Raw genomic sequence first — 55685 nt, 5'->3', positions numbered from 1 at the left:
CCGCGATCTCCTCGCGGTACTTCGTCTTGAGACGCGGAGTCGTGGTGGTAGCCATCAGATGTCCTCACCCGTCCGCTTGGCAACGCGGATCTTGTTGCCCTCGTCGTCGAAGCGGTAACCGACACGCGTGACGACCTTGTTGCCATCCTTCTCAACGACCAGCTGGACGTTGGAGACGTGGATGGGCGCCTCGGTCGTGACGATGCCGCCGGTCTGCGAACCGCGAGCGGTCTGGCCGGCCTTGGTGTGCTTCTTGACCCGGTTGACACCCTCGACCAGGACACGGTCCTCGCGGGGGAAGGCCGCGATGACCTTGCCCTGCTTGCCCTTGTCCTTACCGGTGATGACCTGGACCAGGTCGCCCTTCTTGATCTTCATGCTTACAGCACCTCCGGCGCGAGCGAGATGATCTTCATGAACTTCTTCTCGCGCAGCTCCCGGCCCACCGGGCCGAAGATGCGGGTGCCGCGGGGGTCGCCATCGTTCTTGAGGATGACGGCCGCGTTCTCGTCGAAGCGGATGTACGAGCCGTCCTGACGACGACGCTCCTTGACGGTGCGCACGACGACAGCCTTGACGACGTCGCCCTTCTTCACGTTGCCACCGGGGATTGCGTCCTTGACGGTGGCGACAATGACGTCACCGATGCCCGCGTAGCGGCGACCGGAGCCACCGAGAACACGGATGCAAAGGATCTCCTTGGCACCAGTGTTGTCGGCGACACGCAGTCGCGACTCCTGCTGGATCACGTCTATCTCCTGATCGTCTGCCGGTTCCCGGCCGGGGCTTGATCTCTCAAGCCCCGACCGAGCCTGGCGGAACTGATCCTGAGCAAAAGCTCAGGAAATTACTTGGCCTTCTCGAGGATCTCGACGATGCGCCAGCGCTTGGTCGCCGACAGCGGACGCGTCTCCATGATGAGGACGCGGTCGCCGACGCCGGCAGCGTTCTGCTCGTCGTGCGCCTTGAGCTTGTTCGTACGGCGGATGACCTTGCCGTACAGCGCGTGCTTCACGCGGTCCTCGACAGCGACGACGACGGTCTTGTCCATCTTGTCGCTGACGACCAGACCCTCACGGGTCTTGCGGAAACCGCGCTGCTCAGTCGTCTCAGTCACATTCTTCTCGCTCATCAGGCGCTCTCCACCGTCTCGATGCCCAGCTCGCGCTCGCGCATCAGGGTGTAGATCCGGGCGATGTCCTTACGGACGGACTTGAGCCGACCGTGGTTCTCGAGCTGGCCGGTCGCCGCCTGGAAGCGGAGGTTGAACAGCTCTTCCTTGGCCTCGCTGAGCTTGGCAACAAGCTCCTCGTTGCCCAGCTCGCGCAGCTCGGACGCCTTGGTTCCGGCCGACATCACGCCTCACCTGCCTCGCGCCGAACGATGCGGCACTTCATCGGGAGCTTGTGAGCAGCGCGGGTGAGCGCCTCACGAGCAATCTTCTCGTTCGGGTAGGACAGCTCGAACATCACCCGGCCCGGGTGAACGTTCGCGACCCACCACTCCGGAGAACCCTTACCGGAACCCATGCGGGTCTCGGCGGGCTTCTTCGTCAGGGGGCGGTCCGGGTAGATGTTGATCCAGACCTTGCCGCCACGCTTGATGTGGCGGGTCATCGCGATACGAGCCGCCTCGATCTGGCGGTTGGTCACGTACGCCGGCGTGAGGGCCTGAATGCCGTACTCGCCGAACGCAACCGTCGTACCACCCTTGGCCATACCGCGGCGCTTGGGGTGGTGCTGCTTGCGGTGCTTGACCCTACGGGGGATCAGCATTTCGGTCAGGCCTCCGTTCCGGTGCTCTCAGCCGGAGCGGCGGCAGCGGCCTCGGCCTTGGGGGCCTCGGCAGCAACAGCCTGCTGCGGCTTGCGGCCGCGACCGCCACGCTCGCCACCGCGGCCACCACGGCCGGCCGGACGCTCGTTGCCACCACGGGCCGGGCGGTTACCCGCACGGGCCGCGGCGTTCTCGGCGCGGACCTCGGCGATGTTCTTGACATCGCCCTTGTAGATCCAGACCTTCACGCCGATGCGGCCGAAGGTCGTCTTGGCCTCGAAGAAGCCGTAGTCCACGTTCGCGCGGAGCGTGTGCAGGGGCACACGGCCCTCGCGGTAGAACTCCGAGCGGGACATCTCGGCGCCGCCGAGGCGGCCACCGCACTGGATCTTGATGCCCTTGGCGCCGGCCTTCATCGTGCCCTGCATGCTCTTACGCATGGCGCGACGGAAGGAGACGCGGGAGGAGAGCTGCTCGGCGACGGCCTGCGCGACCAGCTGAGCGTCCATCTCGGGGTTCTTGACCTCGAGGATGTTCAGCTGGACCTGCTTGCCCGTGAGCTTCTCGAGGTCGCCGCGGATGCGGTCGGCCTCGGCGCCACGGCGGCCGATGACGATGCCGGGACGCGCGGTGTGGATGTCCACCCGCACGCGGTCACGGGTGCGCTCGATCTCAACCTTCGAGATGCCGGCGCGCTCCATGCCGGACGTCATCATCCGACGGATGGCGACGTCTTCCTTGACGTAGTCCTTGTACAGCTTGTCGGCGTACCAACGGGACTTGAAGTCCGTGGTGATGCCGAGCCGGAACCCATGCGGGTTAACCTTCTGGCCCATTACCGGGTTCCTTCCTTGCTGCTGACGACCACGGTGATGTGGCTGGTCCGCTTACGGATCCGGTAGGCCCGGCCCTGAGCACGCGGACGGAACCGCTTCAGGGTCGGACCCTCGTCCACAAACGCCTCGCTGATGAACAGCGAAGAGGCGTCCGTGTGGTCGTAGTTGTGCGCGGCGTTGGCAATGGCGCTGTCCAGCACCTTGCCAACCGGCACGCTCGCGGCCTGCGGGGCGAAACGCAGGACCGCCTGAGCCTCCGTGGCATCCATGCCACGGATGAGGTCCACCACGCGGCGGGCCTTCATGGGCGTGACGCGGATGTACCGCGCCTGGGCCCTGGCTTCCATGGTTGTCCCTTCGGTGTAAGTCATAGTCGTTTCCACCCCGCGTTAGCGGCGCTTCGACTTCCGGTCGTCCTTGACGTGGCCGCGGAAGGTGCGAGTCGGCGAGAACTCGCCGAGCTTGTGGCCGACCATCGACTCGGTGACGAACACCGGGACGTGGGTCTTGCCGTTGTGCACCGCGATCGTGTGACCCAGCATGCTGGGGATGATCATCGAGCGACGGGACCAGGTCTTGATGACGTTCTTGGTGCCTGCCTCGTTCTGTACGTCCACCTTCTTGATGAGGTGTCCGTCGACGAAGGGCCCCTTCTTGAGACTGCGCGGCATCTAAACCCGCTCCTAGCGCTTCTTGTTCGTCTTGCGGCGGCGGACGATGTACTTGCTCGATGCCTTCTTCGGCGAGCGAGTACGACCCTCCTTCTGACCCCACGGCGAGACCGGGTGACGACCACCGGAGGTCTTGCCTTCACCACCACCGTGCGGGTGGTCAACCGGGTTCATCGCGACACCGCGGACGGTCGGGCGAACGCCCTTCCAGCGCATACGGCCGGCCTTGCCCCAGTTGATGTTCGACTGCTCGGCGTTGCCGACCTCGCCGATCGTGGCGCGGCAGCGGGCGTCGACCAGACGGATCTCGCCGGACGGCATACGAAGGTGGGCCATCGTGCCCTCCTTCGCCAGCAGCTGCACGGAGGCACCGGCGGAGCGGGCGAACTTCGCGCCACCACCGGGACGGAGCTCGATCGCGTGGATCGTGGTACCGACCGGGATGTTGCGAAGGGCCAGGTTGTTACCGGGCTTGATGTCGGCGGCCGGGCCGTTCTCGACACGGTCGCCCTGGCTCAGGCCACGGGGGGCGATGATGTAGCGCTTCTCGCCGTCCGCGTAGTGCAGGAGCGCGATGCGCGCGGTGCGGTTGGGGTCGTACTCGATGTGAGCGACCTTCGCCGGCACGCCGTCCTTGTCGTGACGACGGAAGTCGATCACTCGGTAGGCGCGCTTGTGGCCACCGCCCTGGTGGCGGACGGTCACACGACCGGTGTTGTTACGGCCGCCCTTGCTGTGCAGGGGGCGGACCAGCGACTTCTCCGGCGTGGACCGCGTGATCTCGACAAAGTCGGCGACGCTGGAGCCACGACGGCCCGGAGTCGTCGGCTTGTACTTGCGGATACCCATTTCTCAGTCCTCGTCCGATATTCGGACCAGGGCGCTCCGTTAGGAGGCCTGGCCGAAGATGTCGATACGGTCGCCCTCAGCGAGGGTCACGATGGCGCGCTTGGTGTTGGCGCGCTTGCCGAAACCGGTCTTGGTGCGCTTGCGCTTACCCTGACGGTTGATCGTGTTGACCCCGGTGACCTTGACCGAGAAGACCGCCTCGACGGCCTGCTTGATCTGGGTCTTGTTGGCGCCGGGCGCGACGATGAACGTGTACTTGTTCTCGTCCAGCAGCGCGTAGCTCTTCTCGGAGACGACCGGCTTGATCAGCAGGTCGCGCGGGTCCGTGAAGGTCTTGCTGGTAACGGTCGCCGACATCAGGCGTCGCTCCCTTCGGTCTCAGCGGTCTGGGGGCCAGACACGAAGGACTCGAAAGCGGCCTGAGTGAAGACCACGTCGTCGGAGACGATCACGTCGTACGTGTTCAGCTGGCCCGGCTCCAGGATGTGCACCTGGGGCAGGTTGCGGGCGGACAGCCACGCGGCCTCGTCGGCGCGGTCGACGACCAGGAGCAGGTTCTTGCGCTCCGAGATCTTGCCGAACAGCGTCTTGGCGGCCTTGGTGGACACCGCACCGTCGACCACGCCGGTGACGACGTGGATACGGCTGTGGCGCGCCCGGTCGGAGAGGGCACCGCGCAGGGCGGCGGCCTTCATCTTCTTGGGGGTGCGCTGCGAGTAGTCACGCGGCTGCGGGCCGTGGACGACGCCACCGCCGGCGAACTGCGGCGCGCGGGTCGAACCCTGACGGGCGCGGCCGGTGCCCTTCTGGCGGTAAGGCTTCTTGCCACCACCACGGACTTCACCGCGGGTCTTGGTCTTGTGCGTGCCCTGGCGGGCAGCGGCCAGCTGAGCGACGACGACCTGGTGGATCAGCGGAACGCTGGTCTTCGCGTCGAAGATCTCCGCGGGGAGCTCGACGGTCCCGGCCTTGTCGCCAGCCGGCGAAAGGATGTCAATGGTGCTCATCGGTTCCTCAAACCCCCTTGGCCGCAGTACGGACCAGGACGAGGCCACCGTTGGGGCCGGGGACGGCGCCCTTGATGAGCAGCAGACCCTTCTCGGCGTCAACGGCGTGGACGGTCAGGTTCTGGGTGGTCACACGCTCGTTGCCCATGCGACCCGCCATGCGGAGGCCCTTGAACACACGGCCAGGGGTGGCGCAGCCACCGATGGAACCGGGCGAGCGGTGCTTGCGCTGGGTACCGTGACCGGCGCCCAGGCCCTTGAAGTTGTGACGCTTCATGACACCGGCGAAGCCCTTGCCCTTGCTCTTGCCCGTGACGTCGACCTTGACGCCGGACTCGAACACCTCGGCAGTGATCTCCTGGCCCAGCGTGTACTCGCTGGCGTCAGGGGTGCGGAGCTCCACCAGGTGGCGGCGCGGGGTCACGTCGGCCTTGGCGAAGTGGCCCTTGAGGGGCTTGTTCACCTTGCGCGGGTCGATCTCGCCGAAGGCGATCTGGACCGACTCGTAGCCGTCGACGTCGTTGGTGCGAACCTGCGTCACGACGCACGGCCCGGCCTTGACGACGGTGACCGGAACAACGCGGTTGTTCTCGTCCCACACCTGCGTCATGCCGAGCTTCTCGCCCAGGACGCCCTTGATGTTCTTGCTCATCTCGGCCCGTCCCTTCAGAGCTTGATCTCGATGTCGACACCGGCCGGAAGGTCGAGGCGCATCAGCGAGTCAACCGTCTTCGGCGTGGGGTCGAGGATGTCGATGAGCCGCTTGTGCGTGCGCATCTCGAAGTGCTCGCGAGAGTCCTTGTACTTGTGCGGCGACTTGATGACGCAGTACACGTTCTTCTCAGTGGGCAGCGGCACCGGGCCCGCGACCGACGCACCAGTGCGGGTCACCGTCTCGACGATCTTCTTCGCCGAGGAGTCGATGACCTCGTGGTCGTAGGCCTTGAGCCGGATGCGGATCTTCTGTCCCGCCATGGCTACCTAGTAGTCCTTTGTCTCGTAACGCTCTGGAACCCGGGGGTTCTACCGACTCTGTCTCCGACCCACGCGGTCGGGCGTGTCGCACTCCCTCTACGCAGAAATCCCATAGGGATTTCCCAACCAAGGGGATGCGGGCCGTGGACCTCGCGAACGGGGGCAGAACACCCACCGGGCGCCTGGCTGGAGCCCCGCTGACACTTCCCGGAAGATTCCCGTACGTCCGCCCCAGCGCTGCCGCAGGCGACAGATAAGGCGACGAGTACTGTGGGACTCGCTTCCGGTCCTCCCGGCGGGAGGCGCGCAGCATCGGCACTCAACCGAGCAACCCCGACAGTCTGCCATACGGTGGCCTGGCCTGGCCAATCGAGCGGAGGATCGTACCCCACGTCACAGTGGGGGGTGCACGGGGTGCGGGGCACGCCACGGGGTGGGGGCCACCGGCGTAGCGGGCACGATCGACCGTCAGTCCGGCGCAGAGGCCAGGAAGGCATCGGCTTCCGGCTGGATGTACGAGGACAAGCCGGTCAGCGTGCCGAGGATCTCCCTCAGCTCACGCGCCGACTCCGGCATCGCCTCCCACAATGACGGTTTCCGCGTCAGCACCGCCGACAACAGATCATCGTCGTAGAAGCCGCCGGCCGCCTGGTGGGGCGCCGTGTCGCGCAGAATCTCCAGGGCCAAGGGCAGAAGCCAGGGAAGCCCGACGTCCTGCCCGATCAGGCGGCGCAGCTCTTCCACGTCGAGGGACCCGACCGGTCGCCGCCTGAGGCTGTGCACGGCCTTGACGAGCCCGGTGGCACCTTCCGGAGGATCCGGCCACCGATTGCCTTCCAGGTCCTCCAGCGACCTGTCGCGATGGGCGGGATCCCCCTCACTGACCGTCCTGGCCCCATTCCACGACCCACTGCCCTTCAGCGAAGAATGCCTCCAGCGACTCACGGTCCTCCACCCAGTAGTCCCCGCACCCTCGAGCGAAATCCGAGTCGTGCGCCAGGAGGATCAAGAAGCTCGGCGGCGAATCCGGAAGCTCTTGCACCTTCACATACTTCCCCGCGTCATCCCCGGATCGGATCCATCCGACCCTACCCACCTCGATCACCAGTCCTCCAAAGCAGCCCGGGCTCGAATCCTTACAGCCTGCTCAATCAATGAGACCTGATTGTTTGCCGCTGCCTTTCCCGCCCGGGCTCGAATATCTCGAAGTGAACGTGGGGAAGATCGGGCCAATGGTTCCCGTGGAGCACGCAGGACAACGGATTCGGCGCCGGAGCCTCCCCACACGGGCCTACTGGCCTCCCGCAAGGTAGACGCGGCTCTTCACGAGCGACGCCTCGGTCGCCAGGAACCTTGCGCCCTGCCCTGCGTCCGCGCCGGAGATCGTCACGACGAGGCGTCCGCCCACCGTCCGTGCCAGCGAGAAGTCGTGGTGCGGCTGCCCCGTCCACCCCGAGATCCGCAGCTCGGTCACGCCGACGAATTGTACATAGAATTCGAACGTATTGAACTCTGCGCCCAGCCAATCCTCACGAGGGTTCGTGGGAAGGTTTCGAGTATCGAACCCCAGGGTCACGGACTCGAGACGTTCATCCACATGGAAATAGAAGAGGTCGCACACATCCAGCCCCGGAGGGACCTCGTAGAGTTCCTTCACCGCACCGGGAACCGTCAGGAATTCAGTCCAGTCAGACACGCTCGAAGAAGGCTTTCTCATAGGTCGCGGGTACGGACTCATATCGGATCGCATCAATCCTGCGGGCATACCGATGAGCGCCCGCATCGGACCCGTCGTCGCCCGGCGTGAAGACGCTGACATGCCCGGCGACAAGGGACGCACTGCTGCCGAACGTCAGATCGACACCCTCACCGACAATCGTCACAGCCAAGCGGTGCCCCTCCAGCGGACGGAGCTCGACGCGCGCGACCGCCGGGGGTTCCCAGTGCGCCAGCACGAGGTCTTCGACCGCGAGGAACTGGACATGGCACTGCACCGCACCTCCGCCGCCGACCTCCCACCCGTCCGGGAGCCGATCCGGTCCCGGCAGGTCCAGCCGCAGGGTCACCGTCGGGCCGCGCCGATCGAGGTGGACCGAGCGCACCCGCACATCCACCAGATCCGGAACGGCTTGATAGAACGGCGCGAACACCTCGGAATTTGCAAGAGAATCAGCCCAGGTCAAGGAAGTCAGTCCCGGTCGTAGTAGTAATGTTCTTCCGCGCCGGGAATCTGCCCGTTCCGCGTGTCGTCGTACGGGCGCGGGGTATAGGCGGTCGCGGCCGAGGTCCACATCGTCGTTCCCCACAGGGTCGTCCTCGTGCGCCTCGGTCCACTCGCGGGCGTGGACCCCCGTCACCGGGCCCGCCGCGTCGACGCCGAAGCGGCACGGACCCGACAGCTGGTCGTCGACGCGACCAGATTGCCCTCGTGGCGGTACACGTACACCCTGTGCTGGACCCGACGGCCCCGCGCCCGTCACCGACTGCTCCGTCAGCGGAGGATCGTTCCCCACGTCACAGTGGGGCATGCATGGGGCGCGCGACGGATGGCACCCCGGAGGGCCTCGGGGCTCATCACGCACCCTCAAGCAGATCGTCGAGGTACTCGCGAAGCGGCCCGGGGGCGGAATCCCGATCAATGGCCCGGAGACGCTCCAGGGTCTTCCCGTCCGTGAACCCACCCGCCCCGAGCGCCAGCAACGCGTTCAGTTGCGCCTCCAGAGCGGAATGGTTCGACTCGGAGGCTGCACAGACAGACAGGACCGCTGCCAACATTTTTCCGTCGACCTCGGAATACACAGATGCCCAATCGGTGGATCTGTCGGCACTCCTCTCGCGGTCCAGGGGGTTCGAGGAGACCAGGTCGCGGATCAGCTCCATCAACTGGTTCGAATTTACCGACACCGAAGCCTCGCATGCTAGTTGACCGATCAATAGGGCAAGGGAAAAGCTGACGGCCAGGGAATGTGCGTATCATTGGCCGCATCAGGATTATAGTGCGGACTATTCGAATTATGGACCTGGCGATGACAGAGATTCCCCGAGAGGTCCTGATATTTACCGCCTATGGAGATCCGATACACATCACCCAGCGCCGCATGTGAACCGGCAGGAGCCTTCCCGTCCGGACCGTGGACGCGCATTCGCACCACGTTCCCCGTGTGCGGATCCGTCCACTTGTATTCCACGCCTGTCTGAGCGCCGCCGTTGGCGTCGGGCGTCAGCCGTCGCACGTCCGCGTCCGGCGGAACGATGTCCATGGGGTTCGCATCACGCAGGTCCCAGCCGCCGTCCGGGACCCTCGGCGGGTAGGGCGAAAGCCCCAGCGGGTCGACCCAGGTGTGCGGGTTATGCACATAGGCGACCGGGCTCGGACTGGGATCCAACCCGAGCGGGTCCGCGGACAGATACCGCCCCACCGCCGGTTCGTAATACCGGAAGCAGTTGTGATGCAGCCCCGTCTCAGGGTCGAAATACTGGCCCGGGAACCGCAGCGGGGTATACGCGGTCGCGTCCGACGTCCACGTCGTCGTGCCCCACAGGGTCGACCTCGTGCGCCACGCGATCTCGCCGGACTCGTCGATCAGTTCGCTCGGGGTGCCCACCAGGTCCGTGACGATGGCGAAGAAGCGTTCGTCGATCGCCTCCTGGGGCGTCGCGCCGATGCGTTCCGTCTGGGCCAGCGGGCGCACGCCGTCGTGGTCCCAGGTCAGCGTGACCGGGTTCGGCGCCCCCGGACCCGTCGTGGTCTGCTCGCACAGGGTCGGGCCGTCCCAGGTGAAGAGCACCCGCTCCCCCGCCGCCGACTCCTTCGCGATGCGGCGGCCCAGCGGGTCGTACCGGTAGTGCCAGACCGTGCCGTCCGGTGTCGTCACCGACGTGAGGCGGTCCTCGGCGTCCCACGCGTACCGCCAGGTGTCCGGCTTGCGGGACAGCCGACTCCTGCGGCGCACCACCACCCGGCCCTGCGCGTCGTGCTCGTAGCGGACGCCCCCGGCCCGCGTGATCCGGGTGCCCGCGTACGCCCGCGCGCCCGTCGCCTCCTGCCCGGGGTGCGTCGCCGGCCAGGCCGCCTCCGTCTGGTTGCCCGCCTCGTCGTACGCGTACCGCTCGGTCCAGTCACGGGCGTGGACCCCCCTCACCCGGCCCGCCGCGTCGAGGTCGAAGCGGCGCGGGCCCGACAGCTGGTCGTCGACCGCGACCAGGTTGCCGTCGTGGCGGTACTCGTACGCCCGGCGCTGGACCCGCCGGCCCCCCGCACCCGTCACCGACTGCTCCGTCAGCCGGCCCATCGCGTCGAACACGTGTGAGAGCTCGACCGCGCGGCCCACACGGCGGTTCAGTTCCTGCCCCGCCGCGTCATACGAGAACGCCAGCTCCCGCCCCGACGTCGTCAGCCCGGTCCGGCGCCCCGCCGCGTCGTACACCCACGTGCTGTCAGCGCCCCCGGGCGTCCGACGCCCCGTACGCCGCCCCAGCTCGTCGTACGAGAACGACAGCCGGCGGCCGTTGACCGTCTCCGCCTTCAGCCGCCCCGCCCGGTCCCGCAGCCACGTCACCGTCGCGTCCGGGTTCGCCGCGAGCGCGAGGCGCTCGGAGAGGTCGTACTCGTACGTCGTGACCACCCCGGCCGCGTCCTTATTCCCGTCGTTCCGAATGATTCGGGAAATAACGGTTTCCGGAGTGACCCGAACCAGGATCCACCCCCACCTTGAGGCCGTCGGCCACAAGAAAACGCCCCTCGGGGCTGATCAGCGCTGGCTCCTTCGCGCGGCGCAGCCACAGCCCACCCACTGCGTCGGCGGCCTCATCGCTCGGTCGGGAAGGCCTCTCCCTCGGCTCGACGTCCACGTTCACCACCAGGCGGAAGGCCTCCTCGACCGTCGGCCCGTCGTCGCCGCCGTACGCCCCTCCAGCACCAGCCCGGCCCGTCGGCAGTGAATCCTCGATCTCACTGCCGGCCCACGCCCCCTCACTTTTCCACGTCCACCGGCCGCCTCCATCACGTCTCCCGCGAGTGCCCCTCGCCGGAGGTCCATGAGTCAGCGATAGCGGAGGACATGCAGCTTCCAGGCGTCCGGAAGGCCTGCCACGGGCGCCCCGGCGTCCCGCCCGTCAAGGAGCCGGACCCCCTTCTCGTCACGCGTCGCGTTGAGTACGAGCCCGGTGGTCTCCCGCCCTCGCTCGTCACGCCGCCGTACCCACACCAGCGCACGTCCTCGTGTCGGCAGGCTCTGCAAGGCGTCGAGCGCGGATTCCCACCCTGCGTGCTCCGTGGCAGCCAGGACCGGTCCGAGCGAGCGCAGCACACCTGGCAGCCACGCCGGGTCCCCCGGACTTTGCGGCAGGGGCAGGTCACCTGTCCCCGGGACGTCGCCCCGGTTCCAGCGGGCCAGCCACTCCCAAGGGCTCGCATGGGGAAGACAGAAAGGGGCGTCCGCGCTCTTGGGCACGACGATCGCCGCGTCAACCATCCCGTGACGCCAGTCGCCTCCGGTCAGGTACTGCTTGGTGTTGCAGGAGAACAACCACCCCCGCGCCATCTCGTCGGCAAGGCCCGGGTTCACGAGTTCCACGGCATCGCCGTATGTAAGGCGCAGCCATTCGCGTGCCTTGTCCAGCGCATTACGGAAGTCGGCCGCCCGAAGATCCGGATCAGCCGCGGCAGGCTGGACCGCGGGGACCAAGGGCTGGTAGTGCGCGAAGGTCAGAGACCTGACGCCCTCGACCTCCAGGCGCCCGAGGCCTCCGGCCAGCGCATCGAGAACCACCACACTCCCCTGATTGTGGTGCACGAAGAGCAGATGCCCGCTGGCCTCATATCCACCCATCTCGCGGCGAACCCATACGACGCCGCGCGTACCTTCCCCAGAGCGCTTCGCGGCCGCGATCACGCTGTCCCAGTCCGAGCATTCCCTCTGCTGAGCTCGCGGGAAATAGCGCCGGATCATGAGCTGCCACCAGCCCGGAGCTTCGTGAGCCGGAGACCATGGAAGGGGAGTTGCAACGCCACCGTTCATCCGCGCATTGAGGGAGATCACACATCCGCGGGCATTGAGCTTCCGGGCCTGCGAGGCGAGTGTGTGTCGCAACGACGAGCCACCGAAGTCGGCGATGTCCTCCGCAGGTCGGCCGGAGGCCGGGTGGAACGGCGGCCTCCCGTCCTTGGGCACGATGACCGACGCCGCCAGCATGGGCGTCTCGGGGTAGCCCGGCTGCCGCAGGGAGCGGCACGGGAAGACCCAGACATGCGCGTCCTCGAAAACCGGAAACTGATCAGCGAGTTCCACGAGCCCTCGATAGGTCCGGTCGAGCCATGCCATCGCCGATCGATGGGGCGACACACTCACGGAATTTCAGCCTCCTGCAGAGTTGAACGCGTTCCTCAAAGCTGCTCGACGTAATCCCGTACGGGAATATGCGAGGGCGGAAAGTGCGGGCGGGAGCCATCCTTCGGCACGATCACCACCCGCATAAATGGAGCACGCGAGGGGTCTTGGGTGTCAATGTGCTCCTGTGAGTCGAACGCAACAGCCCAAGCCTTGCTGTGCTCAATACTAATCTCCGACAGCGCTACTATTGTGCACTGATCCGCAATCGGCGTGGCCGCAAGAAATTCCAATGCAGCATCAACCGCTGCTTCTCTGTCCATCACGACTTACCCTCCGTTCGATTCGATCAGAATCTATGACGCCGGATCCTCACGGGCTCCGATAGGGGATATGACCGATCGACACCCCCGGCTCAAGTCGTGCTAGATATCCGGGCTGCCCATCCAGAAATACTATGCCACTGGTCGTATTTACCGCATTGAATACATGGGCGCTACGATCCGGCCGCCCTATGTAAACGATGCTCCTCGCGCCCACACCGCGATCCTTGAGATCTTTGATCAGCTCATCATAGCTACCCACCTCGTCGTAGACGCCGGGACCACGATCGCCTATCCCTAACGCCTCCGGCGGCGGATGATCAGGAAACTCCCGCGGAGCAGCCGATACCTCGATACCGTCGAGCCGCTTATCCACTGCGACCACATTGTGGGAGCAATTCTGCAGGTATCCGGGCTGTCCCGTGTTGTTGATGTCCCGGAGCCAAGGGTACTGATCGTCGATGAACTCGTCCGCCAGGTGCGCAGGAACCGAGTCGGCGTGGATCGCCTTTTCGGAAATGCCGGGTGCTTCCTCCGCCAGACCACTCCAGTCCTTCGGGGCCGCTGCGGCCTCGGGGTGGACAGGGCCCTCACCCGGGCGGGCAAGTGCTCCTGCGGCCCCCTCCGCCCCCTCCTTAGCTCCCGCCCGCACCGCCCCCTTGAGCAGCCCGCTGCCCTTGCCCCCGACGAGCTCGGGCACCATCCGTCCCGCGAACTCGCTCGGGTCCTTCTTGGCCGACTCCCACATGTCGTCGAACGTGCGGTCCGGATGGGCAGCCGCCGACGCCAGGCCCGCGAGGGTCATGTTGACGTGCTTGTAGTAGTCGGCGGGGTGCGTGATGTTGTACGGGTCCAACGGGTCCAGGCCGCGGACGAAGTTCAGCAGGCCTCCGGTCCCCTTGGCGAGGCCTCCGCCGAAGTGGGCCAGCTCGATGCCCTCGCCGACGACCGAGTCCATGACGTCGGCCTTGGCGCGGGCGAGCGGCGGAGGCGCCTTCGGGGCGTGCGCGAGCGCCGAAGCCACGGCGGCCTTGGCGGTCTCGGCCGCCTCGTCGCGTTGCCGGCGGGCGTCGCGCAGGATCTCGGCGGCCCGCTCCCGCTGCGCCTTGCCGGGATCGCTGAAGGACGCGGGCCGCGGGCCGGGGTCCTCCCCCTCCTTCAGCTTGGCGTTGAAGGTCTTGGCCTTCGTGTTGTAGTCGTCGCGGGCGTCCTCCGAGGCCTTCTTGCCCTCCTTGTGGAGGATGACGGCTTCCTTGGCCCTGCTCTGTGCCCAGGTGACCGTGGTGGCGTACGCGTCCAGCGCGGCGGCCGCCTTCTCGCAGGCGTCCGCCGCGTGCAGCCAGTTCACGGGATGGGTGGCGAACTTGGCCCGGAACGCGTCGCCCGCCTCGCCCTTCCAGTGCGACGAGTCCAGGGCCCTCATGCCCTCGCCGACCCGTTCGAAGGCGCCCTTGAAGGTGGCGAGGTGCTGGGCGGTCCCACGGATCTTGTCCGGGTCGCCGTGGACCAGCTCGTTCGCCTCTTCGGTCTGGCCCAGCTGCTGCTCCGCGACGTGCGCGCCCATGCCGGACGCGAAGTCGTCGGCCCAGTCCTCGACGGCGTCGGCGATCCCGTCGGCGCCGACGTATTCGAGCGCGTCACCCGTCTTGTGGGCGGCCCAGTCGACGCCCTCGCCGACCTTCTTCTTGCTCCAGTCGATGCCGTGCTCGATCTTGCCGAGCCCGGAGTTGGCCAGCTTCCCCCAGTCGGGCATCAGTCGCGCCCCCAGTGCGCCCGGTCGACGACGTCCTGGTCGGGGTCGGTGGCCCGACGGGACGCCTCGTCCAGTTCCGCGCGCGTGCGCTCATCGATGACGCCGAAGTCGTTCAGCTGGTCCATCACGCCCGCCTGTACGTCGTACGCGGTGTTGTCCCAGGTCCGGTTGATCTCCTTCTGCGCGTCCTTGAACGAGTCGACGCTGTAGTCCGCGCCGTCGAACGGGGTCTGCGTGGCCAGGTCGCCCCAGCTCTTCTTGGCGACCTCCTCCTCGCTCAGGTTGGGGTTGCCGTTGACGGAGTTGGCCAGCACCTTGAAGCTGTCGCCGACGTAGTGCTCCTGCTCGTAGATGACGCCCGCCGACAGGCCGACGCGGTGCGCAAAGCCGTTGCCCTCGTGGACGAGGCCGCGTATGCCCCACTCCCAGCGGTCGCAGAACGCCTTGAACTCGGCGGTCAGCCCGGAGTGGCCGAGCTCCATGTCCGACAGGGCGAGCCCGGAGAAGCCCCGGCCGAGCGAGCCCTCCCCCACCATGCCGATGTCCTTGAGCTCACCGAGCGTCTTGTTGATGCCGTCCGTGATCGACGCGAGGGCGGCCTTCGGGGCCGCGAGGTCCGGGTTCTCGCCGCTCATGCCGACACCACCGCGCTGTCCGGCACGATCCCGGCGACGGGCGGAAACACCGTGCCGTGTTCACTGCCGACGTCGAGGGCGACCCCGCCGGGAACGCCGAGGGCGGGCACGGCGGCGTCCAACAGCCGTGCGCCGAGGATCCGTTGATACGCCCACTCGCGCGAGCCCTCACCCCGTACGACCGCGAACCGCGCGAGCGCGGCCTCGTCGGAGAAGGCGCAGATCCACCGGACCCCGCCCCAGTCCGCCGTCCAGAGACCCCCGTCGACGAGCGGCACGAGCACGGCCGTACGCCGAAACTCACCCAGTCGCTCCGCTAACCCCACTATGTCGGCACCCACCCGGCAACCGTACTGAGGCCGCTTTGGCGACAGCATGAGTACCCCTACTCAGAGGCGGGGCGAGGACGCGGCAGCCCACATCCGGCGCGCCCACCCCTCACCCTGAGACCGTCCGTCGTCGGGCCCCACAACATGCCGGTGATCACCGATCTCGACGAGGCCCGCCAGGACCTCGGGCTGGCCACCCTGTCCGCGATCACCCACGCGGCCAGTCCGGACATCGATGCCATACTGAAAACACTCTCCGCGGCGCTGCGGGACGCACCCCAAGACATGTCGTTCATCCTCGCCGAACTCACCGCGCAGGGCCTGGGCAAGCGCCCGGCCTCTCACCTGTGGAGGAATCTGATGGCCGCCGACCTCTCGTTCTTCAAGTCGCCGATCTCGGAGGAAATCCGGGACGAAGGCCGCGCCGAGGGCCGCGCCGAGGACATCCTGCGCCTCCTGGACCGTCGTGGAGTCGAGGTCTCCGACGAGGCCCGCGAGCGGATCTCGGCCTGTGACGACCTCGACGCCCTCAGTCTGTGGTTCGACCGGGCCATCACCGCCACAGCCATCGAAGAGGTCTTCGCGGACAAGTAGGCACAGCCGGCGCGGGCGGCGACGCCCGCGCCATGACGTTCCCGAGTCGGCCTCATGAGCTGACCGCTCTACGCCTGTGGAAACGGCTTGAGAAGGTCATGCCAGAGGACTGGCGGCCCACACAGGAGCGCCTGACGTGGAGAACGAGCCGGAGAGCATCCTGCGGCTCCCCGATGCCATCGTGATCCCCCGCGCCGACATGGAAGGCCAGGGCTCCTTCGATCCCCGCAAGGACTCCGCGTACGGCGAGGACGTGACCATCGCCGACTGGACGAACCCGACGGCCGGGCTGCCCCGGTACGCGTGAGGGCGAGCCTCCCCACCCGACTCGCCACCCCCGCACCCCACTTCGCCCCGCCGACAAAGAGAAAGTGACCTCAAAGAAAACTCCACTCAAAAACAATTCGACCGCCCCGTAAATCAACACCCAATCGAATTCCCCCGGGCAACCGCTCCCCCCATCTCCCCGTCTACTCCGGCGACCGGAAATCAGAGATCGGGCAATTTCAGGGAACGGGAACGGGGAACCCACGTGTTCGGAGCATTCAGGCAGCGGCAGCGGCCCCCCACCAGACGCGCCGTCCTCGCCGCCACCGCCACCACCGGCCTCGCCGCCGCCCTCGGGGCGTGCTCCGTACCGAACAGCCCCCGGCACCGCGGCGACACCCCCGCCGCCGCCCCCGGCCAACCCGTCTCCGCCGGGCGGCGGGCCGTGGTGATGCAGATCGTGGCGCACCCCGACGACGACCTGTACTTCATGAACCCGGACACCCAGCACGCCCTCGACGGCGGGGCCAGGATCGTCAGCGTGTACCTGACCGGGGGTGAGGCCAACGGGGACAACCGCGTCGTCAGCGATCCCTCCGACCGGGTCTACGACAAGGCCGCCTATTCATCCGCCCGCCACCAGGGGCTCCGGCAGGCCTACGCCTCCCTCCTCGGGCTGCCCCTCTTCACCCCGTGGGAGAAGTCCGTCCTGGAACTCGGAGGACGGCACCGCGCCGAGCGCAACACGCTTAGCCACAACGGGCGACACGTCGAGCTCGTCTTCGTCAACACCGCCATGCACACCCTGCGCAGCGGCCGCATGGGGCTGCCCAGCCTCTGGGAGGACCGGGCGCTCTCCCTGCCCGTCGTCATCGCCGAGGGGTCGCCGCTGACCGCCGCCGCCCCGTACACGTACGACGAACTCGTCGACGCCGTGGCCGGGCTGCTCGACGCGTACGCGCCCACCCTCGTCCAGACCCTCGACCCCGACCCGGACATCCAGCACAGCACCGAGAAGGCCCGCCAGCACGACAGCGAGCAGCCGGGGTACGCCGACCACGCCGATCACACCGCCGCCGCCTCCTTCGCCTGGGCGGGGATGGTGCGGTACGTCGACCGGGCCGCCAGCGCCGGGAAGGGCGTGCCCGGGTTCGCCGTCACCTCCTACCGCGCCTACTACAACCGGCACTGGCCCAAGAACCTCCCGCCCGCCGTCCTCGCCGAGAAGGCCGCCCACCTCAAGCCGTACGGCGGCGCCCCCGACTGGCGGTGCGGCAACCCCGGCGGCTGCGGGGACTACAACGTCGGCGGGAAGCGGCCGCTCACCAACTGGAAGGGGTGGGTGCGCTCCACCCACTACCGCTTCCCGGGGCCCCGGCCCGTCGTCGGCAACGAGCCCGACGGGCGGCTCGCCGCGTACGGGGTGCTGGGGCTGCGGGCCGTGCGGTGGCGGGAGACCGCGCCCGGCAGCGGGCGGTTCGGGGCGGCGGACGACCTCGGCGGCGGGCCGCTCGCGCCCGTGCTCGGCGGGGCCGCGCTCAGGGACGGGCGGCAGTTGCTCTTCGGGGTGCGGTTCGCCGCGATAGCCGGACGGGCCGGCGCCAACACCCGGGAGGTCGTCCTCCTGGAGCAGGCCTCCCCCGGCGGGCCCTTCCGGGCCTGGCGCGGGCTCGGCAATCCGGAGGCCGGTGACGACCGGGGGCGAAGGATCGGTTCGCCCGTCGCCGTCACCGCCCCCGACGGCCGCGTCCACCTCTTCGTACGCAACGCCGACAACAGCGTCAGCACGCGCGTACGCGAGACCGGCGGCTCCTGGGGGCCCTGGGTCTCCCTCGGCGGTGAGATCGTGCAGGACGGGCTGGGCGCGGCCGTGGACGCCCACGGGCGCGTGCATCTCTTCGCGCCCGGATACGACTTCGTCCACCACTGGACGCAGGACTCGGCCGAAGAGCCCCTCGCCTATGTGAAGGGCGGGCCCCGGCTGCCGCTCGCCGTCGACGCGCCCGCCGCCGTAGGCCTGCCCGACGGCGGCGTACAGCTGCTCTACCGGACCCTCACCGACCCCCGCAAGACCAAGGGCAAGGGGCTCGCCCCGGCCGACCCCCGGCTCGTCTCCGTACGCGTCGACGCGCCGGGCCGCGCCCCGGAAGCGGCCTTCGACGGGTACGGGCCCGTCGGCGCGCTCCTGTCCCCCAAGGACGGGCTCGTCGTGCTCGGCAAGGACCAGAAGGGGCGTGTGCAGGCCCTCGTCGGGGGCGAGCGGCGTACCCGTACGCAGGGAGTCGTCCCCGTCGACGCCCCCACCCTGCACCTCACCGCTCGCGGGCCCGTCGCCGTCGGCCTCGGCGTCGACGGGGCGCCGTGGGTGTGGGCGCTGGGGCCGGCCGGGGAGCCGTCGGTCCGAGCCGCCGGCTGAGGGGCCGGCTGAAGGGCCGGCTGAAGGGCCGGCTGAAGGGCCGACAACGCGAGAAGGCCCCGCACCTTTCGGTGCGGGGCCCTCTCTTGGTGCTCAGCTGCGAGCTACCAGGTCAGAACACGAATTACTTCGTGATCTTGACGACCTGGCCGGCGCCCACGGTCCGGCCACCCTCACGGATGGCGAACTTGAGGCCCTCCTCCATGGCGACCGGCTGGATCAGCGCGACCGTCATGGCGGTGTTGTCGCCCGGCATGACCATCTCGGTGCCCTCGGGGAGGGTCACGACGCCGGTCACGTCCGTGGTACGGAAGTAGAACTGCGGGCGGTAGTTGTTGAAGAACGGGGTGTGACGGCCACCCTCGTCCTTCGACAGGATGTACGCCTGCGCCTCGAACTCCGTGTGCGGGGTGACCGAGCCCGGCTTGATGATGACCTGGCCGCGCTCGACGTCCTCGCGCTTGATGCCACGGAGGAGCAGACCGACGTTCTCACCGGCCTGGCCCTCGTCGAGCAGCTTGCGGAACATCTCGATGCCGGTGACCGTGGTGGTGGTCTTCTCGGTCTTGATGCCGATGATGTCAACGGTCTCGTTGACCTTCAGGACACCACGCTCGATACGACCGGTGACGACGGTGCCACGACCGGTGATCGTGAAGACGTCCTCGATCGGCATCAGGAACGGCTTGTCGACGTCACGCTCGGGCTGCGGGATGGACTCGTCGACGGCCTTCATCAGGTCGAGGACGGTCTGGCCCCACTCGGCGTCGCCCTCAAGGGCCTTGAGCGCCGAGACCTTGACGACCGGAAGGTCGTCGCCCGGGAACTCGTACTCGGAGAGGAGCTCACGGACCTCGAGCTCGACGAGCTCCAGGATCTCCTCGTCGTCCACCATGTCGGCCTTGTTCAGGGCGACGACGATGTACGGAACGCCGACCTGGCGGGCCAGGAGCACGTGCTCCTTGGTCTGCGGCATCGGGCCGTCGGTGGCGGCGACCACGAGGATGGCGCCGTCCATCTGCGCCGCACCCGTGATCATGTTCTTGATGTAGTCGGCGTGACCCGGGCAGTCGACGTGCGCGTAGTGACGCGACTCCGTCTGGTACTCGACGTGCGCGATCGAGATCGTGATACCGCGCTGGCGCTCCTCGGGAGCCTTGTCGATCTGGTCGAAGGCCGAGGCCTCGTTCAGGTCCGGGTACGCGTCATGCAGCACCTTGGTAATGGCGGCCGTGAGGGTCGTCTTACCGTGGTCAATGTGACCGATGGTGCCGATGTTGACGTGCGGCTTAGTCCGCTCGAACTTCGCCTTCGCCACTGGGTCCTCCTGTGGAGTGGTTCTGTACGCCTTGCTTCATCGGCGCCAGGTGATCTTTGCTGGGATGCCGGGGCCGGGGGCATTCGCCGCAATACTCTCGCATTGCGGCGAATGCCCCGCCGGACTCCGGTGACAAGCCTAAAGCGATCGAACTCGGAAGAGTTACTCGCCCTTGGCCTTCGCGATGATCTCCTCGGCGACGTTCCGCGGAACCTCGGCGTAGGAGTCGAACTGCATCGAGTAGCTTGCGCGACCCGAGGTCTTGCTGCGGAGGTCTCCGACGTAGCCGAACATCTCCGAGAGGGGCACGAGGCCCTTCACGACGCGAGCGCCGCTGCGCTCCTCCATGGCCTGGATCTGGCCACGGCGGGAGTTGATGTCACCGATGACTTCACCCATGTAGTCCTCGGGCGTGGTGACCTCGACGGACATCATCGGCTCAAGGAGCACCGGGGAAGCCTTGCGCGCGGCCTCCTTGAAGGCCTGCGAGCCGGCGATCTTGAACGCGAGCTCGGAGGAGTCGACCTCGTGGTAGCCACCGTCGAGAAGGATGACGCGGACGCCAGTCATCTCGTAGCCGGCCAGGATGCCGAACTGCATGGCCTCCTGCGCACCCGCGTCCACCGACGGGATGTACTCCCGGGGGATGCGGCCACCGGTGACCTTGTTCACGAACTCGTACGACGCCTCGCCGCCCTCGATGGGCTCGATCGCGATCTGCACCTTGGCGAACTGACCGGTACCACCGGTCTGCTTCTTGTGGGTGTAGTCGTGACGCTCGACGGTCTTGCGGATCGTCTCGCGGTACGCGACCTGCGGCTTGCCGACGTTCGCCTCGACCTTGAACTCGCGACGCATACGGTCGACGAGGACGTCGAGGTGGAGCTCGCCCATACCACCGATGATGGTCTGGCCGGTCTCCTCGTCCGAGTGCACCTGGAAGGAGGGGTCCTCCTCCGCGAGACGCTGGATGGCGACACCCAGCTTCTCCTGGTCACCCTTGGACTTGGGCTCGATGGCGACCTGAATGACCGGGGCCGGGAAGTCCATGGACTCCAGGATGACCGGGTTCTTCTCGTCGCACAGCGTCTCACCGGTGGTGGTCTGCTTCAGGCCCATGACGGCGACGATGTCGCCGGCACCCACCGCGTCGATCTCCTCACGCTTGTTCGCGTGCATGCGGTAGATCTTGCCGATGCGCTCCTTCTTGCCCTTGACGGAGTTCAGCACCGAGGTGCCGGCCTCCAGGCGACCGGAGTAGATCCGGATGAAGGTGAGCTTGCCGAGGTGCGGGTCGCTCGCGATCTTGAACGCGAGCGCGGCGAGCGGCTCGTCGTCCGAGGGCTTGCGCTTCACGACGACCTCGGCGTCCTTGACGTCGTGGCCCTCGATGGCCTCGACGTCCAGGGGCGACGGCAGGTAGCGCACGACCGCGTCGAGCAGGGGCTGGACGCCCTTGTTCTTGAACGCGGTGCCACAGAAGACGGGGGTGACCGTGGTCTCCCCGCCCTTGCCGGACGCGATGGTGATACGACGGACCGCGGCGTACAGCTGCTCCTCGGTGGGCTCGACGCCCTCGAGGAAGAGCTCCATGATCTCTTCGTCGTTCTCCGCGACGGTCTCGACCAGCTTGCCGCGCCACTCTTCAGCGGCCTCGGTGTGCGTGGCCGGGATGTCGACGACGTCGTACATCTCGCCCTTGGTCGCTTCCGCGGACCAGACCAGGGCCTTCATGCGGACCAGGTCCACAACGCCCTTGAAGTCGGCCTCGGCACCGATCGGCAGCTGCATGACGATCGGGGTCGCGCCGAGGCGGTCCACGATCATGTCCACGCAGCGGTGGAACTCGGCGCCGGTGCGGTCGAGCTTGTTGACGAAGCAGATGCGCGGCACGCCGTAACGGTCGGCCTGACGCCACACCGTCTCGGACTGCGGCTCCACACCGGCGACACCGTCGAACACGGTGACGGCACCGTCGAGGACGCGGAGCGAACGCTCCACCTCGACCGTGAAGTCCACGTGACCCGGGGTGTCGATGATGTTGATGGTGTGGTCGACGTCCTCGAGCGGCCAGTGGCAGGTCGTCGCGGCGGACGTGATGGTGATGCCGCGCTCCTGCTCCTGCTCCATCCAGTCCATCGTGGCAGCGCCGTCGTGGACTTCACCGATCTTGTACGAAACGCCGGTGTAGAACAGGATCCGCTCAGTGGTGGTCGTCTTGCCCGCGTCGATGTGGGCCATGATCCCAATGTTGCGGACCTTGGCCAGGTCAAGCGAAGTGGTGGCCATAAGGCTCAGTCTTCTCTCGGTCTCGATGTGGGTTGCGACTACCAGCGGTAGTGCGCGAAGGCCTTGTTGGACTCGGCCATCTTGTGCGTGTCCTCGCGCTTCTTGACGGCCGCACCGAGGCCGTTGGAGGCGTCGAGGAGCTCGTTCATGAGGCGCTCGGTCATGGTCTTCTCACGGCGGGCGCGGGAGTAACCCACGAGCCAGCGGAGGGCCAGGGTCGACTGGCGACCCGGCTTGACCTCGACGGGGACCTGGTAGGTCGCGCCACCGACACGGCGGGACTTGACCTCGAGGGACGGCTTGACGTTCTCCAGCGCGCGCTTCAGCGTGATGACCGGGTCGTTGCCCGTCTTCTCGCGGAGGCCTTCCATGGCGCCGTAGACGATGCGCTCGGCGGTGGAGCGCTTGCCGTCCAGCAGGATCTTGTTGATCAGCGACGTGACAAGAGGAGACTGGTAGACCGGGTCGATGATGACCGGGCGCTTCGGGGCGGGGCCCTTACGAGGCATTCTTACTTCTCCTTCTTGGCGCCGTAGCGGCTGCGGGCCTGCTTGCGGTTCTTGACAGCCTGGGTGTCAAGCGCACCGCGGATGATCTTGTAACGAACACCCGGCAGGTCCTTCACACGGCCACCACGCACGAGCACGATCGAGTGCTCCTGCAGGTTGTGTCCCTCACCCGGAATGTAGGCCGTGACCTCGATGCCGGAGGTCAGACGCACACGCGCGACCTTCCGCAGCGCCGAGTTCGGCTTCTTCGGGGTGGTCGTGAACACACGCGTGCAGACGCCGCGACGCTGGGGCGAGGCCTCAAGCGCGGGCGTCTTCGTCTTCTCGACCTTGTCCTGCCGGCCCTTCCGGACCAGCTGCTGGATCGTAGGCACTACTTCTCCGGTTTCTGTGTGCCGTTGGTGAAACTAACCTGGAACGTCACCGACCCACGCGGTCGGGTGTGTCGAATACTGCGGGATCTCGCCGTACGGAAACGGAGAGGGCGCAGATTGCGGTGGCCGTATCTGGCTCGTCCTGCGGACGTAGGCACGCAGGGGAGCCCAGGCACACCCCAGGCACAAGGTCTGAGCGTACCTACCTCATCGACTTGGGTCAAAACAAATACCCACACGCGGGACATGGTCGGGGCCGGTGAGACGCGTCTCACCCCCGGGTGGCGGAGCGCGAAACGCGCGTGCGGCAGCCGCAATCCTGCCGTTCAGGGCTTGGCCAATCGGCGTTCTCAGTAGATTGAACTCCGCCATTGACGATCGGGGGGACTCCATGGCGGCGCCCTACGGACCCGGCGGCGGGGGGCTCGACGACCGGGTGCCTTTTCTTGCCCGGCTGGAGAAGGAGGACAGGGCGGCGCTGCTCGCGCTCGGCCGCGAACTGGCCTTCGCCTCCCGCGCTCCGCTGATCCACCAGCACGAACCGTCCTCGCACGTGCTGCTGATCCTGCACGGCTGGACAAAGGTGACGGCCGCCGCCGCCAACGGCTATGAGGCACTGCTCGCCCTGCGCGGGCCCGGTGACATCGTCGGCGAGTCCGCCGCGCTGACCGGGCGACCCCGCTCGGCGACGGTGAGCGCCCTGGAGCCGCTCAAGGCGGTCGCCATCGAACACGAGAAATTCAAGGAGTTCCTGGCAGGCTCCCCCGCCGTCGCCCTCAAGCTGCTCGGGCTCACCGCCGACCGCACGCGCGCAGCGGACCAGCGCCGACTCGAATTCGGGTCGATGAGCGTGCGCGAGCGGTTCGCGGTCCTGCTGCTCGACCTGGCCCGCACCCATGCCCGCCGCACCGACGAGGGCATCGAGCTCGGCGTACCGCTGAGCAAACAGGAGCTGGCCGGGGCGGTGGGCGCCTCCCGGGAGATGGTGCAGCGGCTCCTCAAGGAGCTGCGCGATCGCGGGGCGGTGCATACCGGGCGGAGGGAGCTAGTGATCTTACGGCCGGATGTGCTGCGGCGGATCGCCGGCACGGACCTCGGAGGGCCGCTCGCTCACTTCTGACGCTTCGCGGTCGCCCGGCCTCCTGGAGTGGCTCTGTGCACACGGTCACACTTCGAGTGCGTCATCCGCCCTCACCACTGGTCACTCGCCCTCGTGACTCTCTTTCCAGCACCACATCCCACGAGAGGCGACCATGACTGACCCCGTGAGCGGCACCATCCTGCTGTTCGACATCGAGAAGTTCAGCGACCGCGACGACGTCGAGCAGGCCTATCTGCGCCGGATGCTGTACAACGTCGCCGACCATGCCCTGCTGGCCGCGGGCATCGACGAAACACTGCGCAGGCGCGCCGACCGGGGGGACTCGGTCATGGAGCTGATCGATGCCAAGGCCTCGCTCCCCGCGCTCCTGCGCGCCCTGCTGACCGATGTGCCGGCCCAGCTGCGGGCGGTGAACCGGATGGCGTCCAGCTCCGCGCAGATGCGGCTGCGGGCCGTGGTCGCGACTGGCTTCGTGGCTACCGACGACCTCGACGGCTGGGTCGGCTCCGACCTCAACCACGCCTGCCGACTGCTCGACGCCTCGGTGCTTCGGGCGGCGCTGCGGGAGCGGCCGGGCCAGGACTTGGCCCTCTGCATCTCGGAGTCGGTGTACGCGGGGATCGTCCGGCACAACCACATGGGACTCCCGGCCGAGGAATTCGCCCGAGTCACCGTGGACAGCAAGAACGGGCCGCTCGCCGCATGGCTGCACGGGCCCGTACCGGTCGATCCGCCCCAGAGCCCCGGTGTCGCGAGGGGAAACCTGGCGCCCGAGCACGAGGACGACTCCGACCACAGAACCGTGCCCCCGGGCCCCCGGTTCACCAGCGGCACCGTCAAGGGCGACAACAACGGGGTGTCGGCCGGGCAGATCGTCGGCGACATCTCCTTCGGCGGCCGGGGTGACCAACGATGACCGCGGACACCCCTGAGGCCGCACCGCAGCAGAGCGACGACGAGAAGCCGGAGCAGCCCGCCGAATCCGACGAATCCCAGGACGACGCCGAGTCCGGCGTAGACGATCAGCCCCAGGACGCCTGGGCGGCGCGCCGGGATCTGGAGGACCACACCCCCAGGACCATGAGGTACGGGGCCCGCACGCGATTCACCAGCGGCCGGGTCGGCGGCGACAACCACGGCGTCAGCGCGGGCCAGATCGTCGGCGATGTGATCACCGGTACCAAGACGGAGATCTACTACCAGTTCGGCGGCGCCGCCCACTCCTCGGGCGAGGTACCGGCGGCGGTGCTGGAACGCATCGCCGCACACTTCGTCGCCGGCGAAGCCCACTTCGCCACGCTGGCCGAGCGGCTGCGCACCGACCGCGTGCTGGTGATCTCCGGGCCGCACTTCTCCGGACGTCGGACCGCGGCGCTCATGTTGCTGCGCCGTCTGGGCGCCACTCCCGTGCGCATGCTGGACCGGACGACCGCGCCCAGTGCGCTCGCCCAGCAGCTGGGCGGCGACGGCCATGTGCTCTGCGACCTGATCACCGAACGCGGCCGTCCGCTGCGGGAGGCGGACGTGCTGGCGGCACGCGACCGGCTGGCGGAGAAGGGCGGCCACCTCGTGATCACGGTGGATCCCCTGGCGGCCCTCGACGGCATCCAGGCCGCCAAGTGGGAGCCGCCCGCCCCCGTGGCCGTTCTGCAGGCGCATCTGCGGGCGGCCGTCGACCCCGAGACGGTGGAGAAGCTGCTGACGCTGCCCGCCGTCACCGAGTTCCTCGGCCGCAACCACCAGCTACGGGAGGCCGCCACATACGCGAAGGAGCTGGTGAGGTACGCCCTGGGGGAAACGGGTGCCCAGGAGATCGAGCGGTTCTCGCAAACCGCCCTGGAGCGCCAGATACAGGAGTGGTTCGAGGAGGACGAGGCCTCGCTGCACCTGCGCGACAAGGCGTTCCTGGTCGCCCTGGCCGCCTTCGACGGCGGCCCGTACGCCCTGACGGCCGAGCTCAGCGATCTGCTGTACGGCCTTCTGCAGAAGACCGACAACCCCGGTCTGATGCCCCGCGTCCCCGTCTTCGGCACCCACATGGGGAAGCGCCTCCAAGTCGCACGGGCGATCCCGTACGAAGAGGAGGAGAACACCGAGTGGGGCCCGGTCACCCAGCTCAAGGCGGCCTTCCAGGACGAGCGCGCGGCACTGATCCTTCTGCGCGAGGTGTGGACCGGGCATCCGTCCGCCCGGCCCGCCCTGGTCGATTGGCTGCGGCGGCTCGCCGGCGACGGCCGTCCGCTTGTACGCACCCGGGCCGCTGCCACGGCCGCGGTCCTGGCCCGTGCCGACCTGCCATCCGCGATGGCGCTCGTCATCGAGCCGTGGGCCACGTCCTCGGGGTTCCGGCACCGCCAGGTCACCGTCAACGCACTCGTCCTCGCGCACCTGATCGGCCTCGCGAACGTGTCGCGCATCATCGACTCCTGGTGCGTCAGCGACGACTGGAAGCTGTCCTGGGTGGCGATCCGGGCCCACGGCCTCATCGGACCCGAGCGACCTCTGGAGACGCTCGTCGCCCTGCGCGGCGCGGCCCGCCGCCAGCACGATCGGGACGAGCCTCAGGAGCTACTGATCGCCGAACTCGCCGAGTCCGTAGAGCTCTTGATCCTCTCCCCTGCCGACGACCAGGTCCTCGCCGACCTGTACCGCACGCTCCACGACGACCGCGCCGTCTTCGACCTCGCGCTGCGGGGCTTTCTCAGCGCTTGCAAGCGAACCGAGCAGGACGAGCCGTACGGATCTCCACTGGTCTTGGACCGGTACACACGAGCGCTTCAGGAGGGAAGCCCGGCGGCCGGGCACATCGCCGCGTTGTGGCGAGCCGCGCTCAGGGACCCCGACCACACCAGGCAGGCACTCGAAGTGCTGCGCCGCTGGGTGCTGATCGCCGAGCACTCGCCCGACACCACCGAGTGGGCACTGGCCGCCCTCCTGCCCGCGCTGACCGGCTCGACATCCGAGTACCAGCGCCTCGACCACCTGCTCCGCACCATGCCGGGCGAGGACGGGGCGGCCCCGCCCCTCGTCGCGAGCAGGCTGCGGACCGTCCTGTCACCCCGCTGAACCCGCACTTCTCAAGGAGATCGGAAGCATGATCCGTACTACCGACTGGGAACAGCCGGCAGACCGGCACAGCGAGTTGGTCGATCCGGTGATCACGGTGCGGCAGCTGTCACGGTTCGAGTTCGCCCGCAGGTCACTCACCCGCATCGACCACGCCCTGGTCTTCTCGACCCCGAAGGGCTCCTACGACACCTATCTACCCCCCGTGCGGCCCACCCGCGCCGAGGTCGCCGCGAAGCGGTACACCGCGGTGTACGAAGTCGACATGGGCGTCCACCCCGTCCAGGCCGAGTTCAAGCTGCCGAGCGACAACGACGCCTTCGAGTTCGGCGTGGTCCTCGACCTGTCGTGGCAGGTGGCCGAGCCGGGCCGGTTCGTGGCGAGCGGCCACCGGAACGTGCCCCGGCTGCTCCTGGGCGAGCTGGAGGAGGCGGCGCGTCCAGTGGCCCGCCGCTTCGCGATAGCCGACAGCGCTGCTGCCGAACAGGCGATCCTGGCGGCGGTGACGGCCTCCGGCCCCCTCGGTTCGCACGCGGGCCTGAACGTCACCTGGACCGTGAGGCTGCGCCGGGACCAGGAGAACATCGACCACCAGGTGCGACTCCAGGCCATCGACCATGACGCCACCGAGCAGATCCTCGCACAGCAGCGCGGCATGGCGTTCGACATCGAGCTGGACCGGCGCCAGCGGCAGCAGGACGCACTGACGGTGGCCCGCCAGCGCGAGTACGGCCATCAGGAGCAGGACCTCGTACTTCAGCAGCAGCGGTGGCAGCACGAGCGGGCGGTCCTGGAGACCCAGCAGCAGGTGGAACTGCAGAGGCTCAAGGCCGAGAAGATCGCCATCTACCAGGCACAACTCGAACAGGGCGGGATCCGCGCCTGGGCCATGCACCTTGCCGAGCACCCCGAGGACACGGTCCTCGCCATCAACAGCATGCGGGAGGACCAGCTCAGCCTGCTGGAAGTCCAGAAGGACCTGGTCGGCCAGGTGCTCGGCGGTGACACCGCGGAGAGCTACGAATTGGAAGGCCCCAAGCAACTGGCCTTCAAGAGGTTCAGCGAGATCCTCAACCAGCGCCTTCTCGGACATGCCGAACCGGGGTGGGGGGAAGCTCCGGCCTCCGTGCCCCACCAGGTCCAGCTGCTGGGACCGGCACCCCAGGACCCTCCGCCCACCGCTCCACAGCCCCTGGCAGCGGAGCAGCCGACTCGGCCCCCGAAGCCCTCCACGCCCCCGGCCCCGCCGATCCAGCACGCCACCTTCGCAGGCTGGCAACCGCCGCCGGGATACGGCAGCACTCCGACGATGCCCGCAGCGGACGCACCCGCCGCCGAGCCGGAGCCCGCCCGGGAAGCCCCTGACTCGCCCGGCGTGGAGGACGCACCGCCGGAGAACGGTGCCCCGTGACCGCCGATCCCATGACGCGGCCCGCTCCCCAGCCGCCGGCTGCCGCCCCGGGCACCGAAGCCGCCACCCGCCTTCTGGCCGACGTGCGGGCGGAGATCGCCCGCGCCGACAGCAAGGCATCCGTCCTCGTCGCCGCGCTCGGCATCACGGCGGGCGTCGTGAGCGGGCTCCTCGCCGGGTGCGGCTGGAGTCCCGGCTCGCTCTCCCGGCCCGGCGCGGTCACCTGGTGGGGCGGCACCTTCCTCCTCGCTCTCGCCCTGCTGGCTCTGCTCATGGCGGTGATGCCGCGCTTCGGGGCGGACGGCTGGACGCCCGGGACACCCCTCTCCCACTTCGGCGACATCCGGCAGGCCGTGCGGCAGGGCCGGTTGGCGCAGGCCCTCGCCGACACCGAACGCGCTCCGGCCGCCTCGCTCATCGCCTCTCTCACGGAGACCAGCCGGATCGCCGCCCGCAAGCACCAGTGGATACGCGGCGGGCTGCTCGCCTTCTGCGCCGGGGCAGCGCTGCTTCCGCTCTCCCGGCTCATCGGCTGACGCCCCGCCCCACCCCGCTCAGCGAAGGATCACGATGGCCACATCACCCGAGCCCCAGCAGCCAGGCACCCAGCCGACCCCGCCCGGGTATCCCGGGACCGGCCCTGCTCAGCCGCCACCCGCCCCGGACGATTTGGACTACCAGAACGCACCGGGCAACCGCATCCACCTCAAGGCGCACCAGCGCGGTACGGACGCCACCGCTCTGGGGCAGCTCGCCCTGCACGTCCCCGGCTTTCTGATCAGCCTGCTGGTGGTGGTATTGGCCACCTGGCTGCTCGACGAGTTCATCGGGCTTCCCTACTGGATCCCCACCCTGGTCTGGGTGCTTTCCGGCGCCCTCGTCTTCCATCGGCCCACCGAGGGCTTCTTCGCCCGCTACCTCCTGGGGTTGCAGCGCCCCATGCCTGGGGAGATGGCCCGGCTCGCCCCGGTGTGGCGGGAGGTCACGGCCAGGGCCGGTGTGGACGGGCGCAGGTACGAGCTGTGGGTCGAGAACAGCCAGGACCTCAATGCCTACGCGGCGGCGGGCCATATCGTCGGCGTCACCCGGTACGCGCTGGAGCACTTGCCGAGCGCCCAGCTCGCCGCCGTACTCGCCCATGAACTCGGCCACCACACCGGTGGCCACGCCTGGGCTTCGCTGCTGGGGTACTGGTACGCGCTGCCCGGTCGGCTCGCCTGGCGGGCGCTCCGTACCGTCGTCGTCTTCACCGTCGCCTTCGCCAGTTACGTGTCGTGGCTCGCGACGACCGTACTGATCGCGGTGATCGGCGCCATCACGGTGGCCACGGTCACCGAGTTCTACGGACTGCCACTGCTCCTGCTCGCCCTGCCTTATCTGATGGCCGCCGTCGGACGCCGCTCCGAACTGCGGGCCGATGAATACGCCGCGGTGCACGGCTTCGGACCGAAACTCGCGGAAGTGCTCCAGACCATGCACAGCATGGAACAGCGGACGCTCCGCGCGGCACTCCCCGCCGGAGGTTCGCACCCCCGTTCCGGCCCACTGGCCAGGCTGCTCTGCGAACACCCCGACTACCCGACCCGGCTGCTCCGACTGCAGCCCTACCTGCGGCCCGGCCGCTGACGCTTGCGGCGATACGCCGAAGGGCGCCCACCCCGTGTGCAACGGAGTGGGCGCCCTTCGGTTCAGACGTACGCCTTACTGGTTGTACGGACCGTAGTCGTAGTCCTCCAGCGGAACGGCCTGGCCGGAGCCGGTGCCGAACGGCGAGTAGTCGATGTCGTCGTAGCCGACGGCCGAGTACATCGCGGCCTTGGCCTCCTCGGTGGGCTCGACCCGGATGTTGCGGTAGCGGGACAGACCCGTACCGGCCGGGATGAGCTTACCGATGATGACGTTCTCCTTGAGGCCGATGAGGCTGTCGGACTTGGCGTTGATCGCCGCATCCGTCAGGACTCGGGTCGTCTCCTGGAAGGAGGCGGCCGACAGCCAGGACTCCGTCGCCAGCGAGGCCTTGGTGATACCCATCAGCTGCGGACGGCCGGAGGCCGGGTGGCCGCCTTCCGTGACCACACGACGGTTCTCGGTCTCGAACTTCGAGCGCTCGACGAGCTCGCCCGGCAGCAGCTCCGCGTCGCCGGACTCGATGATCGTCACACGGCGCAGCATCTGCCGGATGATGATCTCGATGTGCTTGTCGTGGATCGACACGCCCTGCGAGTTGTAGACCTTCTGGACTTCGCCGACCAGGTGGACCTGGACCGCGCGCTGACCGAGGATCCGGAGCACGTCGTGCGGGTTGGTGGCACCCACGGTGAGCTTCTGGCCCACCTCGACGTGGTCGCCCTCGCCCACCAGCAGACGGGCACGCTTCGAGATCGGGAACGCCGTCTCGTCGCTGCCGTCGTCCGGGGTGACGACGATCTTCTTGGTCTTCTCGGTCTCCTCGATCCGGATGCGGCCGGCCGCTTCCGAGATCGGGGCGACACCCTTGGGCGTACGAGCCTCGAAAAGCTCGACGACACGGGGCAGACCCTGGGTGATGTCGTCACCGGCCACACCACCGGTGTGGAAGGTACGCATCGTCAGCTGGGTACCGGGCTCACCGATGGACTGGGCGGCGATGATGCCGACCGCCTCACCGATGTCGACCAGCTTGCCGGTGGCCAGCGAGCGGCCGTAGCAGAAGGCACAGGTGCCGACGGCCGACTCACAGGTCAGGACCGAGCGGGTCTTGACCTCCTCGACGCCCGCGTTGACCAGCGCGTCGATGAGCACGTCACCGAGGTCCACGTTGGCCGGCGCGATGACCTTGCCGTCGACGACGACGTCCTCGGCGAGCATGCGGGCGTAGACCGAGGTCTCGACGTCCTCCGTCTTGCGGAGCACACCGTCCTCGCCCTTGACCGCGATCTTCAGCTTCAGGCCGCGGTCGGTGCCGCAGTCCTCCTCGCGGATGATCACGTCCTGCGAGACGTCCACCAGACGACGGGTCAGGTAACCCGAGTCGGCGGTACGCAGGGCGGTGTCCGCCAGACCCTTACGGGCACCGTGCGTGGAGATGAAGTACTCCAGAACGGTGAGGCCCTCACGGAAGGACGCCTTGATCGGACGCGGGATGGTCTCGTTCTTCGCGTTCGACACCAGACCACGCATACCCGCGATCTGACGCATCTGCATCATGTTTCCTCGGGCACCCGAGTCAACCATCATGAAGATGGGGTTCGTCTTCGGGAAGTTCGCGTTCATCGCCTCGGCAACCTCGTTGGTCGCCTTGGTCCAGATCGCGATGAGCTCCTGCGTGCGCTCGTCCTTGGTGATCAGACCGCGCTCGTACTGCTTCTGGACCTTCTCGTCCTGCGCCTCGTAGCCCGCGACGATCGCCTTCTTGGCCTCGGGGACCACGACGTCGGAGATGGCCACGGTGACACCGGAACGGGTCGCCCAGAAGAAGCCCGCCGCCTTCAGGTTGTCGAGCGTCGCCGCCACGATGACCTTGGGGTAGCGCTCGGCCAGGTCGTTGACGATCTCGGAGAGCTGCTTCTTGCCCACCGAGTAGTCGACGAACGGGTAGTCCTCGGGCAGCAGCTCGTTGAAGAGCGCGCGGCCCAGCGACGTACGCAGACGGAACGAGTCGCCCTGCTGCCAGGTCGTCTCGCCCTCCTCCTCGACCGGCGGGGTCCAGCCACGCGGCGGGACGGTGCCGATGGGGAAGCGGATGTCGACCTTCGCCTGGAGCGAGAGCTCCCGGGCGTCGAACGCCATGATCGCCTCGGCGGTCGAGTTGAAGGCGCGGCCGGCGCCCTTCACCTCGCGCTCCTCTTCGTCCGTGGTGAGGAAGAAGAGGCCGAGCACCATGTCCTGGGTCGGCATGGTGACGGGACGACCGTCGGCCGGCTTCAGGATGTTGTTCGAGGACAGCATCAGGATGCGGGCCTCGGCCTGCGCCTCCGCGGAGAGCGGCAGGTGGACGGCCATCTGGTCACCGTCGAAGTCCGCGTTGAACGCGGTGCAGACGAGCGGGTGGATCTGGATGGCCTTGCCCTCGACCAGCTGGGGCTCGAAGGCCTGGATGCCGAGGCGGTGCAGCGTCGGCGCACGGTTCAGCAGAACCGGGTGCTCGGCGATGACCTCTTCGAGGACGTCGTAGACGACCGTGCGGCCGCGCTCGACCATCCGCTTGGCGCTCTTGATGTTCTGCGCGTGGTTCAGGTCGACCAGGCGCTTCATCACGAACGGCTTGAAGAGCTCCAGCGCCATGGCCTTCGGCAGACCACACTGGTGCAGCTTCAGCTGCGGACCGACGACGATCACGGAACGCGCGGAGTAGTCCACACGCTTACCGAGAAGGTTCTGACGGAAACGACCCTGCTTGCCCTTGAGCATGTCGCTCAGGGACTTCAGCGGACGGTTGCCGGGGCCCGTGACCGGGCGACCACGACGGCCGTTGTCGAAGAGGGCGTCGACCGCCTCCTGGAGCATCCGCTTCTCGTTGTTCACGATGATCTCGGGGGCACCGAGGTCGAGCAGACGCTTCAGACGGTTGTTGCGGTTGATCACACGGCGGTACAGGTCGTTCAGGTCGGAGGTCGCGAAGCGGCCACCGTCCAGCTGCACCATCGGGCGAAGGTCCGGCGGGATGACCGGGACGCAGTCCAGCACCATGCCCTTGGGGCTGTTGCTGGTCTGCAGGAACGCCGAGACGACCTTGAGGCGCTTGAGCGCGCGGGTCTTCTTCTGGCCCTTGCCGGTACGGATGATCTCGCGGAGGCGTTCGGCCTCCTCGTCGAGGTCGAAGGTCTCCAGGCGCTTCTGCAGGGCAGCGGCACCCATCGAGCCGTCGAAGTACGTGCCGAAGCGGTCACGCAGCTCGCGGTAGAGCAGCTCGTCGCCCTCGAGGTCCTGGACCTTGAGGTTCTTGAAGCGCGACCAGACCTCGTCCAGACGGTCGATCTCGCGCTGCGCACGGTCGCGCAGCTGCTTCATCTCGCGCTCGGCACCCTCGCGCACCTTGCGGCGCACATCGGCCTTGGCACCCTCGGCCTCAAGCTCGGCGAGGTCCGTCTCGAGCTTCTTGGCGCGGGCTTCGAGGTCGGCGTCGCGGCGGTTCTCGATCTGCTGACGCTCGACGGAGACGTGCGCCTCCAGCGACGGCAGGTCGCGCGTACGGCGCTCCTCGTCCACGAACGTGATCATGTACGCGGCGAAGTAGATGACCTTCTCGAGGTCCTTCGGCGCGAGGTCCAGCAGGTAGCCAAGGCGCGACGGGACGCCCTTGAAGTACCAGATGTGGGTGACAGGGGCGGCAAGCTCGATGTGGCCCATCCGCTCACGGCGCACCTTGGCGCGCGTGACCTCGACGCCACAGCGCTCACAGATGATGCCCTTGAAGCGGACGCGCTTGTACTTGCCGCAGTAGCACTCCCAGTCCCGGGTCGGACCGAAGATCTTCTCGCAGAAGAGTCCGTCCTTTTCGGGCTTGAGGGTGCGGTAGTTGATGGTCTCCGGCTTCTTGACCTCACCGTGGGACCACTGACGGATGTCGTCAGCAGTGGCGAGGCCGATCCGCAGCTCGTCGAAGAAGTTGACGTCGAGCACTTGTCGTCAATCCCTCTTTCGGGGTCGATTCTTCAAGATGGTCTGAGGGGGGTCCGGGGACGGTGGGGGGCTCTAGGGAGAGCCCCCCACCAGACCCGTCAGACCTCTTCGACGCTGCTCGGCTCGCGCCGGGACAGGTCGATACCGAGCTCCTCCGCAGCGCGGAAGACGTCCTCGTCCGTGTCGCGCATCTCGATGGACATGCCGTCCGAGGACAGCACCTCCACGTTGAGGCAGAGCGACTGCATTTCCTTGATGAGCACCTTGAAGGACTCGGGAATGCCGGGCTCAGGGATGTTCTCGCCCTTGACGATGGCCTCGTAGACCTTCACGCGGCCGGTCACGTCGTCGGACTTGATGGTCAGCAGCTCCTGGAGGGCGTACGCGGCGCCGTATGCCTCCAGCGCCCACACCTCCATCTCACCGAAGCGCTGGCCACCGAACTGGGCCTTACCACCCAGCGGCTGCTGGGTGATCATCGAGTACGGACCGGTCGAACGCGCGTGCAGCTTGTCGTCGACCAGGTGGTGCAGCTTCAGGATGTACATGTACCCGACCGAGATCGGGTCCGGGAACGGCTCGCCGGAGCGGCCGTCGAACAGGTTGGCCTTGCCGGACGGCTGGACCAGGCGGTCGCCGTCGCGGTTCGGGATCGTGGCCTCGAAGAGACCGGCGATCTCGTCCTCGCGGGCACCGTCGAAGACCGGGGTCGCGACGTTGGTGCCGGGGGCGACCTGGTCGGCGCCGATGACCTGCAGGCGCTGGGCCCACTCGTCGGCCAGACCGGAGACATCCCAGCCGCGGCTGGCGAGCCAGCCGAGGTGGATCTCGAGGACCTGTCCCGGGTTCATTCGGGACGGCACGCCGAGCGGGTTGAGGATGATGTCGACCGGGGTCCCGTCCTCGAGGAACGGCATGTCCTCGATGGGCAGGATCTTGGAGATGACACCCTTGTTGCCGTGACGGCCGGCGAGCTTGTCACCGTCCGTGATCTTGCGCTTCTGCGCCACGTAGACACGAACCAGCTGGTTCACGCCCGGCGGCAGCTCGTCGCCCTCTTCACGGTCGAAGACGCGGACGCCGATGACCTTGCCGGTCTCGCCGTGCGGCACCTTCAGCGAGGTGTCACGGACCTCGCGGGCCTTCTCACCGAAGATCGCGCGCAGCAGGCGCTCCTCCGGCGTCAGCTCGGTCTCACCCTTGGGCGTGACCTTGCCGACGAGGATGTCGCCGGCGACGACCTCGGCACCGATACGGATGATGCCGCGCTCGTCGAGGTCGGCGAGGACCTCCTCGGAGACGTTCGGGATGTCCCGGGTGATCTCCTCGGGGCCGAGCTTGGTGTCACGGGCGTCGACCTCGTGCTCCTCGATGTGGATCGAGGAGAGGACGTCGTCCTGCACGAGGCGCTGCGACAGGATGATCGCGTCCTCGTAGTTGTGACCCTCCCACGGCATGAACGCCACGAGCAGGTTCTTGCCCAGCGCCATCTCGCCGTTCTCGGTCGCCGGACCGTCGGCCAGGACCTGGCCCGCGATGATCCGCGCGCCCTCGTCCACGATGACCTTCTGGTTCACCGAGGTGCCCTGGTTGGAGCGGGAGAACTTCGCCAGGCGGTACGTGGTGTACGTGCCGTCGTCGTTGGCGATGGTGATGTAGTCCGCGGAGACCTCCTGGACCACACCGTCCTTCTCGGCCTTGAGCACGTCACCGGCGTCGGTGGCGCAGCGGTACTCCATGCCGGTGCCGACCAGCGGCGCCTCGGACTTAATCAGCGGCACCGCCTGACGCATCATGTTCGCGCCCATGAGGGCACGGTTGGCGTCGTCGTGCTCCAGGAAGGGGATCATCGCGGTCGCGACCGACACCATCTGGCGCGGCGAGACGTCGATGTAGTCCACCTCGGCCGGCGGCACGTAGTCGACCTCGCCGCCACGGCGGCGGACCAGGACGCGGGCCTCGGTGAGCTGGAGCTCCTCGTTGAGCGCGGCGTTCGCCTGGGCGATGACGAAGCGGTCTTCCTCGTCGGCCGTGACGTAGTCGACCTCGTCGGTGACCTGGCCGTCGACGACCTTGCGGTACGGCGTCTCGATGAAGCCGAACGCGTTGACGCGGCCGTACGAGGCGAGCGAACCGATCAGACCGATGTTCGGGCCTTCGGGGGTCTCGATCGGGCACATGCGGCCGTAGTGGGACGGGTGCACGTCACGGACCTCGAAGCCGGCCCGCTCACGGGAGAGACCACCCGGGCCAAGCGCCGACAGACGGCGCTTGTGGGTGAGACCCGACAGCGGGTTGTTCTGGTCCATGAACTGCGACAGCTGGCTGGTGCCGAAGAACTCCTTGATGGAGGCGACGACCGGCCGGATGTTGATCAGGGTCTGCGGCGTGATCGCCTCGACGTCCTGGGTCGTCATCCGCTCGCGGACGACTCGCTCCATACGCGCCAGACCCGTACGGACCTGGTTCTGGATGAGCTCGCCGACGTTGCGCAGACGACGGTTGCCGAAGTGGTCGATGTCGTCGGTCTCGACGACGATGCTCCGACCCGACTCACCGGTGGTCTCGGTCTCGCCCGCGTGCAGCTTGACCAGGTACTTGATGGTCGCGATGACGTCGTCCGTGGTGAGGACGCCGGCGTCCAGCGGCTCGTCCGCGCCGAGCTTCTTGTTCACCTTGTAGCGGCCGACCTTCGCGAGGTCGTAGCGCTTCGGGTTGAAGTAGAGGTTCTCGAGCAGCGTCTGAGCGGCCTCGCGCGTCGGCGGCTCGCCCGGGCGCAGCTTGCGGTAGATGTCGAGCAGCGCGTCGTCCTGGCCCTGGGTGTGGTCCTTCTCCAGGGTGGCGCGCATGGACTCGTACTCGCCGAACTCCTCCAGGATCTGCTCGGTGGTCCAGCCGAGAGCCTTCAGGAGGACGGTGACGGACTGCTTGCGCTTGCGGTCGATGCGGACACCGACCATGTCACGCTTGTCGATCTCCATCTCGAGCCAGGCACCCCGGGACGGGATGATCTTGGCCGTGTAGATGTCCTTGTCGGACGTCTTGTCGATGTTGGAGTCGAAGTAGACACCCGGCGAGCGGACGAGCTGCGACACGACGACACGCTCGGTGCCGTTGATGACGAAGGTGCCCTTGTTGGTCATGAGCGGGAAGTCGCCCATGAAGACCGTCTGGGACTTGATCTCGCCGGTCTCGTTGTTGGTGAACTCGGCCGTGACGAAGAGCGGGGCCGCGAACGTGAAGTCGCGCTCCTTGCACTCGTCGATCGAGTTCTTCGGCGGCTCGAAGCGGTGGTCGCGGAAGGTCAGCGACATCGACCCGCTGAAGTCCTCGATCGGGGAGATCTCCTCGAAGATCTCCTCCAGACCGGACTTGGTGGGAACGTCCTGTCCGTTCTCCAGAGCCGCCTCGACGCGAGCCTTCCAAGCGGCGTTGCCGAGCAGCCAGTCAAAGCTCTCGGTTTGCAGCGCAAGGAGGTTCGGAACCTCGAGGGGCTCCTTGATCTTTGCAAAGGAGATGCGCAGCGGGGCGGTGCTGGCGCCGTTGTTCGTATTGGCGGTCGAGGCGTTGCGCGAGGCGGCCAAGAGGGGGTCCTTCCGAGGGCTCGGACTCACTACGCGCGTACCGGTCCCACGAGGGCACAGAGAGAGACGTTTCCTGATTGAGGCTGAAAGGCCAGGTCAGGGCAGTTCAATCCAAGATGCTCAAGCGAGGGCATGCCCCTGGTGACGGGCAGGGGGCAGCTAACAGGCAGCGCAAAGGGTCAGTGTAGCCACTCGGCTCACTGATGTCCAGGGCGGAATTTTCGCGACCCTCATTGTTCTTCTCAGTACCTCGCAAGCCACGCGCTGTGAGGCGCACATCGATACTGCCCTCTTCGCCTTCGATCCATGCCTCGGATCCGGATCGATGTGACGACGCGTCCTGAGAATTGCGCGCTGCGTGCGGTTCGTCAAGACCCCTCAGCTCCGCGGAGATCGCTCCGTTACGGCTGCTACGGCTACGAGGCGTACACGGGGCGTACGGCGAAGATCACCATACTCCCTGACGCCTCCCGCGCAAGCGGCCGTCACGGCGACTCCCGGGTACGCCGAAGGGCGACCACCCGGATGGATGATCGCCCTTTGGTGTGTGCGCGTTACACGCCCGTGGGCGTCACACGCGAAGAGTCAGAAGACTCACAAGGTCACTTGACCTCGACGGCCGCACCGGCAGCCTTGAGGGACTCGGCAGCCTTGTCAGCGGCCTCCTTGTTGACCTTCTCGAGGACCGGCTTCGGGGTGCCGTCGACGAGGTCCTTGGCCTCCTTCAGACCCAGCGAGGTCAGCTCACGCACGACCTTGATGACCTGGATCTTCTTGTCGCCCGCACCGGTGAGGATGACGTCGAACTCGTCCTTCTCCTCCTCGGCCTCGGCAACGGCGCCCGGGCCGGCGGGGCCGGCAACGGCGACCGCGGCGGCGGCGGTGACGTCGAACTTCTCCTCGAAGGCCTTCACGAACTCGGAGAGCTCGATGAGGGTCATCTCCTCGAACTGGGCGAGGAGGTCGTCCTGAGAGAGCTTCGCCATGATGGGCGATCCTTCCACTAATTCGGCAATGCCGAGATGTATCGAATGGCGGGCGTTACGGCCCGCTACGACCCGCGCACTAGGCGGCGCGGATCAATGCGCGAGCCGAATTACTCGGCACCGCCCTGCTCGGCGAGCTTGACGCGAAGCGCCTCCGCGGTGCGGACGAACTTCGACGGCAGCGCCTGGAAGAGCGAGGCAGCCTGGGACTGCTTGCCCTTGAACGCGCCGGCCAGCTTGCTGAGCAGAACCTCGCGGGACTCGAGGTCCGCAAGCTTCTTGATCTCATCGGCGGACAGCGCCTTGCCATCAAGGACACCGCCCTTGATGATCAGGTTGGGGTTCTCCTTGGCGAAGTCACGAAGACCCTTGGCCGACTCCACCGGGTCACCGGTGATGAAGGCGGCACCCGTCGGACCAGTGAACTGGTCGTCGAGCGAGGTGATCCCGGCGTTGTTGGCCGCAATCTTGGTCAGCGTGTTCTTCACCACGGCGTACTGGGCGTTCTCACCGAGCGAACGACGCAGCGTCTTGAGCTGCGCCACGGTGAGACCCCGGTACTCGGTCAGCACGACGGCGTTGGAGCTGCGGAACTTGTCCTCGAGCTCGGCTACGTCGGCAGCCTTGTTGGGCGTCGGCATAGTGCGTCGGCCTCCTTCCGGGTGATGAGGACCGCTCAAAAGGGGCCGCGACATAAAAAACGCCCCGGCGCAAGTGCACGGGGCGTAGCTCGACCGGAACGAGTCCGGGAACTTTCCACAGTCACCTGCGCGGGTCGTCCGCATGCAGCGGAACCTTCGGCCGCCACCCCTTCTGATGAAGGCGCGGCAACGACCAGCGGTCTTTGGCTTCTGGAGAAGCGTACGTGACGGGTTGCGGATCGAGCAAATCCGGTCGTACGGGACGTCGTGAGGGCGGTCGCCCGGGCGGTCGTACGGGACCGCCCGGAGGGGACCGTCAGGCGCCGCCGAGGCCGCCCGCGCCGCCGTCCTTGGCCAGGTCTCCCAGGCCCTTCAGCATCTCCAGCAGGTCGGTGGTCTCGCCCGCGGGCGGGGCCGTGACCTGGGCCTTGGTGCCGTAGTCCGAGTAGTGCGCGGACGTGGTGACCTTGCCCTGGGGGCTGTTGATCCCGACGTCCATCCGGACCGGGTAGCCGTCCGCGTTGACCCAGACCTCGGTGTCGTAGCCCTGGATGCCGCTCTTCTTCATGTTGGCCAGGAGCCGCTCGCGCTCCTGGGGCTTCAGGGTGTCGAGCATCTTGTTGTTCTTCGCCATCTCGTCGATGGTGAGCGTGCCCTTGTAGTGCTCGGAGGAGACGCCGTCGATCTGCTCGGCGCCCAGGTGCTTCAGGTTCGGCGAGTCCAGCAGCAGGGCGAGCTGCTGGGCCGGGTCCTGGTTCATGTTCTCCATGCCGGCGGTCATCTGCTTGACCAGCTCGTCCTTGCCGGACTGCTTGGCCAGCGAGGTCAGGTCGAACTTGACCCAGCGCTTGCCGCCGAACTCCTTGGCGGACTCGCCCAGGGCGCCCATGTCCATGTACATGACGTTGTCGACCCAGAGCATGCGGGTCTTCTCGGCGGCGCCCGCCATGCCCTTGGCCACCGAGGAGGTCACGGTGAGGTCCATGGCCGTCGGGTTCCAGGCCATGACGCCGCTGGTCTCGGTCTTCCCCGCGTCCTGCCCCATGGACGCGGGCGCCGACATGGTCATCCGGACCTTCGCGGACTTGGCGGCGGCGGTCTTCTTGTACGCCGCCGAGAGCACCTGGGAGGCGGCACTGCGGGACTGCGGCGCGCCGGCCTTCTTGGCGCCCTGGGCGCCGTCGGCCTTCTTGCCGTCGTCCCCGCCGCAGCCCGCGGCCCCGGCCACCACCACGGCGGCCGTCGCCATCGACAGCGCCGCCCGCGTCCATCCGGACCTGCTCATGTACCCCACCCCTTGATTCCCCCGTGCCCGTTCTCGATCACGTGCACGGTAACCCAACGCTGTGACGGGCGGGACGGATTATGACGGCTGCTGCGACGCCTTCGGCTTGATCAGCGAGGTGAAGTCCACGGTGTCGGAGGCCGCCGGGGCCTCGGCGGAGACCTTGACGCCGTAGTCCGCGTAGAAGGCCGTGGTGTTCATCTCGCCGTTCTTCGTCGCGGCGCGCTCGGTCTTCTTCACCAGGAGGTCGTCCTTGTCCACCCAGATGTCGACCGTGTCGGTGGTGATGCCGCTCTGGGTCATCTGGGCCTTGAAGGCCTCCAGCGTCTTCGCGTCCAGGCCCGAGCTGCCGCCCACCACCTTGGCCACGTCGACCGTGCCCGAGTAGTGCGTGGCCTGGACGCCCCTGACGTCCTCGGTGCCGACCTTCTTGACGTCGCCCGAGGCCAGCAGCGCCTTCACGCCCTGCTGGGGCGTCGAGTTCTGCATCTGGTCCTTCATGACGGCGCCGGCGGGGCCCATCAGCTTGGCCATGTCGTCGTAGCCGTACCGGATCCAGTGCTTGCCGCCGAGGGACTGGGCGAACTGGGGGCCCATGTTCGCGAAGTACGCGTCGCGCAGATAGCGGGCGTCGATGCTCTCGGCGCCCATCTGCCGCATGGTCTGCGCCATGGTGCCCTGGGTGTACTTCATCCGCATGGTGCCGGTCGTCCCGTCGCCCCACGCCAGGGCGCCGCCGCCCTGCAGGCCCATCACAGAGCCCATGGACATCGTCATCTCGACCTTGGCGGAGCCCGCCCCGTCGGTCTTCTTCTGCACCGCCTGGAGGGCCGCGACCGGGCTGAAGTCCGACCCGGCCTTGTGCTGCTCCTTGGCGGGCGCGCCCTTGCTGCTCCCGCTGTCCGACCCGCCGCAGGCTGCCACGCCCGCGAGCGCCGCGCCGATCGCGATCAGCGAGATCCCCGTACGCCGTACGGACCTGGTGTTCATGCGTTCCCCCTCGAATACCCATTCCCTTGCTCTTCGACGGTAGCGCAGGGGTCCGACAACACCGCGCCCGCCCGGGGCTGTTGGGACGCGGTTGCTACAAAGAAGCCGGGCCCCGCACCTCCGGAGAGGTGCGGGGCCCGGCTTCTGGACTGGCCGATGCGAGCTGTCAGGCTCAGACCGCGGCCGGGTCCTCCTCGACGAGGAGGTTCCGGGTGCGGTTGGAGTCGACCGGGATGCCGGGGCCCATCGTGGTGGTGATGGTGGCCTTCTTGATGTACCGGCCCTTGGCGGCGGACGGCTTCAGTCGGAGGATCTCCTCCAGAGCGGCGCCGTAGTTCTCCACCAGCTTGGCGTCGTCGAAGGACACCTTGCCGATGATGAAGTGCAGGTTCGAGTGCTTGTCGACGCGGAACTCGATCTTGCCGCCCTTGATCTCCTCGACCGCCTTGGCGACGTCGGGGGTGACCGTGCCGGTCTTCGGGTTCGGCATCAGACCACGCGGACCGAGCACGCGGCCGAGGCGGCCGACCTTGCCCATGAGGTCCGGGGTGGAGACGACGGCGTCGAAGTCCAGACGGCCCTTGGCGACCTCGTCGATGAGCTCGTCGGAGCCGACGATGTCGGCGCCCGCGGCACGCGCGGCCTCGGCACGGTCACCGGTCGCGAAGACCAGGACCCGGGCGGTCTTACCGGTGCCGTGCGGGAGGTTCACGGTGCCACGGACCATCTGGTCGGCCTTGCGCGGGTCGACACCCAGGCGGAAGGCGACCTCGACGGTGCCGTCGAACTTGGTCGCGGAGGTCTCCTTGGCGAGACGGACGGCCTCGAGCGGGGCGTAGAGCTTGTCCGCGTTGACCTTGGCGTCCGCAGCGCGGAGAGTCTTGCTGCGCTTCACTTCTGCTCCTGTGTGCAGTAACACCATGCGGCTGACGCCGCGTGGCAGTCATGGAGTCGTGGTACGGACCAGCGCTTGGCCCTACCACTGGGGCTGTTTCGCCCTGCGGCTACCGCCGCGTGGCGGGGAAGGCTGAGATCAGCCCTCGACCGTGATGCCCATGGAACGGGCGGTGCCAGCGATGATCTTGGACGCGGCGTCCAGGTCGTTGGCGTTCAGGTCGGCGAGCTTCGTCGTGGCGATCTCGCGGACCTGGGCCTCGGTGATCTTCGCGACCTTGGTCTTGTGCGGCTCGCCGGAGCCCTTCTCCACACCCGCGGCCTTGAGGATCATCTTCGCGGCCGGCGGAGTCTTGGTGATGAAGGTGAAGGAGCGGTCCTCGTAGACCGTGATCTCCACCGGGATCACCCAGCCACGCTGCGACTCGGTCGCCGCGTTGTAGGCCTTGCAGAACTCCATGATGTTGACGCCGTGCTGACCGAGCGCGGGGCCGACCGGCGGGGCCGGGTTCGCCGCACCGGCGTTGATCTGGAGCTTGATAAGCCCCGTGACCTTCTTCTTCTTGGGAGGCATTGCTCTCTCCGGGTCCTAGTGAGAGTGAACCGCCTGGCATCCGATCATCCGGATGGAGGCATACCGCACAACGATAACGGGTATCCCCGTGCGGCTAAAAACCGAGCAGGTCAGACAGGCTTTGAAGAGCCCATCTGACCTGTTCGGAAGACGTGTGGTCCGGAAGAACTAGTTCTTCTGGATCTGGTCGAAGCTCAGCTCGACCGGGGTCTCGCGGCCGAAGATCTCGACGAGGCCCTTGACCTTCTTCGAGTCGGCGTTGATCTCGTTGATGGTCGCCTGGAGCGTGGCGAACGGGCCGTCCGTGACGGTGACCGAGTCGCCGACCTCGAAGTCGAGCACCTGGACCTCGACCTTGCGGGCCGGAGCCGGCTTGCCCTCGGCCTCGGCGGCCTCGCGGGCGGCCTTCTCCTCGGCCTCCGGGGCGAGCATCTTGACGATCTCGTCCAGGGTCAGCGGGTACGGGTCGTAGGCGTTGCCCACGAAGCCGGTGACGCCGGGGGTGTTGCGGACGACGCCCCAGGACTCGTTCGTCAGATCCATGCGGACGAGAACGTAACCGGGCAGCTTGTTCTGCCGGACGTTCTTGCGCTCGCCGTTCTTGATCTGGACGATCTCCTCTTCGGGGACCTCGGCCTGGTAGATGAACTCCTCGACGTTCAGCGAGACGGCACGCTGTTCGAGGTTCGCCTTCACGCGCTTCTCGTAGCCCGCGTAGGTGTGGATGACGTACCACTCGCCGGGCAGGCCGCGCAGCTCCTGGCGGAGCGCCTCGACCGGGTCGACGGGCGCGGCAGGCTCCTCGGGAGCCTCCTCGGCGTCCTCGTCGGACTCGGCGGCCTCGGCCTCGTCGGCGTCCGCGTCAGCGACCTCGATGTCGCTCTCGTCCTCGGACTCGGCGGCCTCCAGCTCGTCCTCGTCCTCGACGTGGAGCGCCGCCTGCTCGGCCGCCTCGCCCGCATCGGCGTCGGCAGCCTCGGCCTGGTCCGGGTCCACGGCGTCCGCCGCCTCGACGATGTCGAGCTGGTCCTCCACGGACTCCGCGTGTTCAGCGCGAGGCTCAACGGCGTCGTTCAGGTTCGGGTCAGACACGTGGCTGCTTCTTCCTGGCTACAGATGGGTGGAACAATGCGAAAAAGGCGCCGGGTGGGCGCCCTTACGCAGCGGATCAGCCGAAGACGTACTTGACGACGTGCTGGAATCCGGTGTCGATCACGGTCACGATGCCGATCATGATGACGACGAACACGATCACCACGGTGGTGTACGTCGACAGCTGGTTCCGGCTCGGCCAGACCACCTTGCGGAGCTCGGCGACGACCTGGCGGTAGAAGAGCGCGAGACGGCCCAGAGGGCCCTTCTTGCCGCGCTTGCCGCCCTTGCGGGCCTTCTTCTTCGAGTCCTGGGACTCGGCTGCTTCGTCCTGGGCATCAGGCATGTCGATGGAGCCCACGGCGTCCGTCACGCTTCTCACCTGATTCCGGGTCGTGGCCGTGCCGCGCCCGGTGGAGCCGCACGGCGGTGCATAGAAGTACGTACATGCGCACACATCCTGGCGAAGGTGTGTGTAGCAGGGCCGGAGGGACTTGAACCCCCAACCGCTGGTTTTGGAGACCAGTGCTCTACCAATTGAGCTACGACCCTTTGTGGTTTCCCCAACCTACCGCATCCGCCCGAGTGCACCGAGTGCCCGGAGTGGATCGGTTGGTGGAGGCCAACGACAGGTGAGTGTACGTGGTCCGGCGCCCGGCGTCGAACAGATAGCTCCTGACAGCTCCGCGCGGATGCGCCGGACAGCCTGTGCGACCGCCCCGTCCGGTCCATGAAACCGGTGTGCCCGGGGCGCGGCAGGTCTGCGACGATGGGCCGTATGAGCGCTGCAACTCCTCCGACCGAGCGCCGGGTGTCCGCGCGCATCGGCGCGATCTCCGAGTCCGCGACCCTCGCCGTCGACGCCAAGGCCAAGGCCCTCAAGGCCGCCGGGCGCCCGGTGATCGGCTTCGGCGCCGGTGAGCCCGACTTCCCCACTCCGGACTACATCGTCGAGGCGGCCGCCGCCGCCTGCCGCGACCCGAAGTACCACCGCTACACGCCGGCCGGCGGCCTGCCCGAGCTCAAGAAGGCCATCGCCGAGAAGACCCTGCGCGACTCCGGCTACGAGGTCGACCCGTCCCAGATCCTGGTGACCAACGGCGGCAAGCAGGCGATCTACGAGGCGTTCGCGGCGATCCTCGACCCGGGCGACGAGGTCATCGTCCCGGCGCCGTACTGGACCACCTACCCGGAGTCGATCCGCCTCGCGGGCGGCGTCCCGGTCGAGGTCGTCGCCGACGAGACCACCGGCTACCGGGTCTCGGTCGAGCAGCTGGAGGCCGCTCGTACGGAGAAGACCAAGGTCGTCCTCTTCGTCTCCCCGTCCAACCCGACCGGCTCGGTCTACACCGAGGCCGAGACCGAGGCGATCGGCCGCTGGGCCGTCGAGCACGGCCTGTGGGTGCTGACCGACGAGATCTACGAGCACCTGGTCTACGGGGACGCCGTCTCCGTGTCGCTGCCCGCGCTCCTGCCCGAGCTGCGCGACAAGTGCATCGTGGTCAACGGCGTCGCCAAGACGTACGCGATGACCGGCTGGCGGGTCGGGTGGATCGTCGGCCCCAAGGACGTCATCAAGGCCGCGACCAACCTCCAGTCGCACGCCACCTCCAACGTGGCCAACGTCTCCCAGGTGGCGGCGCTCGCCGCGGTCTCCGGCGACCTCGACGCGGTCGCCAAGATGCGCGAGGCCTTCGACCGCCGCCGCCAGACCATCGTGCGGATGCTCAGCGAGATCGACGGCGTGGTCTGCCCGACCCCCGAGGGCGCGTTCTACGCGTACCCCTCGGTGAAGGGCCTGCTCGGCAAGGAGATCCGTGGCAAGCGCCCGCAGACCTCCGTCGAGCTCGCCGCGCTGATCCTGGACGAGGCCGAGGTCGCGGTCGTCCCGGGCGAGGCCTTCGGCACCCCGGGCTACCTGCGCCTCTCGTACGCGCTGGGCGACGAGGACCTGGTGGAGGGCGTCTCCCGGATCCAGAAGCTGCTGGCGGAAGCGCGCGACTGACGCGCACCCGCTCACCCGCGCCCGCGAGGAACGGCCACCGGCTCACATGAGTCGGTGGCCGTTCCCGCGTTCGGGCAAGGTCCCGATCGGGGAAAGGGGCTGTCGGACGGGCCCGGGGTGCGGCAAGATCCTTCAATGGAGCACGTTCGCGACGTAACTGACCTGCCGAAGGCCCATCTGCACCTGCACTTCACGGGGTCGATGCGCCCCACGACCCTGCTGGAGCTCGCCGACAAGTACGGGGTGCACCTCCCCGACGCGCTGACCAGCGGCGAGCCGCCCAAGCTCCGGGCCACCGACGAGCGCGGCTGGTTCCGCTTCCAGCGGCTGTACGACATCGCGCGCTCGTGTCTGCGCGCCCCCGAGGACATCCAGCGGCTGGTGCGCGAGGCCGCCGAGGAGGACGTGCGGGACGGCTCGGGCTGGCTGGAGATCCAGGTCGACCCCACGTCGTACGCGCCGATGCTCGGCGGGCTCATCCCGGCCCTGGAGATCATCCTGGACGCGGTCGAGTCGGCCGCGCGCGAGACCGGACTCGGTATGCGGGTCCTGGTCGCGGCGAACCGGATGAAGCACCCCCTGGACGCCCGCACCCTGGCCCGCCTCGCCGTGCGGTACGCGGACCGGGGCGTCGTCGGCTTCGGGCTCTCCAACGACGAGCGCCGGGGCATGGCACGCGACTTCGACCGCGCCTTCGCGATCGCCCGGGAGGGCGGTCTGCTGGCCGCGCCGCACGGCGGCGAGCTGACCGGCCCGGCGTCGGTGCGGGACTGCCTGGACGACCTGTACGCCACCCGCGTCGGCCACGGGGTGCGCGCCGCCGAGGACCCGCGGCTGCTGAAGCGGCTGGCCGAGCGCGGGATCACCTGCGAGGTCTGCCCCGCCTCCAACGTCGCCCTGGGCGTCTACGAGAAGCCCGAGGACGTCCCGCTGCGCACGCTGTTCGAGGCGGGCGTGCCGCTGGCGCTGGGCGCCGACGACCCGCTCCTGTTCGGCTCCCGGCTGGCCGCCCAGTACGAGATCGCCCGCCGCCACCACGGCTTCACCGACGCCGAACTGGCCGAGCTGGCGCGGCAGTCGGTACGGGGTTCGGCGGCGCCGGAAGAGGTGAAGGCGAAGCTGCTCGCGGGGGTGGACGCATGGCTGGCCGCGTGAGACGTCAGGCACCCTTGGCTACTGCTGGCTGAGTAAGTACCTATCCACCAGGGGAGGGTGACGCACATGAAGCTGACGGTTTTTGGTGCGACGGGCAGGATCGGCTCGGAGGTGGTCCGCCAGGCGCTGACCGCGGGCCACCAGGTGACGGCCGTGGTACGGGACCCGGCGCGGTTCACGGCGACGGGGCCGGGCCTGGAGGTGGTCCGGGGTGATCTGGCCTCCCCCGACTCCCTGCGCCCGGCGGTGGCGGGCCGGGACGCGGTGCTCTCGGGGCTCGGCGCGAACAAGCGGGCGGACGCGGCGGCGGGCATCACGGCCCGGCTGACCGGCTCGATCGTGAAGGCGATGGACGCGGAGGGGACCCGCCGCCTGCTGGTGGTGAGCGCGGGCCCGGTGGGCCCGGAGGCCCCCGACGACCCGTTCCTTGACCGCCTGACGCTGACGATCGTCACGCGCGTCCTCAAGGACGTCTACGAGGACCTGCGGCGTACGGAGGCCGTGCTGGCCGACTCTGCGCTGGACTGGACGGCGGTACGCCCGGTCCGCCTGGTCAACAAGCCGAGGACGGGCACCTACCGCACGGCCGTCGGGGCGACGCCGCGCAGCGCGCGCACGATCGGGCGGGCCGATGTGGCGGACGCGATGCTGGGGATGATCGACAACCAGGCGACGGTGAAGCAGGGAGTCTGCGTGGCGTACTGACCCCCGCCGGGTGGGGTCAGATCTCGGCGTTGACGGTCACCGGCTCGTTGACGAGGGTCACCCCGAAGGCCTGCTCCACGCCCGCGACGACCTCGCGGGCGAGCGCGAGCAGGTCCTCGGTGGTGGCGCCGCCGCGGTTGGTGAGGGCGAGGGTGTGCTTGGTGGAGATCCGGGCGGGCCCGGAGCCGTACCCCTTGGTGAACCCGGCCTTGTCGATGAGCCAGGCGGCGGAGGTCTTGGTGAGCCCGCCGCCGAGGTCCCAGGCGGGCGGCGAGACGTCGCGTCCGAGCCGCTGCTCGACCTTCCCGAGGAAAGCCCGGTACTCGCTCTCCTCCAGGATCGGATTGGTGAAAAAGGAGCCGGCGGACCAGGTGTCGTGATCGTCCGGGTCCAGCACCATGCCCTTGCCGGCCCGGAGCTTGAGGACGGTCTCGCGGGCGGTGGCGGCCGGGACGCGGTCGCCGGGCTCGACGCCGAGGGCGCGGGCGGTCTCGGCGTACTTGATGGGCGCGGAGAGCCCGCCGGCGTCCTCCAGCTCGAACCGGACGCGCAGGACGACGTACCGGTCGGGCCGGGCCTTGAACCGGCTGTGCCGATAGGAGAACGCGCACTCGTCGGCCGCCAGGACGACGGTATGCCGCTCGACCCGGTCGTACGCGACGACCTCGCGGATGGTGGAGGAGACCTCCTGGCCGTACGCGCCCACGTTCTGGATCGGGGTGGCGCCGGCGGATCCGGGGATCCCGGCCAGGCACTCGATCCCGGCGAGCCCGGCCTCCACGGTCCGGGCCACGACGTCGCTCCAGACCTCGCCCGCGGCCACGTCGAGCCGGGTGCCGTCGAGGGTGAACCCCCTGGTGGCGATCCGCAGGGCGGTCCCGGCGAACCCCTTGTCCCCGATGACGAGATTGCTGCCGCCGCCGATGACCAGCAGCGGCGTCCTGGCCTCATCCGCCTCCCGCACGGCCTCGATGACCTCGTCATCGGTACCGGCCGTCAACAGCCGCGCAGCCGGCCCACCGAGCCGGAAGGTGGTGAGGGGGGCGAGGGGGGTGTCGTGGAGTACGTGCACGGCTCTAGCGTACGGGGGCTTCGTCCGCGGCCTGGTGGGTGGCTGGTCGCGCAGTTCCCCGCGCCCCTGTTTGGGCCCGGTCTTCGTCTGCGGACCGTGGTGGGTTGCTCGCGCAGTTCCCCGCGCCCTTCTGGCGGCCGTCGTTCGTCTGCGGACCGTGGTGGGTTGCTCGCGCAGTTCCCCGCGCCCCTGAAAGCGCCCCTGCGGGGCGATCCTCGCAGCAACCCCGGCGACCCCGACCCCCCAGGGGCGCGGGGCTGTGACCTTTGCGGCTCCGCCGCGTGGGCGCGACCAGCCACCGACGGCCCGCAGACGAACGGGGGCCAGGGGCGAAGCCCCCTCCCGGCCGTCCGCCGGAGGACTTTCGGGAAGGGGCGGGGTGGGGGACAAACCCCCCGCCCCACACGCCGCATCACCCCACCAGCGCGTCCTCCCGAGCCGCCCCGGCCGCGGGCTCGGCCGAAGCCGCCCCCGCCACAGACGCCCGCGGCAGGCACACCGCACTGACCGCCGCCAGGGCCACAACCCCCGCCCCGACCCACAGCGCCGGCCGCAGCCCGTCCACGAAGGCGGACGCCGACCCGTACCCGCCCGACGCGGAGAACACCGCCGCCAGGACGGCGACGCCCAGCGCCCCGCCCACCTCCCGCAACGCGTTGTTCGCCCCGGACGCGATCCCCTGCTCGGAGGGCCGCACGCTCGACATCACCAGGTTCGCCGCCGGCGCGAAGTACAGCGCCATCCCGACCCCGCTGACCACCAGCGCCGGCAGCTGCGTCCCGTAGGACACGTCCGGCGTCACGATCAGGGCGAACCACGCGAGCCCGATCGCCTGGAGCGCGAGCCCCACCGTCACCACGGGCCGTCCCCCGATCCGGTCGGACAGGATGCCCGCGACCGGCGCGACCAGGAGCGGCATGGCGGTCCACGGCAGCATCCGCAGCCCCGCCTCGGTCGGCGAGTAGCCGAGCACGCCCTGCAGGAACTGGCTGAGCAGGAAGATCGAGCCGAACATCCCGACGAACATCAGCAGGCTGGACAGGTTGATCGCCGCGAACGCCCGGCTCCGGAACAGCCGCATCGGCAGCACCGGCGCCTCGCTGACGCTCCCGTGCCAGACGAACGCGCCGAGCAGAGCCGTACCGAGCACGAGCCCCGCCAGCACCGTCGGGCTGTTCCAGCCGTCCACGTTGCCCCGGATCAGGCTGTACACGATCCCGAAGAGCCCCAAGCTGGCCAGCACCGTGCCACGGATGTCGAGCCGCGCCCCGCTCCCGTACGACTCCGCCAGCCGCAGTCGCGCCAGCGGCAGCACCGCCACGCCGAGCGGAACGTTCAGCCAGAAGATCCACTGCCAGGAGAAGTGCTCGGTCAGCGCCCCGCCGATCAGCGGCCCGCTGGCCACGGCGAGCCCGTTGACCGCGCCCCATATCCCGTACGCCAGACCCCGCTTCGCCGCCGGTACCGCCGCCGTGAGCAGCGTGAGCGTCAGCGGCATCATGATCGCCGCGCCGACGCCCTGGACCGCCCGCGCCGCGACCAGTCCGTCGATCCCGGGCGCCAGCGCCGCCGCGGCGGACGCACCGGTGAAGATCGTCAGCCCGATGAGGAAGAGCTTGCGGCGCCCGAACCGGTCGCCGAGCGCCGCCCCGAACATCAGCAGGACGGCGAAGGTGAGGGTGTACGCGCTGACCGTCCACTCCAGATCGTCCAGCGCTCCGCCCAGGTCCTCGCGGATCGACGGCAGGGCGGTGGTGACGACGAGGTTGTCGAGCGCCGCCATGAACCCGGCGATGCTGGTGATGACGAGTGCCCAGACCGCGCCCCCGCGCCGGGCCGTACCGCGATCGTCCGCGTGATCCTTCACGTTCACGCTCACGTTCTCCTGCTCGTGTGCCTGCTCGTGTACCTGCTCGGACATCTCTTTCCCCTGTTGTTAGTTATCAGTTACTAACTTTCGAGCGCATACGGATCCCCCCGCACCGCCCCGGACCGCCCGGCGGCTACTTCTCCAGCCGCCCCTTCACCCGCGCGGATGGATAGATCTCCTCCCACACGCGATGCTCGGGAGGGAACCCGATCGCCACCAGCGTGTTGATCAGCATCCCGTAGGCCAGGAACGTCGTGGTGTCCTTGTAGCCCTCCAGCGGGATGGAGACCGTGTCCCACAGCTCCATCCACTCCCGCCGGACGGCCTCACCGAAGGTGTGGTCCCCCGCCGCCTCTGCCGCGGCGACCGCCACGTACACCTGCATCTGCATGAGCAGCCGCTCCGGCTCCTCCGCGATGACCCGCGTGTACGCGTTCGCCATCGCGTGCACCGCCTCCTCGCCCCGCAGGTCCTTCGAGGCCTCGGCGAACATCCGGACGGTGTCCTCCATGCAGCGGTGCATCGCCGCGAGGAAGATCGCCGGCTTGTTGGGGAAGAGCCGGAACAGGTACGGCTGCGAGACACCCACCCGCTTGGCGATCGCCTCGGTGGACGTTCCGTAGTAGCCGCGGTGAGCGAACTCGCTCATCGCCGCCCGTACGACGCTCTCGCGCCGCTCTTCCGCGCTCATCCTGACCATGGAGATAAAGTTAGTGGCTAATAACTAACTTCGCAACCCCTGGGGACCCCGAAGAACGGCCGCCGGTCTCCCGCCCCGGCGGCCGCTCGTGGGCTGCCGCTGGTTACCCGCCCCAGTGGCCGCCCGTGGGCTGCTGCCGCTGGCTTCCCGGCCCGGCGGCCGCCCGTGGGCTCACGCCAGCACGACCACCGCGCGCGACATCCCCAGCACCTTCTGGCCCGCGCTCATGGCCGTCAGGTCAACCCGGACCGTCCTCGCCTCGTCGTCCAGCTTGGCCGCGACCTTGGCGCTGACCTCGACGAGTGCTCCCGTCTCGTCGTTCGGCACGACGACCGGCTTGGTGAACCGCACCCCGTACTCCACGACCGCAGCCGGGTCGCCCACCCAGTCGGTGACCACCCGGATCGCCGAGGCCATGGTGAACATGCCGTGCGCGATGACGTCGGGCAGCCCGACCTCCTTGGCGAACTTCTCGTTCCAGTGGATCGGGTTGAAGTCGCCCGAGGCGCCCGCGTACTGCACGAGTGTGGCGCGACTCACGGGGAAGGACTGCGCCGGCAGCTCGGTGCCGGTCTCCACGTCCTCGTAACGGATCTTGGCGCTCATCGTCACTCCCCCTCGGCCGCGCGGGCCACGAGCTTGGTGAAGGCGGTCACGACGTGCTCGCCCGCCTCGTCGTGGACCTCGCCGCGGATGTCCAGGATGTCGTTGCCCGCGAGGGACTTGATCGCCTCGATGGTGGAGGTCACGGTGAGCCGGTCCCCCGCCCGCACCGGGCGCTTGTACGCGAACTTCTGGTCGCCGTGCACGACCCGGCTGTAGTCCAGGCCCAGCTGCGGGTCCTGGATCACGTCGCCGGCCGCCTTGAACGTGATGGCAAACACAAAAGTCGGCGGCGCGATCACATCGGGGTGCCCGAGCGCCTTGGCGGCCTCGGGGTCCGTGTACGCGGGGTTGGCGTCCCCCACGGCCTCGGCGAATTCGCGGATCTTCTCCCGGCCGACCTCGTACGGCGCGGTGGGCGGATAGGTCCGCCCCACGAAGGACTGGTCGAGCGCCATGGGCTCGCAACCTCCTGCTTGATGATCTACGGAAGGGTGATCAACGGAACGGTGATCTACAGAACGATGATCCACCGAACGGTGATCTACCGAACGGGGTACGACGAGAGGCCGCTCCCCATGTGCAGGGAACGGCCTCTCGTACGAGCCTGAGTGCTAAACCCGTGATTAGCGGGTCTCGCGGTGCGCGGTGTGCGAGTTGCAGCGCGGGCAGTGCTTCTTCATCTCAAGACGGTCCGGGTTGTTACGCCGGTTCTTCTTGGTGATGTAGTTCCGCTCCTTGCACTCCACGCAGGCCAGCGTGATCTTCGGGCGGACGTCGGTGGCAGCCACGTGAGTGCTCCTTGGACGGACGGTTAGACGGATGAACGCATAAAAGAGTAGCCGATCGGGAGACCGACCCCACAATCGGCTACTGGTGCTACTTTGAGTAGCGGTGACCGGACTTGAACCGGTGACACAGCGATTATGAGCCGCTTGCTCTACCGACTGAGCTACACCGCTTTGATGATCCGGTCCCCGCTTGTGGGCGGGGACCCTCTCACCAGAGCCCCAATACGGAATCGAACCGTAGACCTTCTCCTTACCATGGAGACGCTCTACCGACTGAGCTATTGGGGCGAGCGATGAAGACATTACACGGTCGGCTGCCGATCGCCCAAATCCGTTTCGCCGCGCGGTCGCGGACCCGTCGGACGGCCGTGGTGAGGGCGGCCGCCGTGGGGGCGCGTGGGGGTCGAGGGGCAGGTGGGACATGGCGGCGGGGCATGGGGCGGGGCATGGCCCGGAGCCGATCCGGGCTGGTCGCGAGCCGGTCGCCGGTCGATCCCGAGCTGGTCGCGAGCCGATCCTCGACCCGGCCGCCGGTCGATCCCCGAACCGGCCGCGAGCCGGTCCCCGAGCGGGCCGCCGGTCGATCCCGAGCTGGTCGCGAGCTGGTCGCGGGCCGCTTCCCTCGGCTTCTGTGCGCCTTCCGCTTCCGCGCGACCTCCGCGCACCTTCCGCTTCCGGGGCAACTTCCACACGCCCGGCCCCAGGCGTCCCGTACGCCACTCGTGGCCACACCGGTACGACTATTGCGCTCCTCCTCGATGCGCGCGAGGTGCGCCCCTAGGCTCGGATCACGCTGCGTGATCTTGCCCTGAAGGCCCCGCGGGGCCCCGAGGAACCTGGAGCGCGATGTCCGACAGCCAGTCGCAGCCGGCCCACTCCCCCGGCACCGGGGACGGCCCCGCCGAGGCCGCCACCACGCTCCTGCTGTCCGGCGCACGGCTCGCCGACGGCCGGACCGTGGACGTCCGGCTCGGCGGCGGCCGCATCGAGGCCGTCGGGACCGCGGGCAGCCTCGCCGCGCACTTCTCCAAGGTCGACCTGAACGGCTTCCTGCTGCTCCCGGCGCCCGCCGAGCCGCACGCGCACGGCGACACGGCGCTGACCGCGTTCGGCCCCGAGGGCCCGGTCTCGTACGCGACGGAGGACGTCCAGCGCCGCGCCACCGAGGCCGCCCTGCTCCAGCTCGGCCACGGCGCGACGGCGCTGCGCTCGCACGTGCGGATCGACGACGTACGGGGGCTTGAACCGCTGGAGGCCGCCCTGCAGACCCGCCGCTCGCTGCGCGGACTCGCCGAGCTGAACGTGGTGGCGGTGCCCCGGCTGCTGACCGGCGCGGCGGGCGCGGACGGGCTGGCGATGCTGCGGGACGCGGTGAAGATGGGCGCGGCGGTGGTCGGCGGCTGCCCGGACCTCGACCCGGACCCGGCCGGGTACACGGAGGCGGTCCTGGAGGTCGCCGCCGAGCACGGCTGCGCGGTCGACCTCCACACGGACGGCGACGACCCCGCGCGCGTGGCCCGGCTCGCGGCGATGACCGCCGGGCTGCGCCCGGGCGTGGCGATCGGCCCCTGCGCCGGCCTGTCCCGGCTGCCCTACGAGACGGCGGCGCGGGCGGCGGACCAGCTCGCGGCGGCGGGCGTCGCGGTGGTCTGCCTGCCGCAGGGCGGCTGCGGCATGACGGAACGTCAGGGAACGTCCCGTCAGGGCATGCCGCCCGTACGGATGCTGAAGGCGGCGGGGGTGCGGGTGGCGGCGGGCAGCGGCGCACTGCGCGACCTGGCCAACCCGGTGGGCCGGGGCGACCCGTTGGAGGCCGCGTACCTCCTCGCCTCCCAGGCGGGCCTGCGCCCGGAGGACGCGTACGGCGCCGTGAGCACGGCGGCCCGGGAGGCGATGGGCCTGCCCGAGGTCCGCGTGGAGGCGGGCTTCCCGGCGGAGCTCCTGGCCGTACGCGGCGAACGCATCGCGGGCGTCCTGTCCCTCGCGTACAGCCGCATCGTCATCCACCGCGGCCGGGTGGTGGCTCGGACGAGCGCGGTACGGGAGTACTGCGACTCGGCGGTGACGGTGGCACTGGACCTGCCACGGCAGGGGCGGTCGGATCAGGGGCGGGGGGATCAGGGGCGGGGGGATTCCGGGGGGTGAGGTCCGCTGGACGCGGATGGGGGGGGCGGGGTCGGCGCGGGGCGGGCGGGGGCGGGCAGGGCAGGGCGGGGGCACAGGCCGGGCGGGGCCGGGGCACCCGAAGGGGCGAGCGGGGAGGGGCGAGCGGTGCCCAGGACCCGGGCTGGGTGGGCCGGGCGGGCGGA

General features: G+C 68.4%; 54 protein-coding genes, 3 tRNA genes and 3 pseudogenes (1 of these 60 running past the window's edge). 13 read left to right on the top strand and 47 right to left on the bottom strand.

The window, feature by feature from the left end; all coding sequences use genetic code 11:
• From rplE to AB0G17_RS29240, 24 genes and pseudogenes are all read right to left on the bottom strand, one after another.
• Positions 1 to 55 carry the 5' end (the start) of a 50S ribosomal protein L5 gene (rplE, locus tag AB0G17_RS29355; protein ID WP_101389604.1) on the bottom strand. It extends 503 nt beyond the left edge of the window, so the window shows 55 of its 558 coding nt (coding positions 1-55); its start codon is at positions 53 to 55; its stop codon lies beyond the left edge, outside the window.
• On the bottom strand, positions 55 to 378 hold the full coding sequence (gene rplX / locus AB0G17_RS29350; protein WP_019888758.1) for a 50S ribosomal protein L24: 324 nt from the start codon (positions 376 to 378) through the stop codon (positions 55 to 57). The genes rplE and rplX overlap by 1 nt, the downstream gene beginning before the upstream one ends.
• 2 nt (positions 379 to 380) lie before the next feature.
• Complete coding sequence (rplN, locus tag AB0G17_RS29345; RefSeq protein WP_053727611.1) at positions 381 to 749, bottom strand: 50S ribosomal protein L14; 369 nt, start codon at positions 747 to 749, stop codon at positions 381 to 383.
• Positions 750 to 847: 98 nt separating this feature from the next.
• Complete coding sequence (gene rpsQ / locus AB0G17_RS29340; protein ID WP_283142059.1) at positions 848 to 1132, bottom strand: 30S ribosomal protein S17; 285 nt, start codon at positions 1130 to 1132, stop codon at positions 848 to 850.
• Entirely contained in the window at positions 1132 to 1356 is a 225-nt protein-coding gene (rpmC, locus tag AB0G17_RS29335; protein ID WP_067163159.1) for a 50S ribosomal protein L29, read from the bottom strand. Before rpmC ends, rpsQ begins: the two co-directional genes overlap by 1 nt.
• Positions 1356 to 1775, bottom strand: a complete 420-nt coding sequence (rplP, locus tag AB0G17_RS29330) for a 50S ribosomal protein L16 (protein ID WP_053727610.1) — start codon at positions 1773 to 1775, stop codon at positions 1356 to 1358. Before rplP ends, rpmC begins: the two co-directional genes overlap by 1 nt.
• Positions 1776 to 1780: 5 nt before the next feature.
• The gene (gene rpsC, locus AB0G17_RS29325) at positions 1781 to 2611 is read right to left on the bottom strand and encodes a 30S ribosomal protein S3 (RefSeq protein ID WP_101389601.1); all 831 of its coding nucleotides are present in this window, start codon (positions 2609 to 2611) and stop codon (positions 1781 to 1783) included.
• The gene (gene rplV / locus AB0G17_RS29320) at positions 2611 to 2958 is read right to left on the bottom strand and encodes a 50S ribosomal protein L22 (RefSeq protein ID WP_030359020.1); all 348 of its coding nucleotides are present in this window, start codon (positions 2956 to 2958) and stop codon (positions 2611 to 2613) included. Before rplV ends, rpsC begins: the two co-directional genes overlap by 1 nt.
• A gap of 42 nt (positions 2959 to 3000) precedes the next feature.
• Positions 3001 to 3282, bottom strand: coding sequence for a 30S ribosomal protein S19 (rpsS, locus tag AB0G17_RS29315; RefSeq protein ID WP_067163154.1), 282 nt, complete (start codon positions 3280 to 3282; stop codon positions 3001 to 3003).
• 12 nt (positions 3283 to 3294) lie between these two features.
• Positions 3295 to 4131, bottom strand: coding sequence for a 50S ribosomal protein L2 (gene rplB / locus AB0G17_RS29310; RefSeq protein WP_101389600.1), 837 nt, complete (start codon positions 4129 to 4131; stop codon positions 3295 to 3297).
• A 39-nt stretch (positions 4132 to 4170) separates the two neighbouring features.
• Entirely contained in the window at positions 4171 to 4491 is a 321-nt protein-coding gene (gene rplW, locus AB0G17_RS29305; RefSeq protein WP_101389599.1) for a 50S ribosomal protein L23, read from the bottom strand.
• On the bottom strand, positions 4488 to 5138 hold the full coding sequence (gene rplD / locus AB0G17_RS29300) for a 50S ribosomal protein L4 (protein WP_067163149.1): 651 nt from the start codon (positions 5136 to 5138) through the stop codon (positions 4488 to 4490). The genes rplW and rplD overlap by 4 nt, the downstream gene beginning before the upstream one ends.
• A 7-nt stretch (positions 5139 to 5145) precedes the next feature.
• Positions 5146 to 5790: a 50S ribosomal protein L3 gene (rplC, locus tag AB0G17_RS29295; protein WP_067163147.1), complete on the bottom strand. Its 645-nt coding sequence runs from the start codon at positions 5788 to 5790 to the stop codon at positions 5146 to 5148.
• 14 nt (positions 5791 to 5804) lie between these two features.
• Positions 5805 to 6113, bottom strand: a complete 309-nt coding sequence (gene rpsJ, locus AB0G17_RS29290) for a 30S ribosomal protein S10 (RefSeq protein ID WP_003948644.1) — start codon at positions 6111 to 6113, stop codon at positions 5805 to 5807.
• 468 nt (positions 6114 to 6581) lie between these two features.
• Complete coding sequence (locus tag AB0G17_RS29285; protein WP_361389277.1) at positions 6582 to 7058, bottom strand: contact-dependent growth inhibition system immunity protein; 477 nt, start codon at positions 7056 to 7058, stop codon at positions 6582 to 6584.
• Between the two features lie 346 nt (positions 7059 to 7404).
• The gene (locus AB0G17_RS29280; RefSeq protein ID WP_361389274.1) at positions 7405 to 7809 is read right to left on the bottom strand and encodes an Imm50 family immunity protein; all 405 of its coding nucleotides are present in this window, start codon (positions 7807 to 7809) and stop codon (positions 7405 to 7407) included.
• Positions 7802 to 8263 (bottom strand): Imm50 family immunity protein, encoded by a 462-nt coding sequence (locus tag AB0G17_RS29275; protein WP_361389271.1) that lies wholly within the window; start codon positions 8261 to 8263, stop codon positions 7802 to 7804. The genes AB0G17_RS29280 and AB0G17_RS29275 overlap by 8 nt, the downstream gene beginning before the upstream one ends.
• Before the next feature lie 424 nt (positions 8264 to 8687).
• Positions 8688 to 8993 (bottom strand): hypothetical protein, encoded by a 306-nt coding sequence (locus AB0G17_RS29270; protein ID WP_361389268.1) that lies wholly within the window; start codon positions 8991 to 8993, stop codon positions 8688 to 8690.
• Positions 8994 to 9043: 50 nt separating this feature from the next.
• Positions 9044 to 10753 (bottom strand): annotated as a pseudogene (locus tag AB0G17_RS29265) (polymorphic toxin type 30 domain-containing protein); the annotation flags it as partial.
• A gap of 402 nt (positions 10754 to 11155) precedes the next feature.
• Positions 11156 to 12436 (bottom strand): YrhB domain-containing protein, encoded by a 1281-nt coding sequence (locus AB0G17_RS29260; protein ID WP_361389265.1) that lies wholly within the window; start codon positions 12434 to 12436, stop codon positions 11156 to 11158.
• Positions 12437 to 12498: 62 nt separating this feature from the next.
• Positions 12499 to 12765, bottom strand: coding sequence for a YrhB domain-containing protein (locus AB0G17_RS29255; protein ID WP_361389262.1), 267 nt, complete (start codon positions 12763 to 12765; stop codon positions 12499 to 12501).
• Between the two features lie 49 nt (positions 12766 to 12814).
• Positions 12815 to 14518: a putative T7SS-secreted protein gene (locus tag AB0G17_RS29250; RefSeq protein WP_361389259.1), complete on the bottom strand. Its 1704-nt coding sequence runs from the start codon at positions 14516 to 14518 to the stop codon at positions 12815 to 12817.
• On the bottom strand, positions 14518 to 15153 hold the full coding sequence (locus tag AB0G17_RS29245; protein WP_361389256.1) for a hypothetical protein: 636 nt from the start codon (positions 15151 to 15153) through the stop codon (positions 14518 to 14520). The genes AB0G17_RS29250 and AB0G17_RS29245 overlap by 1 nt, the downstream gene beginning before the upstream one ends.
• Positions 15150 to 15461: pseudogene (locus tag AB0G17_RS29240) on the bottom strand (SseB family protein); the annotation flags it as partial. The gene AB0G17_RS29245 and the pseudogene AB0G17_RS29240, both read right to left, overlap by 4 nt.
• 171 nt (positions 15462 to 15632) lie before the next feature.
• On the opposite strand from AB0G17_RS29240, the gene AB0G17_RS29235 reads away from it, so the two are divergent.
• The 3 genes and pseudogenes from AB0G17_RS29235 to AB0G17_RS29225 all read left to right on the top strand — a co-directional run bounded on the left by AB0G17_RS29235 (position 15633) and on the right by AB0G17_RS29225 (position 18759).
• Positions 15633 to 16076, top strand: coding sequence for a hypothetical protein (locus AB0G17_RS29235; protein ID WP_361389253.1), 444 nt, complete (start codon positions 15633 to 15635; stop codon positions 16074 to 16076).
• Positions 16019 to 16383: pseudogene (locus tag AB0G17_RS29230) on the top strand (hypothetical protein). Before AB0G17_RS29235 ends, AB0G17_RS29230 begins: the two are co-directional and overlap by 58 nt.
• Before the next feature lie 225 nt (positions 16384 to 16608).
• A complete protein-coding gene (locus tag AB0G17_RS29225; RefSeq protein WP_361389250.1) occupies positions 16609 to 18759 on the top strand; it encodes a PIG-L family deacetylase in 2151 nt (716 codons plus the stop codon).
• Between the two features lie 124 nt (positions 18760 to 18883).
• On the opposite strand, the gene tuf is transcribed toward AB0G17_RS29225, so the two are convergent.
• The 4 genes from tuf to rpsL form a co-directional block, all read right to left on the bottom strand.
• Positions 18884 to 20077, bottom strand: coding sequence for an elongation factor Tu (gene tuf / locus AB0G17_RS29220; RefSeq protein ID WP_101389597.1), 1194 nt, complete (start codon positions 20075 to 20077; stop codon positions 18884 to 18886).
• Positions 20078 to 20239: 162 nt separating this feature from the next.
• Complete coding sequence (gene fusA, locus AB0G17_RS29215; RefSeq protein WP_361389247.1) at positions 20240 to 22366, bottom strand: elongation factor G; 2127 nt, start codon at positions 22364 to 22366, stop codon at positions 20240 to 20242.
• Positions 22367 to 22404: 38 nt separating this feature from the next.
• On the bottom strand, positions 22405 to 22875 hold the full coding sequence (gene rpsG, locus AB0G17_RS29210; protein WP_101389595.1) for a 30S ribosomal protein S7: 471 nt from the start codon (positions 22873 to 22875) through the stop codon (positions 22405 to 22407).
• Positions 22876 to 22877: 2 nt separating this feature from the next.
• Positions 22878 to 23249 (bottom strand): 30S ribosomal protein S12, encoded by a 372-nt coding sequence (rpsL, locus tag AB0G17_RS29205; protein ID WP_007265893.1) that lies wholly within the window; start codon positions 23247 to 23249, stop codon positions 22878 to 22880.
• Positions 23250 to 23640: 391 nt separating this feature from the next.
• Between rpsL and AB0G17_RS29200 the strand changes: the two genes are divergently transcribed.
• The 6 genes from AB0G17_RS29200 to AB0G17_RS29175 all read left to right on the top strand — a co-directional run bounded on the left by AB0G17_RS29200 (position 23641) and on the right by AB0G17_RS29175 (position 30454).
• Complete coding sequence (locus AB0G17_RS29200) at positions 23641 to 24369, top strand: Crp/Fnr family transcriptional regulator (RefSeq protein WP_361389244.1); 729 nt, start codon at positions 23641 to 23643, stop codon at positions 24367 to 24369.
• A 133-nt stretch (positions 24370 to 24502) separates the two neighbouring features.
• Positions 24503 to 25267: a hypothetical protein gene (locus AB0G17_RS29195; RefSeq protein ID WP_361389241.1), complete on the top strand. Its 765-nt coding sequence runs from the start codon at positions 24503 to 24505 to the stop codon at positions 25265 to 25267.
• Entirely contained in the window at positions 25264 to 27417 is a 2154-nt protein-coding gene (locus tag AB0G17_RS29190; protein WP_361389238.1) for a hypothetical protein, read from the top strand. The genes AB0G17_RS29195 and AB0G17_RS29190 overlap by 4 nt, the downstream gene beginning before the upstream one ends.
• A gap of 28 nt (positions 27418 to 27445) precedes the next feature.
• A complete protein-coding gene (locus tag AB0G17_RS29185; RefSeq protein ID WP_361389235.1) occupies positions 27446 to 28828 on the top strand; it encodes a hypothetical protein in 1383 nt (460 codons plus the stop codon).
• A gap of 11 nt (positions 28829 to 28839) precedes the next feature.
• Positions 28840 to 29364 carry a Pycsar system effector family protein gene (locus tag AB0G17_RS29180; RefSeq protein WP_361389357.1) on the top strand — a complete coding sequence of 175 codons (525 nt, stop codon included), beginning with the start codon at positions 28840 to 28842 and terminating at the stop codon, positions 29362 to 29364.
• 34 nt (positions 29365 to 29398) lie between these two features.
• Positions 29399 to 30454 (top strand): M48 family metalloprotease, encoded by a 1056-nt coding sequence (locus tag AB0G17_RS29175; protein ID WP_361389232.1) that lies wholly within the window; start codon positions 29399 to 29401, stop codon positions 30452 to 30454.
• Between the two features lie 75 nt (positions 30455 to 30529).
• Here the strand turns inward: AB0G17_RS29175 and AB0G17_RS29170 are convergent, their stop codons facing one another.
• From AB0G17_RS29170 to AB0G17_RS29120, 11 genes are all read right to left on the bottom strand, one after another.
• Positions 30530 to 34429, bottom strand: a complete 3900-nt coding sequence (locus AB0G17_RS29170; RefSeq protein WP_361389229.1) for a DNA-directed RNA polymerase subunit beta' — start codon at positions 34427 to 34429, stop codon at positions 30530 to 30532.
• A 98-nt stretch (positions 34430 to 34527) separates the two neighbouring features.
• The gene (rpoB, locus tag AB0G17_RS29165) at positions 34528 to 38013 is read right to left on the bottom strand and encodes a DNA-directed RNA polymerase subunit beta (protein ID WP_361389226.1); all 3486 of its coding nucleotides are present in this window, start codon (positions 38011 to 38013) and stop codon (positions 34528 to 34530) included.
• 602 nt (positions 38014 to 38615) lie between these two features.
• Positions 38616 to 38999 (bottom strand): 50S ribosomal protein L7/L12, encoded by a 384-nt coding sequence (gene rplL, locus AB0G17_RS29160; RefSeq protein WP_361389223.1) that lies wholly within the window; start codon positions 38997 to 38999, stop codon positions 38616 to 38618.
• Positions 39000 to 39109: 110 nt separating this feature from the next.
• Entirely contained in the window at positions 39110 to 39640 is a 531-nt protein-coding gene (gene rplJ / locus AB0G17_RS29155) for a 50S ribosomal protein L10 (RefSeq protein ID WP_361389220.1), read from the bottom strand.
• A 316-nt stretch (positions 39641 to 39956) separates the two neighbouring features.
• On the bottom strand, positions 39957 to 40925 hold the full coding sequence (locus AB0G17_RS29150; protein WP_361389217.1) for a hypothetical protein: 969 nt from the start codon (positions 40923 to 40925) through the stop codon (positions 39957 to 39959).
• A gap of 78 nt (positions 40926 to 41003) precedes the next feature.
• Positions 41004 to 41915 (bottom strand): hypothetical protein, encoded by a 912-nt coding sequence (locus tag AB0G17_RS29145; protein WP_361389214.1) that lies wholly within the window; start codon positions 41913 to 41915, stop codon positions 41004 to 41006.
• A gap of 172 nt (positions 41916 to 42087) precedes the next feature.
• Positions 42088 to 42810, bottom strand: coding sequence for a 50S ribosomal protein L1 (gene rplA / locus AB0G17_RS29140; RefSeq protein ID WP_361389211.1), 723 nt, complete (start codon positions 42808 to 42810; stop codon positions 42088 to 42090).
• A 138-nt stretch (positions 42811 to 42948) separates the two neighbouring features.
• The gene (rplK, locus tag AB0G17_RS29135; protein WP_053731185.1) at positions 42949 to 43383 is read right to left on the bottom strand and encodes a 50S ribosomal protein L11; all 435 of its coding nucleotides are present in this window, start codon (positions 43381 to 43383) and stop codon (positions 42949 to 42951) included.
• 168 nt (positions 43384 to 43551) lie between these two features.
• Positions 43552 to 44475 (bottom strand): transcription termination/antitermination protein NusG, encoded by a 924-nt coding sequence (gene nusG, locus AB0G17_RS29130; protein ID WP_361389208.1) that lies wholly within the window; start codon positions 44473 to 44475, stop codon positions 43552 to 43554.
• 76 nt (positions 44476 to 44551) lie between these two features.
• On the bottom strand, positions 44552 to 44848 hold the full coding sequence (gene secE, locus AB0G17_RS29125; protein ID WP_361389205.1) for a preprotein translocase subunit SecE: 297 nt from the start codon (positions 44846 to 44848) through the stop codon (positions 44552 to 44554).
• 106 nt (positions 44849 to 44954) lie between these two features.
• Positions 44955 to 45027 (bottom strand) — tRNA-Trp (locus AB0G17_RS29120).
• Between the two features lie 226 nt (positions 45028 to 45253).
• Here AB0G17_RS29120 and AB0G17_RS29115 point away from each other — a divergent pair.
• The 3 genes from AB0G17_RS29115 (at position 45254) to AB0G17_RS29105 (ending at position 48340) form a co-directional block, all read left to right on the top strand.
• Positions 45254 to 46480 carry a pyridoxal phosphate-dependent aminotransferase gene (locus AB0G17_RS29115; protein ID WP_361389202.1) on the top strand — a complete coding sequence of 409 codons (1227 nt, stop codon included), beginning with the start codon at positions 45254 to 45256 and terminating at the stop codon, positions 46478 to 46480.
• A gap of 135 nt (positions 46481 to 46615) precedes the next feature.
• The gene (locus AB0G17_RS29110; protein ID WP_361389199.1) at positions 46616 to 47635 is read left to right on the top strand and encodes an adenosine deaminase; all 1020 of its coding nucleotides are present in this window, start codon (positions 46616 to 46618) and stop codon (positions 47633 to 47635) included.
• Positions 47636 to 47701: 66 nt separating this feature from the next.
• Positions 47702 to 48340 (top strand): NAD(P)H-binding protein, encoded by a 639-nt coding sequence (locus AB0G17_RS29105; RefSeq protein WP_361389196.1) that lies wholly within the window; start codon positions 47702 to 47704, stop codon positions 48338 to 48340.
• 16 nt (positions 48341 to 48356) lie between these two features.
• Here the strand turns inward: AB0G17_RS29105 and AB0G17_RS29100 are convergent, their stop codons facing one another.
• The 8 genes from AB0G17_RS29100 to AB0G17_RS29065 form a co-directional block, all read right to left on the bottom strand.
• Complete coding sequence (locus tag AB0G17_RS29100) at positions 48357 to 49412, bottom strand: UDP-N-acetylmuramate dehydrogenase (protein WP_361389193.1); 1056 nt, start codon at positions 49410 to 49412, stop codon at positions 48357 to 48359.
• 412 nt (positions 49413 to 49824) lie between these two features.
• Positions 49825 to 51333: an MFS transporter gene (locus AB0G17_RS29095; RefSeq protein WP_361389190.1), complete on the bottom strand. Its 1509-nt coding sequence runs from the start codon at positions 51331 to 51333 to the stop codon at positions 49825 to 49827.
• Positions 51334 to 51415: 82 nt separating this feature from the next.
• A complete protein-coding gene (locus AB0G17_RS29090) occupies positions 51416 to 51982 on the bottom strand; it encodes a helix-turn-helix domain-containing protein (protein ID WP_361389187.1) in 567 nt (188 codons plus the stop codon).
• A 171-nt stretch (positions 51983 to 52153) separates the two neighbouring features.
• Complete coding sequence (locus AB0G17_RS29085; protein WP_361389184.1) at positions 52154 to 52588, bottom strand: MaoC family dehydratase; 435 nt, start codon at positions 52586 to 52588, stop codon at positions 52154 to 52156.
• Positions 52589 to 52590: 2 nt separating this feature from the next.
• Positions 52591 to 53043: a MaoC family dehydratase N-terminal domain-containing protein gene (locus AB0G17_RS29080; RefSeq protein ID WP_283142080.1), complete on the bottom strand. Its 453-nt coding sequence runs from the start codon at positions 53041 to 53043 to the stop codon at positions 52591 to 52593.
• A gap of 168 nt (positions 53044 to 53211) precedes the next feature.
• Positions 53212 to 53376, bottom strand: coding sequence for a 50S ribosomal protein L33 (gene rpmG, locus AB0G17_RS29075; RefSeq protein WP_003956487.1), 165 nt, complete (start codon positions 53374 to 53376; stop codon positions 53212 to 53214).
• Positions 53377 to 53474: 98 nt separating this feature from the next.
• Positions 53475 to 53547 (bottom strand) — tRNA-Met (locus AB0G17_RS29070).
• 44 nt (positions 53548 to 53591) lie between these two features.
• A tRNA-Thr gene (locus AB0G17_RS29065) sits at positions 53592 to 53664 on the bottom strand.
• Positions 53665 to 54222: 558 nt separating this feature from the next.
• Between AB0G17_RS29065 and AB0G17_RS29060 the strand changes: the two genes are divergently transcribed.
• Entirely contained in the window at positions 54223 to 55521 is a 1299-nt protein-coding gene (locus tag AB0G17_RS29060; protein WP_361389181.1) for an amidohydrolase family protein, read from the top strand.
• Positions 55522 to 55685: the final 164 nt, after the last annotated feature.

Source organism: Streptomyces sp. NPDC023838, assembly GCF_040639555.1.
GTDB lineage: Bacteria > Actinomycetota > Actinomycetes > Streptomycetales > Streptomycetaceae > Streptomyces.
This window is presented reverse-complemented; position numbering and strand designations above follow the sequence as displayed.

What these genes read in the sequence shown, in the direction of transcription:
- rplX (WP_019888758.1), bottom strand. Translation starts at nt 378, where the DNA reads ATGAAGATCAAGAAGGGCGACCTGGTCCAGGTCATCACCGGTAAGGAC.
- rpsQ (WP_283142059.1), bottom strand. Translation starts at nt 1,132, where the DNA reads ATGAGCGAGAAGAATGTGACTGAGACGACTGAGCAGCGCGGTTTCCGC.
- rpmC (WP_067163159.1), bottom strand. Translation starts at nt 1,356, where the DNA reads ATGTCGGCCGGAACCAAGGCGTCCGAGCTGCGCGAGCTGGGCAACGAG.
- rplP (WP_053727610.1), bottom strand. Translation starts at nt 1,775, where the DNA reads ATGCTGATCCCCCGTAGGGTCAAGCACCGCAAGCAGCACCACCCCAAG.
- rpsC (WP_101389601.1), bottom strand. Translation starts at nt 2,611, where the DNA reads ATGGGCCAGAAGGTTAACCCGCATGGGTTCCGGCTCGGCATCACCACG.
- rplV (WP_030359020.1), bottom strand. Translation starts at nt 2,958, where the DNA reads ATGGAAGCCAGGGCCCAGGCGCGGTACATCCGCGTCACGCCCATGAAG.
- rpsS (WP_067163154.1), bottom strand. Translation starts at nt 3,282, where the DNA reads ATGCCGCGCAGTCTCAAGAAGGGGCCCTTCGTCGACGGACACCTCATC.
- rplB (WP_101389600.1), bottom strand. Translation starts at nt 4,131, where the DNA reads ATGGGTATCCGCAAGTACAAGCCGACGACTCCGGGCCGTCGTGGCTCC.
- rplD (WP_067163149.1), bottom strand. Translation starts at nt 5,138, where the DNA reads ATGAGCACCATTGACATCCTTTCGCCGGCTGGCGACAAGGCCGGGACC.
- rplC (WP_067163147.1), bottom strand. Translation starts at nt 5,790, where the DNA reads ATGAGCAAGAACATCAAGGGCGTCCTGGGCGAGAAGCTCGGCATGACG.
- rpsJ (WP_003948644.1), bottom strand. Translation starts at nt 6,113, where the DNA reads ATGGCGGGACAGAAGATCCGCATCCGGCTCAAGGCCTACGACCACGAG.
- AB0G17_RS29270 (WP_361389268.1), bottom strand. Translation starts at nt 8,993, where the DNA reads ATGGAGCTGATCCGCGACCTGGTCTCCTCGAACCCCCTGGACCGCGAG.
- AB0G17_RS29260 (WP_361389265.1), bottom strand. Translation starts at nt 12,436, where the DNA reads ATGGCATGGCTCGACCGGACCTATCGAGGGCTCGTGGAACTCGCTGAT.
- AB0G17_RS29255 (WP_361389262.1), bottom strand. Translation starts at nt 12,765, where the DNA reads ATGGACAGAGAAGCAGCGGTTGATGCTGCATTGGAATTTCTTGCGGCC.
- AB0G17_RS29250 (WP_361389259.1), bottom strand. Translation starts at nt 14,518, where the DNA reads ATGCCCGACTGGGGGAAGCTGGCCAACTCCGGGCTCGGCAAGATCGAG.
- AB0G17_RS29245 (WP_361389256.1), bottom strand. Translation starts at nt 15,153, where the DNA reads ATGAGCGGCGAGAACCCGGACCTCGCGGCCCCGAAGGCCGCCCTCGCG.
- fusA (WP_361389247.1), bottom strand. Translation starts at nt 22,366, where the DNA reads ATGGCCACCACTTCGCTTGACCTGGCCAAGGTCCGCAACATTGGGATC.
- rpsG (WP_101389595.1), bottom strand. Translation starts at nt 22,875, where the DNA reads ATGCCTCGTAAGGGCCCCGCCCCGAAGCGCCCGGTCATCATCGACCCG.
- AB0G17_RS29200 (WP_361389244.1), top strand. Translation starts at nt 23,641, where the DNA reads ATGGCGGCGCCCTACGGACCCGGCGGCGGGGGGCTCGACGACCGGGTG.
- AB0G17_RS29195 (WP_361389241.1), top strand. Translation starts at nt 24,503, where the DNA reads ATGACTGACCCCGTGAGCGGCACCATCCTGCTGTTCGACATCGAGAAG.
- AB0G17_RS29190 (WP_361389238.1), top strand. Translation starts at nt 25,264, where the DNA reads ATGACCGCGGACACCCCTGAGGCCGCACCGCAGCAGAGCGACGACGAG.
- AB0G17_RS29185 (WP_361389235.1), top strand. Translation starts at nt 27,446, where the DNA reads ATGATCCGTACTACCGACTGGGAACAGCCGGCAGACCGGCACAGCGAG.
- AB0G17_RS29180 (WP_361389357.1), top strand. Translation starts at nt 28,840, where the DNA reads ATGACGCGGCCCGCTCCCCAGCCGCCGGCTGCCGCCCCGGGCACCGAA.
- AB0G17_RS29175 (WP_361389232.1), top strand. Translation starts at nt 29,399, where the DNA reads ATGGCCACATCACCCGAGCCCCAGCAGCCAGGCACCCAGCCGACCCCG.
- rplL (WP_361389223.1), bottom strand. Translation starts at nt 38,999, where the DNA reads ATGGCGAAGCTCTCTCAGGACGACCTCCTCGCCCAGTTCGAGGAGATG.
- rplJ (WP_361389220.1), bottom strand. Translation starts at nt 39,640, where the DNA reads ATGCCGACGCCCAACAAGGCTGCCGACGTAGCCGAGCTCGAGGACAAG.
- AB0G17_RS29150 (WP_361389217.1), bottom strand. Translation starts at nt 40,925, where the DNA reads ATGAGCAGGTCCGGATGGACGCGGGCGGCGCTGTCGATGGCGACGGCC.
- AB0G17_RS29145 (WP_361389214.1), bottom strand. Translation starts at nt 41,915, where the DNA reads ATGAACACCAGGTCCGTACGGCGTACGGGGATCTCGCTGATCGCGATC.
- rplK (WP_053731185.1), bottom strand. Translation starts at nt 43,383, where the DNA reads ATGCCTCCCAAGAAGAAGAAGGTCACGGGGCTTATCAAGCTCCAGATC.
- AB0G17_RS29115 (WP_361389202.1), top strand. Translation starts at nt 45,254, where the DNA reads ATGAGCGCTGCAACTCCTCCGACCGAGCGCCGGGTGTCCGCGCGCATC.
- AB0G17_RS29110 (WP_361389199.1), top strand. Translation starts at nt 46,616, where the DNA reads ATGGAGCACGTTCGCGACGTAACTGACCTGCCGAAGGCCCATCTGCAC.
- AB0G17_RS29105 (WP_361389196.1), top strand. Translation starts at nt 47,702, where the DNA reads ATGAAGCTGACGGTTTTTGGTGCGACGGGCAGGATCGGCTCGGAGGTG.
- AB0G17_RS29095 (WP_361389190.1), bottom strand. Translation starts at nt 51,333, where the DNA reads ATGTCCGAGCAGGTACACGAGCAGGCACACGAGCAGGAGAACGTGAGC.
- AB0G17_RS29090 (WP_361389187.1), bottom strand. Translation starts at nt 51,982, where the DNA reads ATGGTCAGGATGAGCGCGGAAGAGCGGCGCGAGAGCGTCGTACGGGCG.
- AB0G17_RS29085 (WP_361389184.1), bottom strand. Translation starts at nt 52,588, where the DNA reads ATGAGCGCCAAGATCCGTTACGAGGACGTGGAGACCGGCACCGAGCTG.
- AB0G17_RS29080 (WP_283142080.1), bottom strand. Translation starts at nt 53,043, where the DNA reads ATGGCGCTCGACCAGTCCTTCGTGGGGCGGACCTATCCGCCCACCGCG.
- AB0G17_RS29060 (WP_361389181.1), top strand. Translation starts at nt 54,223, where the DNA reads ATGTCCGACAGCCAGTCGCAGCCGGCCCACTCCCCCGGCACCGGGGAC.